The sequence below is a fragment of the Pseudomonas sp. YQ_5 genome (assembly GCF_043103305.1).
Lineage (GTDB): Bacteria > Pseudomonadota > Gammaproteobacteria > Pseudomonadales > Pseudomonadaceae > Aquipseudomonas > Aquipseudomonas putida_Y.
Genome location: NZ_JBICJS010000093.1, coordinates 57,672 through 111,897 on the forward strand (window position 1 = coordinate 57,672; position 54,226 = coordinate 111,897).

The following is a 54,226-nucleotide window of genomic DNA, read 5'->3' on the forward strand; positions in this document are numbered from 1 at the left end:
ACCAGACGCTCATCAAGGTTGAGGCTGTCCGGACGAATATCCACGAACACCGGCACTGCACCACGCAGCACGAAGGCGTTGGCGGTGGAGACGAACGTGAATGACGGCATGATGACCTCATCCCCCGGCCCGACATCGGCAAGGATCGCCGCCATCTCCAGCGCTGCAGTGCATGAATGGGCTAGCAGCGCTTTTGGGCAGCCCAGGTTGTCCTCCAGCCATTGCTGGCACATCTGGGTGAACTGCCCGTCGCCAGCGATGCCGCCGTTCATCACCGCTTGGGCGATGTAGAACAACTCCTTGCCAACGACAAAAGGTTTGTTGAAGGGTATTACCTGTTTGCTCACGTTCGTATTCTCCAGCCCGTGCCTCAGGTGAAATCGCTCAGCGGCAGGTAGCCACCGATCAGCGCATCGATAAACTCGACCTGTACTGCCTGCTCCATGCCATTACGGGTAAAGAAATCTCGGGCACGCTGGTAGTAATACTGTTCAAGCGCCTGGTCGGCATCGGTATGTCCCGCGTCGAAACCATGCTGGGAAAGCGCCGAGCATTTGACTGCTGCGTATTTGCGACAACACACCTCGACCGACTGATCGAGCATTGCCCGTCGCTGTGGCCGGGTGTGTGCGAAATACGCGCTTGCCTGTGGCGAAAGAAGCTGCCCCTGCACCAGCGCTGCCAAGTTGTCCGCCAACCACGGCGCGAAATGGTAGCCGTCGCGCCGCGTGCCGGTTGCGATGAACGTATTGTCGTTGAGCTGACCAATGACCGGATAACCATCGAGGCTCACCGGTCGATAGCCAAAGTTGTACCGCACGAAGCCACTGGCGCGGTGCATCTGATTGACCTGATTGATCGCACCATTGATCAGTGCTGCCACCGACTCTGCGCGCGGTACCTGCTCGTCAACCGTAGTAATCAGGTTTGTCGCACCGACCACGAAAAGATCGTCCCGGTAAGGCGCATGGTAGATGCCACAGGCGCCACCACGGTTGGGTGTGCGAAGCACGTATCGGCCCTGGATACTCTGGTTTTTCAATACCACGGTAGCGCCGACGCCATTGATCACCCGAATGCAGTCGTCCTCTGCCCACAGCCGGGTTGCCATGCTGCCATTGGCCAGCACCACGCGCTCTGCGGCCAGCACACGGCCATCGGCCAGGCGCGCGCCACAGGTGCGGCCGCCGACCTTGTCCAGCGACTCCACTACCCCCTCGACAAAACGCACGCCGCGCCTGGCCAACGTCTGCTGCAGGGCATGCACTACCCCGTCCGGGTTGACCACACCCTCTCGAGGTAGGAACAAGGCGTTGCGGCTGCGATAGCCCGAAGCCGGCGAGTATGCAGGCTCTAGCGTCGGCTCGATCCGCTCGTGGGGTTCCGCGAATTCTTCGAGATAGCCGGCAATGGCATCGAAGGCCTGGTCTTCGAACGCGTTGGAAGCGTTGTTGTTGACCAGCACGGTGCCTAGCCGATAGTGCTCGGCGGGGATTTCGAATTCTTCGACGAACGCCGCCCACAGCCGTGCGGAAGCCTGGCTGAGTTCGAACTTGAGGCGATCGCGCGGCTGGTCCAGTGCACCCGGCTCAAGTTCGGCGAACGAATTGAGCATGGCGGCGGCGGCCATCGACGCACTGTAGGGTCGCGATATCGGGCCCACCACAGTAATGCGCTCGGCCGGTACCGAACGGGAAAGACCTGCAGCGATCGCCAGGCCAACCATACCGTTACCAATGATTAGAAACATGGCTCGCCCCCCTTACAGCAACTTGACGATGCACAGGGACGGGTATGTCTGCGAGCGCTTGATCTCATGACGTACCTTGCCCAGCACTTCGGCCACATAGGCGTAGCCCTCGCCCGGCAGGAAGTCACGCTGCAACTGGAAGAACGCCAGCTGCGAACCCGGTACGCAGCGCGGCAGAATCTGCTCCAGGGCAAAGCGGGTCGGCCCTTCCAGGTTCATGTCGAAGAAGGCCAGCGCCACAAGCAGATTGCGGTTTTCCTCAATGAAACGCGGCAAGGTATCCTTGATGTCGCCCTCGACCACCTGGTGGCCGCTGGAAACCTGCGGCAGCGCATTGATGCTTTCATGCACAGCGAGCAAATGGCGCAGGTAATCGGCATAGCCGCTACCAGTATCGTAACAACCGTCCTGGAAATGCTCGTTGTCGACCTTGCTGTCGCTGGCGTGGGACTTGTAGCCGGCGAAGGTATCGAACGCCGCTACCCGACGCTGCTTGTTGAAAGGCTCGAAGATGGCACGCAGGTTTTCGCATAGCACCGCGTTCTGACCACGCCAGGTACCGAAATCCAGCACCGAACCAGGCAGCGGGACAATCTCGCGATACAGGTCGGAAATCGCCAACATCCGTGCAAGGGAAGCCGAACGGATGAACAGGCCGAGATTGCGCTCTTTCTCGGCATCATCGAGCGGCGCGTTGGCGAAGGACTGCCAAAGGCGCTCACGCGCTTCAAGTTGGCTGTCGCTGGATTGGGTGACGGAAGTAGAGCCTTTCTTGAGCATGGATGTCTCCAGGAAACAGGGAAGTCGAATGGCAGGTCACGGGGCCTTGCGCACGAGCAGGGTGAATTCGTACAAGCCATAGTCATGCAAGAGTGCCACCTGCCTGGAGTAGGTTCTTTTGCACAGGTCAAAGTAAAAGCACGGATCGCCGTAATACAGGTAGTCACGCATGAAGGGCGCATCGGAGTAACTGGTCAGGCAGTTGAACGCGAAGCCTTTGATAGAGCAGGCATCCATACTGCGAAGCACCTCGGCAATATAGTTTTCCCAGGCTTCACGCGGAGTCTGCTGTGAAACGTTAAAAATGCCGCTGGCCACCGCGTAGTCCGCCGTTCGGCTGGACCGCTCAGCGACCTCGAAGCTCGTGGACGGGTCCGCCCCGTGCCTGGCGCGGGCCGACGCGATCATTTCGGCTGACAGGTCATAGCCGTGGTAGTCCACCGCCGCGCCGCGTTCGCGCAACCACTCCAGCAATGCGCCGTAGCCGCAACCAACATCGACCAGGCTAAAACCTTGCTGCCACTCCTGCTGCGGGACCAGCTTGAGCAGCTGTTCAAAGCGCAGATGTTGGGAAGCGCTACCGTTCCAGTCAACCCCTTCCGGGGTGGCCCCATGTTCGCGAATACGCGAGGAGTAGTACTGTTCCACTTCGCGCAGAATGGTAGTGCTCATGGTCGCCGCTCCAGGAAGGCAGGCGCGTCAGCGCCAGTATTGAACAACAGGTCGATGACACTCAGCGCGTGCTGGAAACCGCCGTATAACTGCGGGTACTCGGGGTAGCCGGCATAGTCCATGTACGACAGACCGAGTCCGGCAGCAGCAAATGCGGCCTCGTCCAGATAACAGCTTGCTGCCGGCCCCGACAGGTAGTGCGTGCCACCAACGGCCTGGCATAACTGGATCAGCCGTTCGTTCTTGCCGGTTGCCTGCCCCAGCTCTTCGGCGCGAAACAGCGGCGTGTAGATGTTCAGCAGCGGACACAGACCGGCGATGAACAGATGGTTGATACGGGAAAGATGAGTGAGCGCTGCGGCCTGCTCGAAGAGCGCCCTGATCGGCCCCTCCATCTGTTCGAAGCAAGCCGCGCGGCGGTAGCTCATCTCAATGGTTTTCCAGTGCGCCTGCGCCCAACCCGGCTCGCTGACCTGCACTTCGTTGATCAACTGCTCGTAGCGTCCCTTGTTCCTCACCGGTATGCTCAGCCAGTGCTCACCCTGTGCAGTCTTTATCTTGTTGCGATTACGCCAGTCTCGGCGCGTGTACTGGACATCGTCGAACAGAATGAACGCGTCGACGCTGCCGATCAGGTCGAAATACCCTTTCCATGGAATGTAATTGGACTGCAACACAGCCACTTTCTTTTGCATCCACGACCTCGTTCACACCGCGTGAAGCCAGGCGTCAGCCTGTCAATTAATTGCCGCCAGGCGAAAAAAACCGGGCATCTGCCCGGCTTTTGCAATTCCCGCGCCAGCTACTTGAACGGGACGAGCCAAGCGGCTTCGGCGTGCCCCCCCTGGCCGTCAGTAGCAACTTCGCGGGTGAAGGCGCCAGGCCATTTCGCCAGCAATTGCTGAACAGCCTCAGGAGCCAGAGCAGCAGGGCCCTCGATCGCCAACTGCGCCTGCGGTGCAAGCACCACGAGGCTGCCAGCAGCTGCCACAGTGAGGCACAAGTCGACATCTGCCGCCAGCACCGCCTGCATCCCACCACACTGTTCGAACACGCTTGCGCGCACCATCAGGCAATCCCCCGATACCGCTCGGCAGCCACGCACGACGCCAGACCAGCAACCATGGCTGCCCGGTACCCCCGCCCAGGGCGTGTGCACCCGCGGCCCGGCAAGCAAATCGTATCCGGCATGGGCGAGACCGCCATCACTGTCGACCAGGCGCGCGCCGACAACCCCGACCTCGGGCCGTTGCGCCTGGTTGAGCAGCGCCTCAATCCAGGCCGGGGTGACCACCTGGCAGCGTTCACTCAGCAACACCAGGTATTCACCACGCGCCTGCATGGCTGCCTGGTTGAACGGATTCTCCGCTGCCTCGGCAGTCACCAGACGTACGCGGCCAGCGAACGGCTGAAGCGCTTCGGACAACAAATCGTGTTGATCCTGAGCGCAGGCAAGCACGACTTCGTAGCGGGGATAGCGAGTGCGCTGGAACAGACTGGTCAGGCTGCGTTCAAGCGCGGATCGATTGCCCTCATAGACCATCAATACGCTGACCAATGGCGTCGAGCCGTGTCGAAAATCGATGACCAACCCGGCAGCACCCTGTTCGCTCGCCTGCCCCCGATAGCCCAGCCGCTTCAGGTGGCGGTCGAGAATTTCCAGCGCCTCGGCAGGCATCGATTCCGATGCCTGACTGCCGATTACCAGATACTCATCCATGTGAGCCATACCGCCGACACCCCGCTCCTCCACCAGACGCAGCAGCAAGTCGTACTCGAGCGCATGGCCGAGGCGGCTGTCGAAGCCCCCCAGATCAAGCACGACCTGTCGGCGCAGCAGCCAGTGACGAGACATCAGGCCCGGCTGGCTGCGCAGCACATCCAGATCGCTGCCGGGACGCATGATGCCCAGCAGACGGCCGTCGGCATCACGCTGCACCTCATCGGCACAGATCACATCGCAGGCCGGCGACTCGCTCAGCTCCAGCTGCAAGCGTAACAAGCCACCGTTGGCGAGCACATCGCCCGCCTGCAACAGCATCAGCCATTCGCTCTGCACCTGGCGCACAGCCTGATTCAGGTGCGACACCCAGTTACTTGGCTCGACCTGAATGAAATGCAAGGTATCCCGCGCCGTGGTGATGGCTGGCGGTTTACCGGCCTTGAGCACCACCAGTTTGAAATTGCGCAGACCTGTGGCCAGCAGACTGTCGAAAGTCGCCTGCAAGGCAAGGTCATCATCCTCGAGGTCCACCACCATGAAGGCAATCTGTGGGCCTGGCCGCCTGGCCAGTTGCGCAAGCACGCGCTGACGCACCGCCGCCGTCGGTGTCGCCGCCGCCAGCGCCTGTAAAAGCTGGCCCGAGCCGGTGGTCGCGAGCCACCCAGGCACATCCTGGCCGGGAACGCCGTCGAGGTGCTCCAGCCAGGCACTCAACTCACGCACCTTTTCCGCATGCTCCTCGCCCTTGAGAGTCGCGAGCAGGCGTTGGCAGACGTCCCGGGTAAACAAGCCCAGCGCCAGCGCCTGCCAGTAGCGTTGCTGCAAAGTCTCGGTGGTGTCGTTGGGGTGCACTTCGAGCAGTTCCCGCTGACGAACCCAGGTGCCCTCCAGCGCATGACGGTGCTCACGCCCTGTCGGCCAGGCATGACAGAGGAATTCAAGCTCGGTCAGGCGCTGGAACAGGGTGTTCTGATAGTACGGCATCTCCACATACTGCCGGGGTTCGAACTGCCGGTCCGGGTCGGCAATCACGCTGGTCCAGCGAGAGGTGAACAGCAGCGGCGGCTCGCCTGCATCATAGCTGCCACGCACCAGGCGATTGAGCACAACGAAGGCGGATTCGTCGGCGAACACACCCGCGCGTTGCGCATCCCATGCGCGCAACAGGCGTACGGTACGCGCCAACTGTTCTTCCCGGGCAACTGCCGACACACTGCGCGGCGCCAGCTCACAGATCACGTCGGTCTGGTCCAGCTGGATGAATTGCCCTTCAGCCAGCAACGCCAACGACAGCGCCACACGCCAGCCGGCGAAATCCAGATCCTCGGGCAGACTGGCAAGTGCCGCACGCATCCCTTCGACCCTGACCACGGCGCGCCAGGCCGGCTGGTTGGACAGGGCATGCACGCGCATGCGCGCCAGCACGCTCTCGCCCTCCAGCAGTGGGAACGGATGGCCTATCTTGTAATAGGCTACCTGGCTGTTGCCCGGGGCATACCCCAAAGCGTAGCCTTGGGCTGCCAGCGCCGCAGGGTTGGCGCTCAGGCTGGCGGCAGCGCTGTCCAGCGCCGGAGCCTGCACGAAGTCTGCATCCAGGGTCAGACTGACCAGCGGCGTCGCCACCTGCTGCAGCGCCTGCTCCAGGCGCGCACTGCACAACGCCGAAGGGCTGTGCCCTTCAAGCGCATCCAATGCCAGGCAGGCAATGCCAGCCTGACGATAATAATGCAGTGCCCGTTCACGATGAGCGGCTTGGTCGTGGCCAAGCAACAGTACCGTGACGTCACTGCGCGATCCGTTTGCGATTTCGACCATAAAGCACCTTTGAAGGGAGAGTTGGGCGCCCGCTCGCAACGAACGCAAAAAATGAATCAGTCCGCCAACCAGGCGTTGGCCCACTGCTGCAGATGCTGTGGCATCAGCACGTAGTCACGCAGTACCACTTCGCGCAGGGCATCACCCTGGCGGTAGCTGGCCTGGGGGTCGGCCAGGTGCATGCGAATCGCATCCAGCCACTGTTCGGACGTGTTGTTGCGCACCCGCGTGCACGGCAGGTAGCCGTCATAGGCCTTGGTATCGGTGCAGATCACCGGGAAGCCGCACGCGCCATATTCAAGCAGGCGCAAGTTGCTCTTGCAGTCGTTGAACAGGTTCTGTTCGAGCGGTGCCAGTGCCAGGTCGAGGTTGAGGCTGGCCAACTTCTGCGGGTACAACGCCAAGGGCACGCCTTTGTGAAATTCCTTCACGTAAGGCCGCAACGCATCCGGGCACATGCCGAAGAACACCCAGTCGACCTCGTCGGCCAGGGCCTTGATGACGTCCAGCAACAGCTCCAGATCGCCACGGTGGCTGGTGCCCCCGGCCCAGCCCACGCGCGGCCGCGCGCTAGTCTGACGCTCGCTGGCCAGCCCGGCCCACAGGGGGGCGGCTAGCATGTTGGGGACTACCCGGATATCGTGGTGCATGCCCGACAAGGCATCGGCTAGCGGCTGGGTCGACACAACCACCCGGTCACACAGGGCAATACCTTGGGTGACCAGCTCACGCATGTTGGCCGGCATGTTCCGCGCATGGGCGTTCTTTTTCGGCACGTCGATGATGTAGTCGTCGATCTCGTAGATGCGCCGGGCGTTCGACAGGCGCTTGAAGCGCGTGATTTCATCGATCGAGTTGCTCGTGTAGCGGCACTGCAAGATCATCACGTCGGGCTTCTCACGCTCGATCACGATCATCTCGGGTGTACTGAAATCAAGCCGCCCCTGTATCCAGCCCGCGCGCTCCAGCTCGGTGAACGGCTGTGCCACCCGGTAGTGACCAACCGCCGAGGTGTTGATCGGCAGCGCCAACACCGACGGCAGCACACGGCTGATGAACGGGTCCCAGCCACGACGCTGTCCGGCATCAAGGTTGAAGCTCGCCATCTTCAGGCTCAGGTTGCGGTTGTAGGCAGGGTCACGGGCAACCTTGTCCAACCAGCGTTCATGGAAGATGTCCTTGTCCAGCACCTTGCGCTTGCTGTCGGTCCGCGCGTCGCGAGTGGAGGCGAAGCGAACGAGCACTGCATGGGGTGTCCACACCGCCAGATAGCCTTGTTCGCGGATGCGCAGGCAGAGGTCCGCGTCCTGCAGGCCGCCCTTGAGTCCCTGCTCGTCGAAACCGCCCAGCGTGGCGAACAGCTCGCGGCGCACCAGCAGGCAGTCCAGGCTCAGCGCACTCCAGTTCTGCACGGCATTGAGCCGGAGCATGTAGCCGCCACTGTCAGCCGGCATGCCGACGAACGGGCTGCTGACGCCGCCATGCAGCCCCAGAACCAGCCCGGCGCCAAACACCTCGCCAGTGCGGGTACACAACTTCGGCGCAACCACGCCGACCTCCGGGCGCTGGGCCTGGGCCATCAACTCCGCCAACCATGGCCGGTCGAAGGCGGTGCAGGCGCTGTCGAGCATTAGCAAGTAATCGCCACGGGCAGCCTCGCTGGCCTGGTTCAACTGCGCCACCTGGCTGCCGCTGGCGACCTCGATCACACGCAGCTGATCGCTGCCAAGCCGCTGCATGGCCAGGAGCCATTGACGCAGGTCGGTCGGTGTATCCGGCAAGGCGATCAGCAGCACCTCGAAATGGCCATACTGGGTGTGTTCGAACAGGGACTCGACACAACGCATTACCGTGCTCAGGTCGTCACCGAGCGTCACCAGGATCGAGACCAAGGCTTGCTCCGGGTGCTGGTACGCCACCTGGCACAACGATATGCCTTCGGCACCGACAACCTCGGCATCGACGCCCAGGCGTCGCAAATGGGCCTGCACCACGCGTGGCGCCTGCCGCACGCAGCGCGGGTCGTGCAGCCACTGGCCAAAGTCCCACTGGCAATGCACCAGGAGTTCGTCTATGTGCTCGATGACCTGCAGGCCCTGGCTTTCCGCCAGGCGCCAGAGCAGGTCGTGGGGTGCAAGGGTATCGAAGTCCGGGTCGAAGCCGCCGACCTCGCGCAGAGCGGCACAGTTGAATGCCAGTACGCGCCCTACATACGGCAGGCTGCGCATCAGGTCGAGGTTGAAATCTGGCTTGAAGATTGGTGTTGTCGGGCGCAGCCCGTCATGGCTACCTTCGTCGACGTAGATACAGGCCCGCTCGCGAAGTGCCATGCGTTCGCCCATGATCGCCAGAGCATGGGGCACGAGGCGGTCGCCAGCGCGCAACAGCAGGATCCAGTCGGCATCACCTGCACGTGCCAGGCGCGCCTGCACCTGGGCCAGGCCATTGCCCTGCACGAGCATGCGCTCAAACCCGACCGGGTGACCTGCCAATTCCAGCGTCGCAGGCGCCAGCAGCCAGGTGCCGGCCGCCGCATAGGACTGCGCCGCAAGGCTGTCGAGGGTCGCACGAAGGGCCAGTTCATCACCCGCCTCGGCCCAGATCACAGGGACGATACGCGGCTGCCGGGCCCACTGTTCGAAGCGCTTGGGCAACGCCTTGAGTTGTGCAGCCGACAGGTCACGACACTCCAGCCACTGGGCATACAACTCGTCAAACGACAGGCAGTCGGTACCAACCTGTTGCGCCTGGCGGGCCTGCTGAGCCCCGTACAGGCGGTTGAGTTCGTACTCGTCCCACTGCGCGCCCTGCTCGCCGTGGTACCGCTCCAGCGACAGATAGCGTACCCAGCCACTGGCTGGTGCAGCCTCGCTTGCCCGCGCGGCCAGCATTGCCTTTATCCAGTCGGTCTCGATGGGGAAGGCCAAGGTCATGCCTGCCTGGTGACTCAGGCGCGCAGGGTGCAGGCGCTCCATGCTGAGGAAGCGTGACAGGTGCCCCAGATTGCCTTGGCGCATAAGGCAAATGTACAGCGCCATGTCCAGGCGCGCGACAAACCCACTGCCCTCCTGCACCAACGCCGGCAGGTACTCGGCCACCAGGTCACGGCGCATCAGTGCATGGCTAAGGCCGCCGAACAGGTTGGGGGCGTTTGTCTCCAACGCTTCGAGCAAGTCGCTGCCCTTGACTACCGCATCCTCCGGGCACATCACAGCATTGAGCATGCGCGGCGGTAGCAAAGCATCGTCGGCCGCGCACAGCATGCGCTGGCAGATGGTCATGCTGACATCGGCATGCTGCTCCATGACCGCGGCCTGCAGGCCGACACATTCGGGGAACAGTCGGTCGTCGTCACAGAGAAACTTGATCAGCGGCCCTTCAGCATGCTCCAGGCACGCCAGCAGGTTACGGGCGAAGCCAAGGGTTTGTGGGTTGCGCACGTAGCGCACCGGCTTGCCGGTCTCGCTCACCACCTCGTCGACGATACGCTGGATCTCCGGGCCACGGCTGTCATCGCAGACCAGCACTTGCAGTGCCGAGTAATCCTGGTTGAGCGCGCTAAGCAAGGTGGCGCGGAAGAACTCGGGGTTGAAGGCGGGTATGGCGATGCTGACGAGGGTCTGTTGATTCACGGCGAAGACCTTGAAGAAGTAGCGTGACCAGCGCCGAATGGGCTGGCACACGCCGGGTGACGCAAGAGGGGATGGAATCAGATGTAGTTGACCAACGACAAGCTGGCGACCTTGGCATAGGCCTGCAGCGACGCTTGCAGCATGTTGGTCTGCATCTGCAGGCGCAGCATCACTTCGGCCGGGTCACTTTCGCGAATCGAACTCTGGGTCTTGGTGTTCTCCGTGCTCAGCGCCTCGTTGGTTTCGGCCTGCACATCCAGCGCCTGGCCTCGGCCACCGATCGCACTGACCGACGACGACACCTGGTTGGTGGCACTGGCGATGTTGCCAATGGCCGAATCCAGTGACGCGAGGAAGTTCTGCCGGGCCACCGGGTCGTTGTCCACTGGACTGGTCAGGGCGGTACGCAGCTTGCCGATGGTGTCGAGGATGTTCTGGGTCTGATGGGTATCGACCTTGACCGCGAACGAGTCCCCCGCGTTCGGTGCGCCAGACAGCTCGAAGCTGACCCCTGCCGCAGTGGCGGTGGTGCCGCCCGGCCCGCCCAGCGTACCCGAGGCCACTGGGCGGCTGTCAGCCGTGACCGGCGTGGCGTACAGCTCGAAGGTGCTGCTGCCGGTGAACTTGAGCACCGCGCCACCGCCCGGGAAAGCGGCCTTGTAGGCAGCCTGATCGGAGATGGTCGCGCTTGTCACCTGCTCGGCGGAGGTATTGCCAGGGCTGCGGGTGCCGGAAACCTCATCGGCCTTGGAACTCAGGCTGAAAGTATGCCCTGCGATAGCGGCATCTTCATTACCCTTGTCGCCGTCCTTGAAGGTGATGTCCAGGCGCAGATCGACACCGCGGAAGCTGATGCTGGTGTTATCGCCATTGGGGTCGAACTTGCCGTCCTGACCGGCCTCGAGCGTAACGTCATTGCCGTCGACGTCGGTGATCTTGTATTCGGTGCTGCTGAGGAATTCGATGGTGTACGGCTCGCCACTGCGGAAGCGATCGTTGTACAGGCTGTTGCCGGAAACCTGGCCGTTGGACAGGCTGACGCGGCCATCGTCGGTGGCCGGTGCGGTCAGGCTGGTCTGGCTGCGGCTGGTGTTCAGCGCCTGCTCGAAGGCATCGTAGCCGGTCTCGTTGGCGGCCAGGCTGAGCATGTCACCGACCTGCAGGTTGAGCTTGCCCTGGTCGCCTTGGTAGCTATAGGTACCATCGGCATTGCGCGCGTAAGGCGGGGTATCGCCCTTGGAACCAGAGAAGATGTACTTGCCGTTCTCGTCCTTGCTGTTCATCAACGAGAACAACTGGTCTTCCAGCGACGCCAGTTCATCGGCATTGGCCTTGCGATCGGCGTCGGTGAACGTACCGTTACCCGAGCTCACCGCAAGCTCGTTGACGCGCTGCAGAATGGTGCCAATGGAGTTCAGGGTGCTCTCGGCAGTGCCCAGGGCGTTGCGCACATTGACGATGTTGCCGCTGTATTGCTTGAGCATGTTCTGCTGCTGCTCAAGCTGCAGCAAACGCGCCGCGCCCACCGGATCGTCCTTGCCAGAGCGCACGCGGATACCATCGCTGGCTTCCTGCTGAGACTTCACCGCCTTGGCAAAGTTGCTCTGATAGTTGGCACTGTTGGTGTTGTAGAACTGCGAAGTAGAAATGCGTACGCTCACGATCTACGGCTCCTTAAAGACTGTTGATCAGGGTGGCGAAGGTTTCCTGGGCCGCCTTGATGATCTGCGACGACGCGGTGTAGTACTGCTGAAACTTGATCAGGTTGCCGGTCTCTTCATCGATCGACACGCCCGACAGGCCATTGCGGCTGTCCAGCGCGGAGGTGTGCAGCGCGTTGGTCGCATCACTGTCCATTTGTGCCTGTCCGGCCTTGCCGCCAACGTTGGAGACCAGCTTGGCATAGGCATCGGTTAAGCTGATGCCCTTGCCGTCGGCACCCACCTCGACCGTGGACTTGGTCTGCAGGTCGATCACCGACTGGGCGTTGCGGTTGTCCGCCGAACCTGCGCCGGCCAGCGCGACGGTATAGCTGTCGCCATTTTTCGGCGCACCAGAAACGCTCATCTCGAAGGTGAAGTTGCCACCCAGCGGATTGCCGCTGCCATCAACCATCGGCACCGACAGTTGCAGCTTGTTTTCCTGGCCCGGCACGATGGTGCCGCTGCCGATCTCGGTGCCCTTGGCGTCGTACATCTTGTAGGCCTGGGGCGAGCTGGTGTCGTCGCCAAACACCAGTTTGACCGGGGTCGAATACTTCAGGCCCGTCTGCAGTTGCGAACGCTGGGCGGCGTCATAGATGTCCATTTCCGAGGTCAGCGTCGGCTGGGTGATGACGCCGGTACCTTTGTTGCCCGATCCATTGGTAGCGGTCAGCGGCGAAGCCAAGGCCAGGCGCTTTGGGTCGGTCAGGACAGTATCGATTCCTGCGGCCGCATTGCGGGTCGGGGTGATCTTGAAGCTGTCACCAGCACTGAGGCCACCGCCATTGAGCGACAGGGTGAAACCGTCGATTACCGGAGGCGGCGTGTCGGTGAGGTCGAAGCTGCCCATGTCGGTGCCTTCAGGCAGCTTGCGCACGCTGTAGCCAGTGGCGCTGGTGAAGGTCACCTGGTAGTCGCTGGTGCTCAGCTTGCCGGTGTCCTTGATGGTCACGTCGAGGTTGCCGGAGCCGGCGCTGTTGCCGGTCTTGGCGACACTGCGCTGGCTGATGGCCGCGGCGCTGTTGATGTCACCGAACAGGGTGGCACCGAACTCACCGTTCTTGTCGATGCCTTGGGCCAGCTGGCTGTTGATCGCATCCGCCACCACCAGGGCCACGCGGCCCAGCTCGTTGAGCGCGGGGTCGAGGGTTTCCTTGCGGTAACGGATCAAGCCGCCCAGCTCGCCACCGCTGGCGCTGCTGGTGATGTCCATCTTGGTCGAGCCGCGATTGAGGATAAGACTCATGCGGGTCGGGTCGGTCGCGCTCGGCTCCACACCCAAGGTCTGGGTCGTCTTGCCCAGTACCAGGGCCTGGCCGTTCTTCAGATAGATGTCGTAGTTGCCTTCACGCTCGACCACATCGGTGCCAATCAACTTGCTCAGCTCACGCACTGCACCATCGCGCTGGTCGAGCAGGTCGTTGGGCTGGCCGGAGATGGAGCTGACGCGGGAAATCTGGTCGTTGAGCTCAGCGATGGTCTTGGTCAGGTTATTCACCTGATCAGCCATCGACGCCATGTTGGCGTTGATGTCGCTGTTCTGCTGGTTGAGCTGCGCCGACAGGGTGTTGAAGCGCTTGGCCAGGGACTGCGCGCTGGTCAGCAGCAGTTGGCGCGAGGCGTCCTCGGTCGGCTTGGCGGCAGCATCCTGCATGGCGCTGAAGAAGCTTTTCAGGGCAGCAGTGATACCGGTGTCGCTGCTCGACAGGGCGGTGTCCAGCGGCGTGATCTGGTTCAGGTACGAGCTGGCATCGCTGCTCAGCGAGGTGGTGCTGCGCAGCTGGTTCTCGAGGAACGCGTTGTAAACCCGGCGCACATCCGCCAGGGTGGTACCACTGCCAATGAACACCTGGCCGACCTGCTGGCCGCCCTTGGTCTTCTGCACGTTCTGCTGGCGCGAGTAGCTTTCGACATCGGCGTTGGCGATGTTGTTACCGAGGGTGTACATCCCCGATTGCGCGGCGCCAAGCCCCGACATACCAATGTTGATCAGACTCGCCATGGTTCCATGCCCTTAAAGTTTCGTTGCGGTATCGAGCATTGCGTAGTGCTCGTACGACTTCATCTGTCTTGCGATCTGCGAGATCTTGCTGGCGTAATTCGGGTCGGTGGCGTACCCGGCCTTTTGCAACTCTTGCACGAACTGTTCCGGTTTATCGGCGGCCTTCACCGCATCTTGATAGCGCGAATTGTTCTGTAGCAGGCTGACCAGATCGTGGAAGCTGTCCTGGTAGGAATCGTAGGAGCGGAACGCCGCCGTTTCCTTGACGAACTGGCCATCGCGGAACTCGCTGGTGATCGCCCGCGCCTCGCCGCCTTCCCAGTTACCGGTCGCCTTGATGCCGAACAGGTTGTGGCTGCTGCTGCCATCGGTGTTGCGCATGACCGACTTGCCCCAACCGGTTTCCAAGGCGGCCTGCGCCACCAGGTAGCGTGGGTCGATACCAATGCGTTTGGCCGCCTGCTCGGCCATCGGCAGCATGGTGGCGACGAACTCGTCGCTGTCGGCAAAAGCTTTTTTCGGCGCCAGCGGTGGCTGGGCCACGGCGCGCCCGACAATACGCAGGCCGGTGTCCGGCACAGCGAAGGCCTTGGCCACTTGCTGGCCGTCACGGGCAGGCACAGTGGCGGTATTTGCAGTGGCCGCCGACGGCACGATACCGGCCAGCAGACGATCGGTGAGTTTGCTCGGCAGCGCCAGACGACGCGAGTTAAGTGCAGCGACGTCGTTGCGGGTGGCGGTCGACTGGGTGGCATGCACGGGCTCGGCCACCTTGTTGCCCCACAGCGCCGGGGCGTTGCCCTCGATACGTGGAAACGGGCTGGTGCTGGCCTGGCTGGCCTTTTTCTTCGACAGCTGGCGCACCAGCACATCCTGCAGGCCAATACCACCGCCCTCGCGGGACATGCTCACGGCCAACTGCTGGTCGTACATGTCGCGGTACTGCTTCACCGTTTCAGTGTTCATCGGGTTGTCGTCGGCCAGCACATCACTGGCCTTGCGCGAAGCCTTGAGCATTTCGCTGATGAACAGCGATTCGAACTCCTGGGCTACCTTGCGCACGTTGGCGTCACTGTCGCGATCGCCATGCTTGAGCGAACTCAAGCGGTTGAGGTCGGTGTAGGCACCGCTGTCGGCACCACCGGAAACCAGGCTTTTGCTGTTCATCCGCACCGTCCTCAGATCACGATCAGGTCGGCCTGCAAGGCGCCGGCCTGTTTCAGGGCTTCGAGGATCGCCATCAGGTCGCCGGGCGCTGCGCCCACCTGGTTCACCGCGCGGACGATCTCATCCAGCGTGGTGCCCGGGCCGAACTTGAACATCGGTTTGGCTTCCTGCTCGGCATTGACCCGCGAACGTGGCACCACGGCGGTCTGGCCGTTGGAGAGCGGCCCGGGCTGGCTGACGATCGGGTCTTCGGTAATGGTCACGGTCAGGCTGCCGTGGGTTACCGCCGCCGGCGACACCTTGACGTTCTGGCCGATGACGATAGTGCCGGTACGCGAGTTGATGATGACCTTGGCCACCGCCTGGCCCGGGTCGATTTCGAGGTTTTCGAGGACCGACAGATAATCCACGCGCTGGCTTGGGTCCATCGGCGCGCTGACCCGCACCGAACCCCCGTCCAAAGCCTGGGCCACGCCAGGGCCGAGCAGGTCGTTGACCTTGTCCACGATACGCTTGGCGGTCGTGAAGTCGGGGCGATTGAGGTTCAGGGTCAGGGTATTGCCCTGGTTGAAGCCGCTCGGCACCGCACGCTCGACGCTGGCACCACCCGGAATACGGCCGGCGGACGGCACGTTGACAGTGATCTTCGAGCCATCACGACCCTCGGCGTCAAAGCCGCCCACGACCAGGTTGCCCTGGGCAATGGCGTAGACATTGCCGTCGATACCCTTGAGCGGGGTCATCAACAGGCTGCCGCCGCGCAGGCTCTTCGAGTTACCGATCGAAGACACGGTAATGTCCACCACCTGGCCCGGCTTGGCGAACGGCGGCAGGTCGGCATGCACCGACACTGCGGCAACGTTCTTCAACTGCACGTTGCCGGAACCGGCCGGCACCTTGATGCCGAACTGCGACAACATGTTGTTGAAGGTTTGCAGGGTGAACGGTGTCTGGGTGGTCTGGTCACCCGTGCCATTGAGGCCCACCACCAGGCCGTAACCAATCAACTGGTTGGAGCGTACGCCAGAGATGCTGGCAATGTCCTTCAGGCGCTCGGCCTGGGCAGCGAAGGCGCAGGACAAAAGCAGGGTTGCGGCAATCAGCTGCCTTACGTTGAACATGGTCATCCGTACTCAGAAAGGCCAAAGCGGGCTGATGAAGAAGCGGTCCAGCCACCCGGGCTGGCTGGCATCGGCGAACGAGCCCGTACCGGAATAGGTGATGCGCGCGTCGGCCACGCGAGTGGACGGCACGGTGTTGTCAGTGGCGATATCGTCAGCGCGGACCATGCCGGCAATGCGCACCAGCTCTTCACCGGTGTTCAAGGTCAGCCACTTCTCGCCGCGCACGGCGATGATGCCGTTGGGCAGCACTTCGGCTACGGTCACGGTAATCGAGCCGGTCAGGGTGTTGCCCTGGGTGGCCTTGCTGTCACCCTTGGTGGCGCGCTCGCCGCTGTAGCCGGCCTCCAGCGACAGGTCACCACTGCCAAACGGGTTGTTGGTGTTCGGCGTGGTGCCGAACAATGACGTCAGGCCGATGTTGGCATTGCTGTTCTTCTGGATCTGCGAACCTGCGTTCTTGCTGGCCGAGGTTCTCTCGTTGAGGGTGACGGTAATGATGTCACCCACCCGGAACGCCTTGCGGTCGCTGTACAGGTTCTGTTCGAAACCGGCCTGGTAGATCGAACCGTTGTTGGCCGCTGCCGGCAATGGGGTGCGCGGCAACACCGGCGCATAGTACGGGTCGTTGGGCCTGGGCGTCGGCGCGACGCAACCTGCCAGCAACACCGCCCCCCCCAGGGCGAAAACGGACAACAGACGATTCATGACACTTACCTCACGGGCGCAGCTGAGTGACAGGGTTTAGAGCTGTTGAGTAACGAACGACAGCATCTGGTCGGCCGTGGAAATGACTTTGGAGTTCATCTCGTAGGCACGCTGGGTGGTGATCATGTTCACCAGCTCTTCCACGGTGCTGACGTTGGAGTTCTCCAGCGTCTGCTGCAGGGTGGTGCCAAAACCGTTCAGGCCCGGGGTACCGACCTGGGGTGCGCCACTGGCAGCGGTTTCCAGGAACAGGTTGTTACCCATCGCCTGCAAGCCAGCCGGGTTGATGAAATCGGCGGTCTGAATATTGCCGATAACCTGCGCAGCCGGGTTGCCGGCGGTGGTGATCGACACGGTGCCGTCCTGGCCGACAGTGAAGGTCTGGGCGTCGTTCGGCACCACGATGGCAGGCTCCAGCGCCAGGCCATCGGCGTTGACGATCTGGCCGTCGGAGTTCAGGTGGAAGGTACCGTCGCGGGTGTAGGAAACGGTGCCGTCAGGTTGCAGGATCTGGAAGAAACCACGGCCGTTGACGGCCATGTCCAACGGGTTTTCCGTGGTCTGCAAGCTGCCGGTCTGGAAGTTTTTCTGCGTGCCGACAATGCGCACGCCGGTACCGACCTGCAGGCCCGACGGCAACTCGCTGTCCTGGGTCGACTGCGCGCCTGGCTGACGCTTGATCTGGTACAGCAGGTCCTGAAATTCGGCACGATCACGCTTGAAGCCGGTGGTTGAGACGTTGGCCAAGTTGTTGGAGATGACCGTCAGGTTGGTGTCCTGTGCGGACAGGCCGGTTTTAGCGACCCAGAGAGCCGGAAGCATTTAGTGTTCTCCTCGTGCGCCTGATTTACGGCACCCGTTCAAATGTGGTTAGCCGATTTGCAAAACACGCGCCATGGCTTCGTCGCCTTCCTTGGCCGCGTTCATCATCTTGACGTGCAGTTCGAACTGGCGGGACAGCGCCAGCACAGAGGTCATTTCTTCGACAGCGTTGACGTTGCTGCCCTGCAGGAAACCTGACACCACCCGCACGTTGACGTCAGCATCCGCGGGTTGGCCGGACGCGGTGTGAATCAGCCCGTCCTGGCCTTTGGTCAGGCCTTTGGTGTCGGGGTTGACCAGCTTGATGCGATCAACCTCCGCCATCACGCGCGGGTCCTCGCCCATGGAGCGGATGCTGATAGTGCCATCGGAGCCGACTTCGACCTTCTGCTCGGGCGGGATGGCAATGGGGCCGCCATTGCCAAGCACAGGCATACCGTTGCCGGCACGCAACACCCCGAGAGCATCGATGTTCAGGCTACCGGTACGCACATACGCTTCGCTGCCATCTGGCGCCTGCACGGCGATAAAACCTTTACCGCTTACGGTCACATCCAGGTCACGGCCGGTTTCCACCATCGGGCCTTCACTGAAGTCGGTACCCGGGCGCTCGGTCATGGCAAAGGCACGCGCCGGAAAGCTGTCACCGAACACAGGCATCGAGCGCGCCTGCTCCAGGTCTCGTTGGAAACCGTTGGTGGAAATGTTCGCCAGGTTGTTAGCGTGCGCCTTCTGCGCCAGCGCATTCTGGCTGGCACCGGTCATGGCCACGTAAAGCATCTTGTCCACAGTCATCCTCCGCTGCACTGGCGATCGTTTGCCGCTCGCCGTTGCTGTACTGGCTCTAAAGCAAGTTCCGAACCAACTTTCCGAAATCGTGAAAAAGCCCGTGAATACGGGCTTTCGTAGGTGCCGCCGGTATGTTGAACGCCGGTTATCCGGCGCCTGGTTGCCGATGACGGCAAACCTGCACCGGCCTCCTCAAGGCTCACGACAACCACCATTGCTGTAGGGGCCGGCGAATTTCTTCCAGCCATCGCCTGGCGACCATTGCGAGCAGACCAGTCGCCCATCCACCTGGCTTTCCCAACGCCACCAGGGCGCGGTACCGGCATGGGCCTGGTACAGGCAAAAAGTAGCGATCAATGTGACAAAAAGCCGTTTCATGACCCCTCCGGCAAAGACGACGAACCCCTTCGCGACAAAGGGGTTCATCCACACACGCTCAACCAGAAACCATCAGGCCATCTGAATGATGGTCTGCATGATGGTGCTTTCGGTGGAGATCGTCTTGGCGTTCGCCTGGTAGTTGCTCTGCGCCTTGATCAGCTCGACCAACTCCTGCGTCAGGTTCACGTTCGAGCCTTCCAGTGCATTGGACTCGACGCTGCCCAGGGTACCGGTCTTCGGCGCATCGATACCCGGAATACCGGAGGTGTAGGTTTCCGTCCAACGGGTACCACCGATCTGCTGCAGGCCCTGCTCGTTGGCGAAGCTGGCCAGGGCTACCTGACCAATGGCGCGGGATTGCTGGTTGCTGAAGCTGGCGAACAGCACGCCCGTCGAGTCGATGCTAAGGCTCGACAGAATACCGGTCGCGTAACCGTCCTGCGACTGCGACATGCGCGCGGTCTCGGTGTTGTAGGAGGAGGTGCTGTTCATCGCCAGGCGCATGCCATCGGCGTTGCCAACTGCGCCATTCGACGCCCAGTTGCCTGCAGAGTCTTCCACCGCCGGCACCCAGCCAGTCATGGTGAAGGTGTTGTTGTTCACCGTAAACGAAGCGCCCGCCGGGTGCCCGGTGTTATCGGCAGTCATGCTGCTGACCGAACCATCGCTGTTGAAACTGATGGTGCCGGTCAGCGGCACAGTGGAGGCCGGGTCGAACGGGTTGCGTCCGTCCACCAAGGTGTACATGGTCCACTCATTGGTGCCAGTCTTGCGATAGAACTGCTCCATGGTGTGCTCGTTGCCCTGACTGTCATAGACCTTGGTCGGGAACGACTTGGTGTACGTCGTCTGATCGGAAGGATCGAACGGCAGGTTCGGCACCATCGCACCGCTACCATCGTCGACTTCCAGCGGGATGTCGGCGGCCGAAGAATTCAGGTTGATGCCCTGATCGATCAGCGATGTTGCCTTTGGCTGCAGCGCAGACGTATCGATCTGCAGATCGGTCAGCACGCCCTTCTGGATCTTGCCAGTCGAGTCGGCGGCATAGCCCTGCAGGCGCAGGCCGTCCGAGGTAATAACGAAGTTGTCCTTGCTGGCCTGGAAAGCACCCGCACGGGTGTAAACACGCGAGCCGTTATCGGACAGCACGAAGAAGCCCTGCCCCTGAATCCCCATATCCAGCACGTTGCCGGTGGTGTTGACGTCACCCTGGGTGAACTGCTGGGAAACGGCTGCCAGGCGCACCCCGTTACCCACCTGGTTCTTGCCAACACCCAGGCGGTTGGAGCCTGCGTAGACATCGGCGAACTCGGCACGCGACGACTTGAAGCCGGTGGTGTTGACGTTGGCGATGTTGTTGCCGGTGACATCCAGCTGCTTGTTTGCTGCGTACAGACCGCTAAGGCCGATATTGAAAGACATGAATTCGCTCCTTTTGCCGCACTAGCGGGCCTTAGATACCGATGGTTTGCACGTCGGAGAGGGACACTTTGCCAACACCGGCAAGGTTGAGCACCATTTCGCCGGCGGCGCTGAAGCTGACGCTTGTCACCTTGGCCGGCAGCAGTGTGCTCATCTGCACCGACTTGCCGTCCACCGTGGTGCTGGCGGTGAAGGTGTAGGTGCCAGGGTCGACTTTCTCGCCACTGTTGTTGGTACCGTCCCAGATGAAATCGGCGTAACCGGCTTTCTGCTCGCCCAACTCGATGGTCTTGACGGTATTGCCGTCCTTGTCCTTGATGGTGATCTTCGCTTCGCCGATGGCTTGCGGCACAACGAACTGCGCATTGAAGCTTTCGGCGGTGTCGACCACGGCCTTGTCGTTCTGCACCACCACCGAACGCCCAACCAGCGACGACGCCTGCAAGGCCTGGGACGAGGCCATGGAGCCGGTAATGGCACTGACCGACTCGTTCAGCGAGGTAATACCTTCGAGGCTGCTGAACTGTGCCAACTGGGCAACGAACTCACCGTTGTCCTGCGGGTCCAGCGGGTTCTGGTGCTGCATCTGGGTGACCAGCAACTGCAGAAAGGCATCTTTGCCGAGCGAATCGTTGCCGGTCTTGGATGCGGTGTCCGTGGTCTTCTTGGTGCTGGTGCCCACACCCGACGCCGACAGCACGTCATTGAGGTTCACACCGTTAGTATCGATTGCCATGCTCTGAATTCCTTATCACTGCCCCAGGGTCAGCACTTTCTGCATCATGCTCTTGGCCGTGTTCATCAGCTCGGCATTGGTCTGAAACGCGCGGCTGGCGGAGATCATGTCAGCCATCTCCTCGACCACGTTGACGTTCGGGTAGTAGACGTAGCCGTCCTTGTTCGCCGCCGGGTGATTCGGCTCGTAGCGTGCTTCCAGAGTGCTCTGGTCTTCGACGATGCCTTTTACCTGCACACCCTGCCCTGCCTCGCCCTGGTCTTCGAACAGCGACTGGCTGCTGCCGGCCTGCGCATTCTGGAAGGTGGTGGCGAACACTGGGTGACGGGCGCGATACGTCTGGTCGATGCTCGAAGACACGGTCTCGGCGTTGGCGATGTTGGACGCCACGGTGTTCAGGCGCGTGTTCTGTGCACTCATGCCGCTACCGGCAATGTTGAAGACACTGGAAAGGGACATGGTCATTCTCCCCGCAGGGCGGAAACCAGCCCTTTGAATTTACTGTTGAGCAAGGTGAAGCTGGCCTGGAAGCCAATCGCGTTTTCCGTGTAGTTCGATTGCTCGATCTGCGCATCCACGGTGTTCTGGTCGATCGACGGCTGCAGCGGCGTGCGGTATTTGAGGGTTTCATCAGCCATGGCCAGGCCCTCAGCCTCGATGTGCCGGCTGTTGGTACGATCAAGGCTGAAGCGGCCGCCGCTCTGCTGCTTGTCGCTTTCGGCTGCGAGCACCGAGGCGAAGTCCATGTCACGCGCCTTGTAGTTGGGCGTGTCGGCGTTGGCGATGTTGTTGGCCAGCACTTCAGCGCGCTGGGCGCGGAAGCCCAGAGCCTTTTCGTGAATACCAAGCGCCTTGTCGAAGCTGATGCTCATGTCAGGGAAACCTTCAGAGGTTGACCGGAATTTCGTTGAGCAAGGTATAGCAAGGGCTGTGCCAACCAACGAAAAGCCCGGAAATACGGGCCTGCAGGGCGAGGTGGTGTCAGAGTGATGCCAGAAAAGCGGCAAAGGACTTCCGCCTTGGGCCGCGAAAGCGGCAATTGCCGGGCGGCAAAAGCGGCAAAACAAAAAATTGACGTCATTGTTCGGCGACAGAAGGGTTTCGCCTGGGAGATCGAGCGCCGCCCACGCGGCGCATCGCGAGCTGCGCTCGCTCCTACGTTTGTTTCGGGCCAATTATTCCTGTGGGATTTGCGCGCGAACGCCTGGGTGCATGGCTCGATATCGCGCAGTACAAACAAGGCGGTCGCGCGCGTCTGCAACAGGGATACCGGCCCGAAACAAACGTGGGAGCGAGCGCAGCTCGCGATGCGCCGCGCGGGCGGCGCTCGATCTCACAAACGCCCCCCTTCAAGGCATACCTTACTTGGCCTGGTAGATGATCCCCGGACTGCACTGCACCATCTGATAATGGTCAGGCAGCCCGTTCAGGGCTTCGGAAGCCCCGAGGAACAGATACCCACCCGGCTTCAAGGTACTGTGAATACGCAAGAGAATGTCCTTCTTCACCTGCGCCGAGAAATAGATCAGCACATTGCGGCAGAACACGATGTCGAACTTGCCCAGACTGGCATAACTGTCGAGCAGGTTGAACGAGCGGAACTCGACACGGCTGCGAATCGCTGGCTTGACCGCCCAGCGCCCAGACCCCTTGGGGTCGAAGTAGCGCTGCAGGCGCTCCTGGGACAAGCCGCGGGCAATCGCCAGGCTGTCGTATTCGCCGGTCTTGCAGTTGGTCAGCATGGTGCCGGAGAGATCGGTGGCGACGATCTGCGCCCCCATCTTCAACTGGCCAAGGTTGCTGCGCTCGAACTCGTCGATTGCCATCGAGATGGAATACGGCTCCTGCCCCGACGAACAGGCCGCCGACCACATACGCAGGCGCTGGCCGGGGTTGTTGCGGATGAATTCGGGGATCACCTTGTTCTTCAGCACTTCGAACGGATAGGTGTCGCGAAACCAAAGGGTCTCGTTGGTGGTCATGGCATCGACCACCTGCTCGCGCAAGCCGCCGCGCGGCTGGGCCTGAATGCGCTGCACCAGCTCACCCAGGCTCTTGATGCCCTGTTGTTCCATCAGCTTGTTGAGACGGCTGGAAACCAGATACTGCTTATTCTCGCCCAGCAGGATGCCACAGGCTTTCTCCAGGAAGACCCGGAACTGTTCGAAATCCAAATTACCCGTAGACACTACTGCCGCCTCTTTTCAATCACTGGTGCCAGGGGGCATGCCCCCGGCTGCTTCAATGCGCTGCCTTGATCCGGTCGACCACCCGTTGGGCCAGGTCGTCCGGCTTGAACTTGGCCAGGAAGTCATCGGCACCGACCTTCTTGACCATTGCCTGGTTGAACACCCCGGAAAGCGAAGTATGCAGGCAGATGTGCAACTTTTGCATGCGCGGATCGCTGCGAATCTCCGCGGTTAGCGTATAGCCATCCATTTCCGGCATTTCAATGTCCGAGATCATCATCAGGAACTCTTCTTCCGGCTTTTTGCCCTCATCCACCAGCTGACGCAGGTAGTTCAGAGCCTGACGGCCATCATTGAGCGCCACCACCTCGACCCCTACGGTCTGCAGGCAACGGCTGACTTGCTTGCGCGCCACCGACGAGTCGTCGACGGTCAGCACCCGCATCAACACCGCCTTGCCCTGCACCTCGGCATCGATCACACCGGCCGATACCGACTCGGACGACGGCGACACTTCGGCCAGCACCTTCTCCACGTCGATGATCTCGACCATGCGTTTGTCCACCCGGGTGACCGCGGTCAGGTAGTGATCACGGCCAGTACCCTTGGGTGGCGGATGGATCTCTTCCCAGTTCATGTTGACGATGCGCTCCACCGAATGCACCAGGAAACCTTGGGTCTTGGTGTTGTACTCGGTGATGATCACGAAGCTGTTGCGCGTGTCTTCCTGCAGCGGCCGCAACCCGGTGGCCATCGACAAGTCGAGGATCGGGATGGTCGCCCCGCGAATATTGGCAACGCCACGCACCACAGGGTGCGCCTTGGGCAGCAAGGTCAGCGCAGGGCATTGCAGTACTTCCCTGACCTTGAACACATTGATGCCGTAAAGCTGTTCGCCATTGAGGCGGAACAGCAGCAATTCCAGGCGATTCTGCCCCACCAGCTGCGTGCGCTGGTTGACCGAATCCATAACACCCGCCATGCCAGACTCCTTAACGTTTCAGCCTTTCGTTGCCACTCAGGTAGCGAGTCGGCACGGGCTTTGCTTTTTTGAGTGTCATGCACACGAAAACGACATTTTCCCGACGATTGACACGCCTGCTGACTGGCCCGCTGGCCACGCTGTGCCTGCTGATGCCCGGCGTTCGCACGGTAGCGGACGCGTTCACCTTGCCTGAACAGCTTATCGGTGTCACCCAAGGGTTTCTTGAATTCACCGTTGAAGATTACCTGTCCACCACCCAGACTGCCGGGCGCTATGAAATCCAGGTCAACCCGCTGGACCCACGCCTGCGCATGCCGTTGTGCAGCCAGCAGCTGGACGCCTCACTGGAAAGCCCGGCCAAGCCACTGGGCAGGGTGACGGTAAGGATACGCTGCAACGGCGCAGCACCGTGGACGGTATTTGTGCCGGCCACCGTACGACTTTTCCGCGACGTGGTGGTGGTAACCCGACCGCTCAAGCGCGACAACACGGTCGGCGAAGGTGACGTGGCCCTGCGCGAACGCGACGTCGGCACCCTGGGCCAGGGCTTTCTGACCGAGCTGGACCAGGCGGTGGGCATGAAGATGCTGCGCCCCACGGTGATCGACCAGGTGCTCACACCGCAACACCTGGAACAGGCCGAGGTGGTGCGCAAGGGTGATCATGTGGTGATCATTGCCCGTAGTGGTGGCCTGAGCGTGCGCATGCCGGGCGAAGCCCTGAGCAAGGGCGGCCTGAGCGAGCAGATCCGGGTACGCAACCTCAACTCCAAACGCGTGGTCAAGGCCAGGGTGACCGGCCCCGGCCAGGTCGAGGTCAGTATGTAGGCCAGCCACCAGATTACGCTGGCAGTGAGGAACCGCTTTTCCTAAACTGTGTCAGAACACGGGTTCGCGGGCTTGCCGACAGGCGGCAACGCATTTGTGCCTAAAGTTTATATCGGGTTGGCCGAAAACAAGGCAAGCGTCCAAATACCCAGAGGTTTCTGATCATGGTCATCGACTTCAGTCGCATGAATAACTCTCCGTCCGTCACGGGCGGCGTGCGCAGCAACACCGCGTCCGGCAGCGCCGAAAAACCGGCAGCTCGCCAGGAAGCGGCAAGCGCCACCAGCGCCAGCGGAGAAGCGGTACACCTCAGCCAGGAGGCCCAGCAGTTGCAGAAGGTCAGCGACAAGCTGCGCGACGAGCCAGTGGTCAACAGCGCCCGCGTGGCCCAGTTGAAACAGGCGATCGCCGACGGCAGCTACCAGGTCGATGCCGGCCGGGTCGCCAGCAAACTGCTTGATTTTGAAGCCCAGCGCTGACCGTACGGCGCGCTGACTTCACGGACGCCAGAAAAGCCAAGAGTTAGCCATGCACGACACCACCTTGCTGCAACTGATCGAAGATGACATTGCCCCGATGCAGGAACTGCTCGACCTTCTGAAAAAGGAGTCTGTAGCCCTGCATGGCCGCGATATGGCACCGCTGGAAGATATTCTGGCTCGCAAGCAGTCTTTGATCGTGTTGCTGGAGCAGCAAGGCCTGCGGCGCAACAACCTGCTTACCAGCCTTGGCCTGAGCGCAGATCGCGCCGGAGTGGAGGCTGTGGCGGCACAATCGCCCAACGGTGAATTGATCCTGCAACAACTCAACGTGATCAGCCAATTGATGCAAGCCTGCCAACAGCTTAACGAGACCAATGGCCGGATCATCCAGGTGCAGCAACACGTCACCAACAACCAGATCCGCATCCTTCAGGGCGGCGATTCGCCTTCGCTCTATGACAGCCGTGGCAGCACCTCGCCCCTGGCCAAGCCACGCGCGCTCAGCCAAGTGTGATTTTTCTATCAAGGCACAGAACATAGTGGCAAAATGCCGTTACTTGCGTGTGTCGCTTTTGCCTGGAGAACGATAAGCTGTGTTCAATGAATCCGATGCTCCGCAACCACCCAAGGTGTTGAGCACCCCCTTGGAGATTGCGGCCAACTTGCGGCAGCTGCAGGAAAGCCACGACCCCCTGATCATCACCTTCCATGAGCGCAGCCAGCGCTTCCAGAGCTATGTGGTGCGCGTGGACCGCGAAAGCAATACTCTGGCACTGGACGAGATGATCCCCCGTGACGGCGAGAAATTCATCGAGAACGGCGAGCACTTCCGCGTCGAAGGCTTCCACGATGGTGTGCGCATCGCCTGGGAGTGCGATCACGAGCTGAAAATCAGCGAGGTCGACGGCCACCGCTGCTACAGCGGCGCCCTGCCGCAAGAGATGACCTACCACCAGCGCCGCAACGCCTTCCGCGCCGCGCTGAAGCTATCGCAGCTGGTCGACATCATCCTCGACGGCGCCCACCTCAAAGGCAACGGTGCCCTGCGAGGCAAGCTGCTGGATATCTCGGCCACCGGCTGCAAACTGCGCTTCGAAGGCAATGTCGAAGACCGCTTGCAACTGGGCCAGGTGTATGAGCGTTTCAAGGCGGGCAACCCGCTGGGCCTGGTGGATACCATGGTCGAGCTGCGTCATCTGCACTATGAAGAGCGCATCAACACCACTTTTGCCGGCGTGCGCTTCCACAACCTGAGCGGGCAGGCTCAACGCAAGATCGAGAGTTTTGTGTACCAGCTGCAGCGTGAGGCGCGGCGGTTCGACAAGGACGATTATTGATCGTCAGTCGGTAAAACAGAAAACGCCACCTGCTGAGGTGGCGTTTTCATTTGTGTTTCCGCTGGGCTGGCCTCTTCGCGGGTAAACCCGCTCCTACACCGACTTGCTGGCTTCTTCCGGTTCAGGCGCCTGTTGCTGCGCGCCCTTCTCTTCATCCTCGGTGTCTTCAGCCGCCACAGGCGCCTGCATCACGTCCTGCACGGTCTGCTCATCCACCCGCGGGTCCAGCGCCGCCGACAACGGCGAACCGGCCGCCGGCATCGCCACGTGGCCCAGCGGTGCGTCCTGTACCTGATGCAGGCCGGTAACCGCTTTCGGCCGAATGCGCCAGACCAGCACCAGGGCAAAGAATACGAAGAAGGCATACAGCATCTGCGCGCCCAATACCTTCATCAAAACCCCTGCCGCCAGCGGGCCGACACATGCACCCACACCGTAGGTCACCAACAGCATCGCCGTCAGCGATACCCGGCGCTCGCTTTCCACGTGGTCATTGGAAAAGGCAACCGCCAGCGGGTACAGGCAGAACTGCAGCAACGAGATCAGGAAGCCGATACCGAACAGCAACTCCAGCGGCACACTGGGCAGTATCGCCAATGGCGCAGCAGCCAGTGCCAGCCCCACCGCCACGCTACGAATCAGCACAGCCCGGTCATAACGGTCAGACAACCAGCCCAGCGGCCACTGCACCAGCAGGCCGGCAAAAATGCAGCTACCCATGAACAGACCGATCTGCTCGGTACTCATCCCCTGGCTTGAAGCATATAAAGGCGCCAGACCGTAGAACGAGCCGACAATCAGCCCCGAGCCCAAAACCGTACTGAGCGACTGCGGCACGCGTTTGATGAAGAATTTCGGCTCCATCGGTGCCGGGCGCAAAGGCGCCGGGTGAATACGCCGGGTCATCGCCACGGGCACCAGGCACAGGGCAAAGCACATCGCCACCAGCATCAGCAGCTCAGGGCCGAGCTGCGGGTGCACAACCAGTATCAACTGGCCAAGCACCAGCCCCAGGTACGAAGCAATCATGTAACCGCTGAACACCGCGCCCCGGTGCTTCACATCGGCCTGCTCATTGAGCCAACTCTCGATGACCATGTATTGGCACATCATCCCCAGGCCGACGATCATGCGCAGCCCGACCCAGGCCGGCAGCCAGCTGGTCAGGCCATGACCGAGCACCGCGGCGCCGACGATACCGGCACAGGTGGCATAGGCGCGTATGTGCCCTACCCGCCCGATCAGCCGGTGGCCAACCTTGCCGCCAACCGCCAGGCCAAAGTAGTTGGCCGCCATCAACGCACCCACCCACAGGCTGTCGACATGGTCGGCCGCCAGGCGCAGGGCCAGGTAGGTGCTGAGCAGGCCCGAGCCGATCAACATCATCAGCGCGGCGAAATACAACGACTGAAACGGCTTCCATACATTTCGCATACGTCCCGTGGAGCTCCCTGGTCAGGTGGCAGTTTTGGGTGCTAGCAGCATAAAGGCAAAAACCGCCTGGCGCAGGCCCCCCGACAGCTATTTGGCTGTGCGGGGGCGTGCCCGGTGCAGGTTGTGTCGCGCTCAGGCCTGTGCCGCCAGCACCCGGCGCTCCCACGGCGTGATCTCGTCGAAGAAATCGCTCAGTTCAAGGGTCTTGCTGGCGATGTAGCCTTCGATGAACTCGCTGCCGAACAGTTCCCGCGCCAGCGTGCTGCGCTTGAGTCTTTCAAGGGCCGCGTGCAGCGTGCACGGCAAGCTCAGGTGCTCGGGTACCTCGAATTCGCCCTGGATGGCCGGAGATGGCTGCAAGCGCTGCTCGATGCCGTGCAGGCCGGCGGCCAGGCTGGCGGCAATGGCCAGGTAAGGGTTGGCATCGGCGCCAGGCAGGCGGTTTTCCACCCGTCGCGCTACCGGCGCACTGGCCGGAATGCGCAGGCCAGCGGCGCGATTGTCCTCGGACCAGCACGCATTGTTCGGCGAGGCATAGGGGTGGCACAGCCGCTGGTAGGAGTTGACGTTGGGCGCGAACAGGGCGGTGAAGTCGGCCATGCACGCCTGCAACCCGCCGATGAAGTGGTGGAAGGTGTCTGTCGGCAGGCCTTGGTCGTCACTGAACACGTTACGCCCGCTGCTGGCCTCGACCAGGCTCTGGTGAATATGCATGGAGCTGCCGGGCGTACGCGCCAGCGGCTTGGCCATGCAGACCACCGTCAGCCCGTGTTTGAGCGCCACCTCCTTGAGCAGGTGCTTGAACAGGAAGGTCTGGTCGGCCAACAGCAGCGGGTCGCCGTGCAGCAGATTGATCTCGAACTGGCTGACACCCATTTCGTGCATGAAAGTGTCTCGTGGCAGGCCGAGCGCGGCCATACAGTGATACACCTCCTTGAAGAACGGACGCAGGCCGTTGTTGGAGCTGACACTGAACGCCGAATGGCCCTGCTCGCGGCGGCCATCGCTGCCTACCGGCGGCAGGAACGGTTGGTGCGGGTCAGTGTTGGGGGCAAAGACGAAGAACTCCAGTTCGGTTGCCACTACCGGCGCCAGGCCCAGTGCCGCATAGCGGGCTATCACGGCTTTCAGCTGGCCCCGGGTGGACAGTGCCGAGGGCCGGCCATCCAGCTCATTGGCATCGCAGATGGCCAAGGCGCGGCCGTCATTGCTCCAGGGCAGGCGGTGCACCTGACCGGGTTCGGCCACCAGTGCCAGGTCGCCGTCGTCACTGCCGTAGAACTTCGCCGGTGGGTAGCCGCCCATGATGCACTGCAGCAGCACCCCCCGGGCCATTTGCAGACGACGGCCTTCGAGGAAGCCTTCGGCGGTCATCACCTTGCCGCGCGGGACGCCGTTGAGGTCGGGGGTGACGCATTCGATTTCATCGATGCCCTGGAGCTGAGCAGTGCTCATGACGCTTGTCCTTGTTGTTGTAGGCTGACAACAACATAGGCTGCGGGTGTTTAAAATATCAAGCAGCCTATTGGGTGGCTGTGCCGGCCTCTTCGCGGGTGAACCCGCTCCTACAGGTGGATGCGATCCTTGTGCCGGCATCGCCCCCCTACTCCCGCAAAGTCATGCCATTGGCCGGCAACGGCAACGCCGTCTTGTAGCGCACCTGCTTCAGGGCAAAGCTTGAACGAATATTGGCTACCCCTGGCAAGCGCGTCAGGTAATCGAGAAACCGCTCCAGCGCCTGGATGCTGGGCAATAGCACCCGCAACAGGTAATCCGGGTCACCCGTCATCAGGTAACACTCCATCACCTCGGGCCTTTCGGCAATTTCTTCCTCGAAGCGGTGCAACGACTGCTCCACCTGTTTTTCCAGGCTGACATGGATGAACACGTTCACATCCAGCCCCAGCACCTCCGGCGACAGCAAGGTCACCTGCTGGCGGATCACCCCCAGCTCTTCCATGGCCCGCACCCGGTTGAAGCAAGGCGTGGGCGACAGGTTCACCGAGCGTGCCAGCTCGGCATTGGTGATGCGGGCGTTCTCTTGCAGGCTGTTGAGAATGCCGATATCGGTACGATCGAGTTTGCGCATGAGACAAAATCACCGGTTTTTTGTGTTTATGCGGAATGTTTATCTGCCCCGCTCGGCAAAGGCAATCAACTTGAGAGAAAAATTCTCCTGCCGGGCCACTAAGATGTAGGTGACGCTGACTTACCAGTCACAAGCCGGTACTCAGCGGCGGCCGCTTCAGAGCTCACAAAAACAAATACCCGAGCGAGCGTAAAAAGCATGAACGAGTACGCCCCCCTGCGTTTGCATGTGCCCGAGCCCACCGGCCGGCCAGGCTGCCAGACCGATTTTTCCTACCTGCGCCTCACCGATGCAGGTCAGGCCCGTAAACCCGCTATCGATGTCGATGCTGCCGACACTGCCGACCTGTCCTGCAGCCTGGTCCGCGTGCTCGACGAGCAAGGCAACGCGCAAGGCCCCTGGGCCGAGGACATCGACCCGCAGATCCTTCGCCAAGGCATGCGCGCCATGCTCAAGACGCGGATCTTCGACAGCCGCATGGTGGTTGCCCAGCGCCAGAAGAAGATGTCCTTCTACATGCAAAGCCTGGGCGAAGAAGCCATCGGCAGCGGCCAGGCGCTGGCGCTGAACCGCACTGACATGTGCTTCCCGACCTACCGCCAGCAAAGCATCCTGATGGCCCGCGACGTATCGCTGGTCGAGATGATCTGCCAACTGCTGTCCAACGAGCGCGACCCACTCAAAGGCCGCCAGTTGCCGATCATGTACTCGGTGCGCGAAGCCGGCTTCTTCACCATCAGCGGCAACCTGGCGACCCAGTTCGTGCAGGCGGTCGGCTGGGCCATGGCATCGGCGATCAAAGGCGATACCAAGATCGCCTCGGCGTGGATCGGTGACGGCGCTACTGCCGAGTCGGACTTCCACACCGCCCTCACCTTTGCCCACGTATACCGCGCCCCTGTCATCCTCAACGTGGTCAACAACCAGTGGGCCATTTCCACCTTCCAGGCCATCGCCGGTGGCGAGTCGACCACCTTTGCCGGCCGTGGCGTGGGTTGCGGTATTGCTTCGCTGCGGGTTGACGGCAACGACTTCGTCGCCGTATACGCCGCCTCGCGCTGGGCTGCCGAACGCGCCCGACGCGGCCTGGGCCCAAGCCTGATCGAGTGGGTCACCTACCGTGCCGGCCCGCACTCGACGTCGGACGACCCCTCCAAGTACCGCCCTGCCGATGACTGGAGCCACTTCCCGCTGGGTGACCCGATCGCCCGCCTGAAGCAGCACCTGATCAAGATCGGCCACTGGTCCGAGGAAGAACACCAGGCCGTCACGGCCGAGCTCGAAGCTGCGGTGATTGCTGCGCAGAAAGAAGCCGAGCAATACGGCACCCTGGCCAACGGGCATATCCCGAGCGCCGCCTCGATGTTCGAGGATGTGTACAAGGAGATGCCCGAACACCTGCGCCGTCAACGCCAGGAACTGGGGGTTTGAGATGAACGACCACAACAACAGCATAAACCCGGAAACCGCCATGGCCACCACTACCATGACCATGATCCAGGCCCTGCGCTCGGCCATGGATGTCATGCTTGAGCGCGACGACAATGTAGTGGTGTACGGCCAGGACGTCGGCTACTTCGGCGGCGTGTTCCGCTGCACCGAAGGCCTGCAGAACAAGTACGGCAAATCGCGCGTGTTCGATGCGCCCATCTCCGAGAGCGGCATCGTCGGTACCGCCGTGGGCATGGGCGCCTATGGCCTGCGCCCGGTGGTGGAAATCCAGTTCGCCGACTACTTCTACCCAGCCTCCGACCAGATCGTATCCGAACTGGCCCGCCTGCGTTACCGTTCGGCCGGCGAATTCATCGCCCCGCTGACCCTGCGCATGCCTTGCGGCGGCGGTATCTATGGCGGCCAGACTCACAGCCAGAGCCCGGAAGCGATGTTCACCCAGGTATGCGGTCTGCGCACCGTCATGCCGTCCAACCCATATGACGCCAAAGGCCTGTTGATTGCCTCGATCGAATGCGACGACCCGGTAATCTTCCTGGAGCCCAAACGCCTGTACAACGGCCCGTTCGATGGCCACCACGACCGCCCTGTAACACCGTGGGCGAAGCACCCGCACAGCGCCGTGCCCGACGGCTATTACACAGTTCCGCTGGACAAGGCCGCCATTACCCGCCCTGGCAATGACGTGACTGTGCTGACCTACGGCACCACGGTGTACGTAGCCCAGGTGGCCGCCGAAGAAAGCGGCGTCGATGCCGAAGTGATTGACCTGCGCAGCCTATGGCCGCTGGACCTGGACACCATCGTCGAGTCGGTGAAAAAGACCGGCCGTTGCGTGGTGGTGCACGAGGCCACCCGCACCTGCGGCTTCGGTGCCGAACTGGTGGCGCTGGTGCAGGAGCACTGCTTCCACCACCTGGAGGCGCCGATCGAGCGCGTCACCGGCTGGGACACCCCCTACCCTCACGCACAGGAATGGGCTTACTTCCCCGGCCCTTCGCGGGTAGGTGCGGCACTGAAAAAGGTCATGGAGGTCTGAATGGGCACGCACGTCATCAAGATGCCGGACATTGGCGAAGGCATCGCGCAGGTCGAGTTGGTGGAATGGTTCGTCAAGGTCGGCGATATCATCGCCGAGGACCAGGTGGTGGCCGACGTCATGACCGACAAGGCCACCGTCGAAATCCCTTCGCCGGTCAGCGGTACAGTGCTGGCCTTGGGTGGACAGCCCGGTGAAGTGATGGCGGTCGGTAGCGAACTGATCCGCATCGAAGTGGAAGGCAGCGGCAACCATGTGGATGTGCCTCAGCCAAAGCCGGTAGAGGCCCAGGCGGCCCCGATTGCAGCCAAGCCGGAACCGCAGAAAGACGTAAAACCCGCCGCGCACCAGGCGCCCGCCAATCACGAAGCTGCGGCCATTGTGCCGCGCCAGCCGGGCGACAAGCCACTGGCCTCGCCGGCCGTGCGCAAACGCGCCCTGGATGCCGGTATCGAACTGCGTTATGTGCATGGCAGCGGCCCGGCCGGGCGTATTCTGCACGAAGACCTCGACGCCTTCATGAGCAAGCCGCAAAGCAATGCCGGCCAGGCACCGAACGGCTATGCCAAGCGCACTGACAGCGAACAGGTGCCTGTGATCGGCCTGCGTCGCAAGATCGCCCAGCGCATGCAGGACGCCAAGCGCCGCGTCGCACACTTCAGCTACGTGGAAGAAATTGACGTCACCGCCCTGGAAGCCCTGCGCCAGCAGCTCAACAGCAAGCACGGCGACAGCCGCGGCAAGCTGACCTTGCTGCCATTCCTGGTGCGCGCCTTGGTCGTGGCGCTGCGTGACTTCCCGCAGATCAACGCAACCTACGACGACGAAGCGCAGATCATCACCCGCCATGGCGCGGTGCATGTGGGCATTGCCACCCAAGGTGACAACGGCCTGATGGTACCGGTGCTGCGCCACGCCGAAGCGGGCAGCCTGTGGGCCAATGCCGGCGAGATTTCGCGCCTGGCCAACGCCGCACGTAACAACAAGGCCAGCCGCGAAGAGCTGTCCGGCTCGACCATCACCCTGACTAGCCTCGGCGCCTTGGGTGGCATTGTCAGCACGCCGGTGGTCAACACCCCGGAAGTGGCAATCGTCGGGGTCAACCGCATGGTCGAACGGCCAGTGGTGATCGACGGCCAGATCGTCGTGCGCAAGATGATGAACCTGTCCAGTTCGTTCGACCACCGCGTGGTCGATGGCATGGACGCCGCCCTGTTCATCCAGGCCGTACGCGGCCTGCTCGAACAGCCCGCCTGCCTGTTCGTGGAGTGAGCATGCAACAGATTATCCAAACGACCCTGCTGATCATCGGCGGCGGCCCCGGCGGTTATGTGGCTGCCATCCGCGCCGGGCAACTGGGCATTCCCACCGTACTGGTAGAAGGCCAGGCGCTGGGCGGCACCTGCCTGAACATCGGCTGCATTCCGTCCAAAGCACTGATCCATGTGGCCGAACAGTTCCACCAGACTTCGCGTTTTGCCGAGGCGTCCGAGCTGGGCATCAGCGTAGCCTCGCCGCGCCTGGACATCGGCCAGAGCGTGGCCTGGAAGGACGGCATCGTCGACCGCCTGACCACCGGTGTTGCCGCCTTGCTGAAAAAGCACGGGGTAAAAGTGGTACATGGCTGGGCCAAGGTGCTCGACGGCAAGCAGGTCGAGGTCGATGGCCAGCGCATCCAGTGTGAGCACCTGTTGCTGGCCACCGGCTCCAGCAGTGTCGAACTGCCGATGCTGCCGCTGGGTGGCCCGGTGATTTCCTCCACCGAAGCCCTGGCACCGAAAGCCCTGCCGCAACATCTGGTGGTGGTAGGGGGTGGCTACATTGGCCTGGAGTTGGGCATTGCCTATCGCAAGCTGGGTGCACAGGTCAGTGTGGTGGAAGCGCGTGAGCGCATCCTGCCGACCTACGACAGCGAATTGACCGCCCCGGTGGCCGAGTCGCTGAAGAAGCTGGGCATCGCCCTGCACCTGGGCCACAGCGTTGAAGGTTACGAAAATGGTTGCCTGCTGGCCAACGACGGCAAGGGCGGGCAACTGCGCCTGGAGACCGACCAGGTACTGGTGGCCGTGGGCCGCCGGCCACGCACCCAAGGCTTCAACCTGGAATGCCTGGACCTGAAGATGAACGGCGCCGCCATTGCCATCGACGAGCACTGCCAGACCAGCATGCGCAACGTCTGGGCCATCGGCGACGTCGCTGGCGAGCCGATGCTGGCGCACCGGGCCATGGCCCAGGGCGAGATGGTCGCCGAAATCATCGCCGGCAAGACCCGCCGCTTCGAGCCTACTGCAATTGCCGCCGTGTGCTTCACCGACCCGGAGCTGGTGGTGGTCGGCAAGACCCCGGAACAAGCCAGCCAGCAGGGCCTGGACTGCATCGTCGCGCAGTTCCCGTTTGCCGCCAACGGCAGGGCCATGAGCCTGGAGTCGAAAAGCGGTTTCGTGCGCGTGGTGGCGCGACGCGACAATCACTTGATTCTGGGCTGGCAGGCAGTTGGCGTGGCGGTTTCCGAACTGTCCACGGCGTTTGCCCAATCGCTGGAGATGGGCGCGTGCCTGGAAGATGTGGCCGGCACCATTCATGCCCACCCCACGCTGGGTGAAGCGGTACAGGAAGCCGCGCTGCGCGCCCTGGGCCACGCCTTGCATATCTGACACTGAAGCGGCCGAGGCCGATTTGGCCCGCTGCGCCGAGAGGCGCTGCGGGTCTTTTTTCATTCAGGCCATGTAACCCTCCAGAAAACAGCGCCATCTCTGAGCGGGCGCTACTCGGAAATTGCGTTCTTGCCTGCCCGCTTGGCCCTGTATAACGCCTTGTCGGCACGCGCCAGCAGCGCGTCCTGGTCCTCCCCATCCAGCCGTTGCACCACACCATAGCTCATGGTCAGTCGACAATCCCCCACCGGCTCCACCAGCTCCAGCACCTGGCGCAAGCGCGCTGCCACCTCCAGCGCCTCTCCCAATGCGGTCTGCGGCAGCACGATGACGAACTCGTCGCCGCCCCAGCGCGCCAGCAGGTCCAGTTCGCGCAAGCAGGTGCGCAGGTTTTCGGCCACCCGCACCAGCGCCGAATCGCCACGGGCGTGACCGTAGCGGTCGTTGATCGGTTTGAAATCATCCATATCCATGGCAATCAGCGACAACGGCTGGCGAAAGCGCTGGGCGCGCTGGCACTCCAGGTGCAACGCGCTCTCCAGCCGGTAACGATTGGCGACCCGGGTCAACGCATCGCGTTCGGCCAGTTCTCGGTTTTCGTCCAGTTGCCGCTGCAACTGCTGGTTAACCCGAGACAACTCGCGGGTGCGTTCGGCCACCTGAAACTCCAGTGACTGGTTCTTCTGCTCCAGTTGAGCCACCAAGCGCTTGCCAGCGTCGATATTGCGATGCGCACCCAGCATGCGCGCCACGGAACCGTCCTCGTTATGCGCGATGATGTAGCCGCTGTCTTCGATCCAGATGTAGCTGCCATCCTGACAACGGCAACGGTATTCAATGCGGTAGCGCTCGTTGCGCTGATTGATATAGGCCTCGAAATGCGCCATTACCCGTGGGTAGTCTTCAGGATGGATCACGCTCTCCCAGGTAAATACCGAGTTGGCCATGGAGTGCCTGGCATAACCCAGCATGCTGTACCAGCCCGGGTTGCGATAAACGTAGCCAGTATTGGCATTCCAGTCCCAGATGCCATCGCTGATCAAATCGAACAAGGTGTGCAACTGCTGTTCACTGAAGCCGGCAGGTACCGGCCTGGTTTCTTGACTCATGGACACTCTCCCTGATGCCCAGCAACTGCGCTCCGATCAAGGGGCTGCCGACAGTGGTGGTAATTGCCGCAGGCGGCAAGATCATGCCTGACACGGGCAAGCATATGCCCGCTCGCGCGTAACGGAAATAGCGCCAAAGCCCTGATTTCGGCCGATAGAATGCTGGCATGGCTTTTGCGCTTGGAAGCTGTCAACGAGATTTCCAAGGAGGAAACATGATAATTGCCCATAACGGCGTGAGCTGGCAGCCCACGCTCCATCAGCCTCGGCACGCCAACGATGAGCAGGCAATGGCCCAGATTGCGCCTGTCCGCACGCCAATATCCACCGCCAACACGGCGAGCCAACAGCAGAACGGAGGCAGTACCGCTCAGCAAAACGCTGAGGATGCTCGTGCAGAAGCTTTTGCCAAACTCAAGGTGATGCTGCAAAACCTGGGTTCTGCGACCAACGAGCCGATCATCGGAGAACCACTGCCGCCCAAGACTGCCCGGGAGGAATTTCACGACTTCATGTCCAAGTCGCCTGGCGAGATGATCAAGGAAAAACTGCTGCGTGAGATAGGCCTGACCGAAGAAGAGTACGACGCCCTGCCACCAGAAATGAAAGCAAAAGTCGACGAGTTGATCGCCCAGCGCATGAAAGAAAACATCGAGCGCAAGGTGGAGGAGAAAGCGCAAGAGCAGGTCGCCAAGGTGGATGGCGACCAGGATGAAGAGCAACAAGCGGCAAGCCCGATATAGTGAGCTGGCCAAGCGAAGGTGCTTTAACAGCAGCGCGGCGGCGACAAAGGAGACAATTATCGGAATGACAAGAATGGCGTCCCAGGCAGGAATTGAACCTGCAACCTTCCCCTTAGGAGGGGGATGCTCTATCCAATTGAGCTACTGAGACGCTACGACCGGCAGCGAGCGCTGCACAGCGGGATGGCCAGCATGTTAACCAGCATGCTGGCGTTTGTCATGCCTCAACTGGGCTTTTTCGCGTAATCCTTTTCTGCGGCTGCTATCCCCGCGGTAGCACACCCTGATTGCGAAGCAGCGAAAAGAATGCAGCGACCGCCGCCTCCAGCGTGGAAGAATTATCCAGCACATGCACCGACGGGTCGGCTGCAGCCTGCAAGCGTGCGCTGCGCGCCAGGCGCTGCTCCACTTCTTCTGTGGTTTCCCGGCCCCGGGCCAGCAAGCGCTGGCGCAGCACCTCAGGCTTGACCTGGACCAACACGACCAGCAAGTCCGGATAGCGCTGACGGGCCTCTGCCAGATAAGCCCGCGAGCCATTCACCAGCACCGGCCTCCCCGCCGCCAACCACTGGTCCACCTGCCGGGGTATGCCATAGTCCAGGCCATTGGCCCGCCAGTGCATGGCAAACGCACCCTGCGCACGCAAGGTATCAAACTGCTCGGGCGTGACCCCTTGGGCGGCTTCGCCTTTGGCTTCGGCCGACCGGGTGATGACCCGGCGGGCTATTTCTACCCCGGCGACGGCCAGTTGCTCACGCGAAGCGTCGATCAGGGAATCCTTCCCGGAACCCGACGGCCCAACCAGAAATATCAACCGGCCTGTCCCTGATCGGCGGTCGCTTGCGTCATGTTGCATAGCCACTATGCTCTATGGAGGGAACCGGCGCATTCTAGGGCTTTTCCGGGCATTTTTCTGGGTTTTACCAATTGTTGACGGCAAATGACTGACGGCCAGGCTAGCCAGAGCATGTGAAACTTTTCAAACCAGTGCTCATTTCTGATAATTGGTACTGGCATAAAGCCTTTATCCGGCTCACTATTTGTCACATAATTGACGCCAAGCAAACGGCGACCTTGAGGCAAGATGAGCATCCATTTTTCACTGGCGGTTGAACATTTTGTCGTCGCCACGGTCGTACTTCCATCCCGTGCGGCCAATTTGAGAACCGCTTCCCCTGAACCAAACTCCGGTCAATTTATATGCGCCCAATGAAACAGGCTATTTATTCGAGCCGCACCGCTGACAAGTTCGTCGTCCGCCTGCCAGACGGAATGCGTGAGCGCATTGCCGAGGTAGCGCGCAACCACCACCGCAGCATGAACTCCGAGATCATCGCACGCCTGGAACAGAGCCTTATCCAGGAAGGCGCGCTGGGTGACGAGCTCAGCATGCGTCTGGACAGCCCAGAGCTGTCCCTGCATGAGCGCGAGTTGCTGCAGCGCTTCCGCCAACTGTCCCACCGCCAGCAGAACGCCCTGGTCGCCCTCATCGCTCACGATGTGGAAATGGCCGCAGACGCCTCCTGAGGCCTGCGCGAGCACAAAAAAGCCAGCGTAAGCTGGCTTTTTTGTGGGCGACTGACTGGCAGCAATCGCATTCCCCTGTGGGATTGCTCCCACAGGGAGGATCGGCTTACAGCAGGAACAGCGTAGCCAACCCAAGGAAGATGAAGAAGCCACCGCTGTCAGTCACAGCAGTGATCATCACGCTCGCCCCCATCGCAGGGTCGCGACCCAAGCGGGCCAATGTCATCGGGATCAGCACGCCCATCAGCGCCGCCAGTAACAGGTTCAAGGTCATCGCTGCGGTCATCACCACCCCCAGCGACCAGCTGCCATACAGCCAGAAAGCCACCGCACCAATCACTCCGCCCCACACCAGGCCGTTGATCAGCGACACAGCCAACTCCTTGCGCATCAAGCGGCTGGTATTGCCTGGCGATACTTGGTCCAGGGCCATGGCGCGGACGATCATCGTGATGGTCTGGTTACCAGAGTTGCCACCAATACCCGCAACGATCGGCATCAACGCAGCCAACGCCACCAGCTTTTCAATCGAACCTTCGAACAACCCGATCACTCGCGAAGCAACGAACGCGGTAATCAGGTTGATTGCCAGCCACGCCCAACGGTTGCGGAACGAACGCCAGACCGAGGCAAAAATATCTTCCTCTTCACGCAGACCCGCCATGTTGAGGACTTCGCTCTCGCTTTCCTCACGGATCAGGTCAACCATTTCGTCGATGGTCAGACGGCCGATCAGGCGTTCGCTCTTGTCCACCACCGGGGCGGATACCAGGTCATAACGCTCGAAAGCCTGCGCTGCATCGTAGGCATCTTCCTCGGGCTGGAAGGAGACAGGGTCGGTCGCCATGACCTCCGCCACCTTCTTCTCCGGGTCGTTGACCAGCAGGCGCTTGATCGGCAATACCCCCTTGAGGATGCCGTCATAATCGACCACGAACAATTTGTCGGTGTGGTTCGGCAATTCTTTCAGGCGGCGCAGGTAGCGCAGCACGACTTCCAGGCTGACGTCTTCGCGGATGGTGACCATCTCGAAGTCCATCAGCGCACCGACCTGCTCCTCGTCGTAGCTCAGCGCCGAACGCACCCGCTCGCGTTGCTGGGCATCGAGGGTTTCCATCAGCTCGTGAACAACGTCACGCGGCAGCTCTGGGGCGAGGTCGGCCAGTTCGTCGGCGTCCATCTCCTTGGCGGCAGCCAGCAGCTCGTGATCGTCCATGTCGGCGATCAGCGATTGGCGAACCGAATCGGAAACTTCCAGCAGGATGTCGCCATCGCGCTCCGAGCGCACCAGCTGCCAGACCGTCAGGCGATCTTCCAGGGGCAAGGCTTCGAGGATGTAGGCGATGTCGGCGGGGTGCAGGTCATCGAGCTTGCGCTGCAGCTCGACGAGGTTCTGGCGGTGGACCAGGTTTTCCACCAGGTCGTTGTGCGCGCCTTCCTGGCGATGGGTCAGGTCTTCGACCATGCGCTGACGCTGCAGCAATTCGACCACCTGGGCCAGGCGATCCTGCAGGCTTTCTTGCGCTTTTTTAACTTCTACTTCAGTCATAGGCGAACTCCACTCCCAGCAGCGGAGCACGCCGAGGGAATCAATCGGTCAGATCTTTCTGTATGAATCTTGTTAGCGAGTAACTACTGGGTAAGTCCATGGTGGTTTTCCACAAGCCCCGGCGGGGCTGACGGGCGCAATCATACACTGCTAAAGCTGTCAGATCGCTTAAATTTTTGGCCAGAACAATCGTTTGCGTGATAAAGCTGGGACAACGCTCGAAGCTATCAGTGCGACGGTTGTTGTGGATGAGAAAGCACATTTGATTTTTGAGGCCGCGCAGCGGCTCCAAGCTACACCGCAATCATTACAGAAGAGCGTAGATCGACATGGTCAAGAATTCATTGGCGCACAAACAAAAAGCCCGCTCTATTGAGCGGGCTTTTTGATGGGGTGTGGCGGACTCAGCAGGATTCGAACCTGCGACCGCTCGGTTCGTAGCCGAGTACTCTATCCAGCTGAGCTATGAGTCCGTGGTGGTAGTTTTAGACCAGATTACCACTGGTTGACTGAAGTAGCTTTGCAAGCAGAACCACTTCAAAAAGTGGCGGACTCAGCAGGATTCGAACCTGCGACCGCTCGGTTCGTAGCCGAGTACTCTATCCAGCTGAGCTATGAGTCCGCAATTGGTAGTTTTAGACCAGATTACCACTGGTTGTTTGAAGCAGCTTTTAAGCAAAGCCACTTCAAAAGTGGCGGACTCAGGAGGATTCGAACCTCCGACCGCTCGGTTCGTAGCCGAGTACTCTATCCAGCTGAGCTATGAGTCCGTGTCTTGCCGCGCATTATAGGTCGCTGAAACATTTTTGCAAGAACTTTTTCGTTTAAAATCAACTACTTAGCGTTCTTACTGTTTACAGCGCCCTAAGCGAATAATGGCGGTGAAGGGGGGATTCGAACCCCCGATACCCTTATGAGGTATACTCCCTTAGCAGGGGAGCGCCTTCGGCCACTCGGCCACCTCACCGCAACACGAGGCGAATATTAAAGAACCTCTTTCACCTTTGCAACCCTTTTTTTGAAAAAAACTTCAAAAAAATTAAAGGCTTGGCTCTTCATCCTTCTCCTTCTTGATCCGCAGGTAGATTTCCTCGCGGTGAACTGCCACTTCTTTCGGGGCGCTCACGCCAATACGCACCTGGTTGCCTTTGACGCCAAGCACCGTCACGGTGATCTCGCCGTCTCCAATGATCAGGCTCTCGGCGCACCGACGAGTCAGAATCAACATAGCTTTCTCCTTACGCAAAACATTCAGGGGTAACAGTCTTGGATTTCGGGGCAAGGTCGCGGACGACGACCATGGCCCTGGTTACTCGCCGCACAGGGCAGGACAGGGCCTGCGCGGCGAGCAGAAACGCGAAGGGCGCGGCAAGCCGCGCCCTTCCAGGCAGCGCCTTACTCGCCCTGTCGGGCAGGAGCATCATCCAGATCGAACGCGGTATGCAGCGCGCGTACGGCCAGCTCCAGGTACTTCTCTTCAAGCACCACCGAAACCTTGATCTCGGAAGTGGAGATCATCTGGATGTTGATGCTCTCCTTGGCCAGGGCTTCGAACATGCGGCTGGCAACACCGGCGTGTGAACGCATGCCGACGCCAACGATCGAGACCTTGGCGATCTTGGTGTCGCCGATCACTTCACGGGCACCGATTTCGCGTGCAGTGTTTTCCAGCACGCTATGCGCCTTCTCGTACTCGTTGCGGTGCACGGTGAAGGTGAAATCGGTGGTGTTATCGTGCGCAACGTTCTGCACGATCATGTCGACTTCGATGTTCGCAGCGCTGATCGGGCCGAGGATCTTGAAGGCCACGCCCGGGGTATCCGGCACGCCGCGAATGGTCAGCTTTGCTTCATCACGGTTGAAGGCGATACCGGAAATGATCGGCTGTTCCATGGATTCCTCTTCATCAATGGTAATGAGGGTACCCGGACCCTCCTTGAAGCTGTGCAGCACGCGCAGCGGAACGTTGTACTTGCCGGCGAACTCAACCGAACGGATCTGCAGCACCTTGGAGCCCAGGCTGGCCATTTCCAGCATTTCTTCGAAGGTGATCTTCTCCAGGCGACGAGCCTGTGGCACGACACGCGGGTCGGTGGTGTAGACACCATCGACATCAGTGTAGATCTGGCACTCATCAGCCTTCAGCGCCGCCGCCAGGGCCACGCCAGTGGTATCAGAGCCACCACGCCCCAGGGTAGTGATGCTGCCGTGCTCGTCGACGCCCTGGAAGCCTGCAACCACGACCACGCGGCCTTCCTTGAGGTCGGCACGAATCTTCTGGTCGTCGATTTGCAGAATGCGCGCCTTGTTGTGCGAGCTGTCGGTGAGAATACGCACCTGGTTGCCGGTGTAGGACACCGCTGGCACACCACGCTTGATCAGGGCCATGGTCAGCAGGGCAATGGTGACCTGCTCACCGGTCGACACGATCACGTCCAGTTCACGAGGAACCGGGTGATCGGTAATCTGCTTGGCCAGGTCGATCAGGCGATTGGTTTCACCGCTCATGGCCGACAGCACAACCACCAGGTCGTCGCCCGCTTCACGGTGTTTCTTGACCTTTTCGGCTACCTGCTCGATCCGCTCGATGGAACCGACAGAGGTGCCGCCAAATTTCTGTACGATCAACGCCATTTCAATGGTGCCTCAGCCCATACAGGGCCCCAAATAACAATCCAACATGAAGGAGTGGACGGGAGTGGCCTGTGTGGCTACTAGACCATCCACCCCTTCATCTCAAAGTCCCTGCTCTGCGAATGGCACGGCCAGCGCCAGGGCCTGGTCCAGAGCTGCGACGTCGACGCCCCCCCCCTGGGCCATGTCCGGACGGCCACCGCCCTTGCCACCCACCGCCGCAGCGGCTTGTTTCATCAGATCGCCAGCCTTGAGTTGGCTGGAGAGGTCCTTGGTCACGCCGGCCACCAGCACAACCTTGCCCTCATGCTCGCTGCCCAGCAGGATCACCGCGTGGCCGAGCTTGTTCTTCAACTGATCGACCAGCGCCAGCAGGGCCTTGCCATCCTGCCCATCCAGGCGGGCGGCGAGGACCTTGGCACCCTTGACCTCAACAGCCGCGTTGGAGAGATCGTCCCCGGCGGCGCTGGCGGCCTTGGCCTGCAGCTGTTCCAGCTGCTTCTCCAGCTGGCGGTTGCGCTCAAGCACAGCCGACAGCTTGTCGATCAGGTTGTCGCGGTTACCTTTCACCAGTTGCGCGGCTTCCTTGACCTGCTCCTCGGCAGCGTTCAGATAGGCCAGCGCAGCGGCACCGGTTACGGCTTCGATACGGCGCACGCCAGAGGCCACGCCGCTTTCGCTGATGATCTTGAACAGGCTGATGTCACCGGTGCGCTTGGCGTGAATACCGCCGCACAATTCCACCGAAAAATCGCCGCCCATGCTCAACACACGCACGGTGTCGCCGTACTTCTCACCGAACAGCGCCATTGCGCCTTTGGCCTTGGCCGTTTCGATGTCGGTCAGTTCGGTTTCAACGGCAGTGTTCTTGCGCACTTCACGGTTGACGATGTCTTCCAGCGCCTTGATCTGCTCTGGTTTCACCGCCTCGAAGTGGCTGAAATCGAAACGCAGGCGCTGGCTGTCGACCAGCGAGCCCTTCTGCTGTACATGCTCACCCAGCACCTGGCGCAGCGCTTCGTGCAGCAGGTGAGTGGCGGAGTGGTTCAACGAGGTGGCGTGTTGCACCTCTGCATCGACCTTGGCCTCGACTGGCGAACCGATCACCAGCGCGCCGCTGGCAACCACGCCGTGGTGCAGGAAGGCACCGCCGGTCTTGGTGGTGTCGCGCACGTCAAAGCGTGCAGCGCCAGCCTGCAGGAAGCCGGTATCGCCAATCTGGCCGCCGGATTCGGCGTAGAACGGCGTGCGGTCGAGCACGACCACGCCCTGCTCGCCTTCACCCAGCTGGTCGACGGACAGGCCGTCCTTGTACAAGGCGATGATCTTGCCTTGGCCTTCAGTGGCATCGTAACCGAGGAACTCGGTGGCGCTGTCGACTTTTACCAGGCTGTTGTAATCCATGCCGAAGGCGCTGGCGGAACGGGCACGCTCACGCTGGGCGTCCATTTCACGCTCGAAGCCGGCTTCGTCGATAGTCAGCTCACGCTCACGAGCGATGTCGGCAGTCAGGTCCATCGGGAAGCCATAGGTGTCGTACAGCTTGAACACCACGTCGCCCGGTACCACGTCGCCTTTCAGCTGGGCCAGGTCTTGCTCGAGGATGCGCAGGCCCTGCTCCAGGGTTTTGGCGAACTGCTCCTCTTCGGCCTTGAGCACGCGCTCGATGTGCGCTTGCTGGCTCTTCAGCTCCGGGAAGGCTTCGCCCATTTCAGCGGCCAGTGCGGCAACGATCTGGTAGAAGAAGCTGCCCTTGGCGCCCAGCTTGTTGCCATGACGGCAAGCACGGCGAATGATGCGGCGCAGCACGTAGCCACGGCCTTCGTTGGACGGCAGCACGCCGTCGGCAATCAGGAAACCGCACGAACGGATGTGGTCTGCGACCACTTTCAGCGAGGCCTGGCCATCATTGCTGCAACCGATGGCCTTGGCTGCGGCAGCCAGCAGGTTCTGGAACAGGTCGATCTCGTAGTTCGAATGCACGTGCTGCAGCACGGCGCTGATGCGCTCCAGGCCCATGCCGGTGTCCACCGACGGCGCTGGCAGCGGGTGCAACACGCCGTCGGCGGTGCGGTTGAACTGCATGAAAACGTTGTTCCAGATCTCGATGTAACGGTCACCGTCTTCTTCTGGCGAGCCGGGTGGGCCGCCCCAGATATCCGCGCCGTGATCGTAGAAAATCTCGGTGCACGGGCCGCACGGGCCGGTATCGCCCATGGTCCAGAAGTTGTCGGAGGCGTACGGGGCGCCCTTGTTGTCGCCGATGCGCACCATGCGCTCGGCCGGCACGCCGACTTCCTTGGTCCAGATGTCGTAGGCTTCGTCGTCAGTGGCGTAGACGGTGACCCAGAGCTTTTCCTTGGGCAGGTTCAGCCACTGCTCGGACGTCAGGAAGGTCCAGGCGAAGGTAATGGCGTCGCGCTTGAAATAATCGCCGAAGCTGAAGTTGCCCAGCATTTCGAAGAAGGTGTGGTGACGCGCGGTGTAACCGACGTTTTCCAGGTCGTTGTGCTTGCCACCGGCACGCACGCACTTCTGGCTGCTGACAGCACGCGTGTAGGCGCGCTTCTCCGCACCGAGGAAGCAGTCCTTGAACTGGTTCATGCCTGCGTTGGTGAACAGCAGGGTCGGATCGTTGTTCGGGATCAGCGAACTGGAGGCGACTCGGGTATGTCCCTGCTCTTCGAAGAAGCGAAGGAAGGCTTCACGGATTTCTGCGCTTTTCATAGGTTCTTCCACGGAAACGGCGGCCCTGTTGGGCAAACGCGTCGACGAAACGACGGCAAAGGGCCGCATTATATCGGTCCTGCAGTCTCGATGCAGTGTGTTTATACGATAGAAGCCATCGTTTGGACGGTTTTTCGGGCTATGCAAACGAAAACGACATGACCGGATGCTAAATCCTGTGTTTCGCCACTGGCAAGCCAATTACCGCTCAAGGGAAGGGAAAATGGAACAGGCGGTGAATTAAAAGGTTTTCATCATGGATAGGATCCGAAACCCTGTCGCCTGCAGGCGACAGCGCTCTCAGCCCAGCCGCTGCCCCGAATCCGGCACGATCAGAATGCCGGCGCGCAAGCCATTCTTGACTTTGGGGTTAGGGAAGATGATGCGTGCGCCCTCCTCCTCGACCACCCAGCGCATCTCGGCCAGGTCTTCAGCCAGCAGGTAACCCTTGCTCAGCTCGGAGAAGTTTTCGATGTCCGCCGGCAAGTGCAGGTGGAAGCTGTCACTGTGCTTGATGATTTCGCGGGAAACCCTGAACAATTGCAGGCCATCCAGCGAACTTTCTTCCTCTGGCTCGGTAGCTTCGATAATGCGAATCAGCCGCTCTTCGAGCTTGTCGAGATTGACCTGCTCGTTCTGGCCGAACGGACGGGCCTTGCCCAACTCCAGGGTAAAGGCTTCAGCTTCGAGCTGTTCATAGGTGAAAGCACTGAAGGTGATGGACGACTTGCTTTGCAGTAATACCGCTTCCATACCTGCCGCCGCCAGGCGCACCAGTTCGCGACGGGAGTGCTTGCGCCCTTCTTTATAAGGGTACAAGGCGAATTGCTCGATCTTCGAACCGCGGATGGCAGTATGCAGGTCGTAATGCAGGCGGCTGCGCTCCGGCTTGCTGAAGAACACCCGGGCGAACTGCTCCAGCTCGGCAGCACGCAATGCTTCGAAACCGCTGGAAAGCTCATGGCGGCCATTGAACAAACGGTTGATGTCCTGCTCGATAAAGCGCTCGCCCTTGCGGATCGCCGCCGGGTTGCCGAACAGGAACAGCACCCGTGCCCTGGGTTTGATCTTGCCGTTGGCCACGCCATGCAGCAGCCGCTCGAGCAATTCGATCGGCGCTGTTTCGTTGCCATGAATGCCGGCGGACAACAGTAAGTCCAGCCCGCAATCTTCGCTTTCGGCCGGACGCACTTCGAGCGCGCCCTCCCCCAGCCACCGCAAACGCGCGCCCTTGGGTGTCACTTGGGTCTTCTCGGCCGGTTCGTGATCGGTGAGGGTCAGCTCAAGCAATTTGCCAAGGGCGAGCATAGGGACTTCCTTAGTGGTGGTGACCGCAGTCAGGGCCATGAACGTGATCGTCGTCTTCGCCAAGCTCTGCCGGTTCCATTTCCAGCTGCAGGCTGACCAGGTTGGTGGCCATCGGGCGCAGCAGCAAGTTGGCATACTCGGTGTCGTCTTCCTCGACATCCACACCGATCAGCAGCTGGCCACGGCCATCCTGCTGAATCCACACTTCCTTGCCTTGCCAGACCACAGCAAAGCGGGTGCAGGAAGTTTCCAGCTGGGTGCCGTCTTCATCTTCGAGGATCAGGCGCAAGGCGTCGGTCATTACAGAGTCTCTCTTCAAGGTTGGCGTTGGAACGGATACACCGAGCCCAACTTCAGGATCTGGGTCAATTCGTCCAGTGCCGTACGGCATTCCACCAGCAGTTGCGGGTCAGCCAGGTCTGCTTCGCCAAGGCGATCGCGGTAGTGCCTGTCGACCCACTGCAGCAGCGTGTCATACAGCGAGGCCGTCATGATAACGCCTTGGTTGACCGCCGCCAGTTCCGATTCCTTCAAGGCTACGCGCAAACGCAGGCAGGCTGGGCCGCCGCCGTTTTGCATGCTCTGCTTGAGGTCGAACACCTTGACCTCCTTCACCGGGCCTCCCTGGCTGGTCAACTGGCCGAGATAAGCCCAAACCCGCTCGTTGTTGCGGCACTCTTCCGGCACGACCAACAGCATGGAACCATCGTCGCGGCTCAGCAGCTGGCTGTTGAACAGGTAGGAACGCACCGCGTCCTCCACCGCCACCGCGGCCCTGGGCACGCAGATGGCCTGGAAGTTGCCACCCTTGCTGGCCAGTTTAGCTCGCAGCTGCCCAAGCACCGCGTCGGTGTCGAGAAACGCGTCCTCGTGGTAGAACAGCACTTCGCCGTTACCCACCGAAATCACATCATTGTGGAACACACCCTGGTCGATCACCGCCGGGTTCTGTTGAGCGTAGACCACACCGTCATCGCTCAGGCCGTGCAGCCGGGCCACAGCCTGCGAGGCCTCCAGGGTTTGTCGGGCCGGATACTTCTGTGGCGCCGGGTAACGGCTGTCGAAGGCGCTGCGACCGTAGACAAAGAACTCCACACCGGCCTCACCATAGGCGCGGCAGAAGCGCGTGTGGTTGGCCGCGCCCTCGTCACCGAACTGTGCCACGGCAGGCAGCGCGGCGTGATGGGCAAAGTGCTTCTCGTTGTTGAACATGGCGCCCAGCACGCGGCTGGTGGTCGGGTGCTCGATGCTGCGGTGATATTTGCAGTTGAGGTTGGCGGCGGTGAAGTGCACACGACCGTCAGCCGTGTCGGCACTCGGGCTGACGGTCGCGGCGTTGGCCACCCACATGCTCGAGGCCGAGCAACTGGCCACCAGCAACGGCATGGCCTCGCGGGCGGCGCGCTGGATGACTTCGGCATCGCTGCCACTGAACCCCAGGCGGCGCAGCGCGGCCACGTCCGGGCGCTCCTGTGGCGCCAGAACACCCTGCTTGAAGCCCATGTCGGCCAGCGCTTTCATCTTCGCCAGGCCCTGGCGCGCCGCCTCACGCGGGTTGGACCCCTGCTGGCTGTTGCTCTGCGAAGCCACGTTACCGTAAGACAGGCCGCCATAGTTGTGGGTAGGCCCCACCAGGCCATCAAAATTCACTTCATAGGATTTCATCGGCTAGGCTCCGTGACCTGTTGTTATAGGGTGACGCCCGGCGTCAGGGTCGCCGGCAAGGCAAGGCTGGCGGTCTCCAGCGAAGCCACGGGGTAAGCGCAGTAGTCGGCTGCGTAATAGGCACTGGCGCGATGGTTGCCACTGGCACCCACGCCGCCGAACGGTGCGCTGCTGGCAGCCCCCGTCAGCTGTTTGTTCCAGTTGACGATGCCGGCGCGGCTGCGCAGCCAGAAGTACTGGTAGCGGGCGCGCGAATCGGACAACAAACCGGCAGCCAGGCCATACTGGGTGTTGTTGGCTTCATCGATGGCAGCATCGAAGTCGGCGTAGCGGATCACCTGCAGCAGCGGGCCGAAAAACTCTTCGTCCGGGCGGTCAGCCACGGCGGTGACATCGACAATGCCCGGGGTCAGCAGTGCGGCATCGGCCTGTGGCTGGGTCATTTCCAGCAGTTTCACGCCACCTTTGGCGGCCAGTTCGGCCTGGGCCGCAAGCAGCGCCCGACCCGCCTGCAGCGAAATCACCGAGCCCATGAAAGGCGCCGGCTGCTCATCGAACGCCCCCACCGTGATGGTTTTGCACACCTCGACCAAGCGCGCGATCAGCGCATCGCCCCAGGCGCCTTGCGGTACCAGCAGGCGCCGCGCGCAGGTGCAGCGCTGGCCAGCGGAAATGAACGCCGACTGGATAATGGTATACACCGCCGCGTCGAGGTCCTTGACCTCGTCCACCACGAGCGGGTTGTTACCCCCCATTTCCAGGGCCAGGATCTTGTCTGGACGCCCTGCGAACTGCTGATGCAGCAGGTTGCCGGTGCGGCTGGAGCCGGTGAAGAACAGGCCATCGATACCTGGGTTGGCGGCCAGCGCCACACCGGTTTCGCGCGCCCCCTGCACCAGGTTCAGCACACCCGCCGGCAGGCCGGCAGCAATCCAGCAGTTGACGGTAAGCTCAGCAACCTTGGGGGTCAGCTCGCTGGGCTTGAACACCACGCAGTTGCCTGCCAGCAGCGCCGGCACGATATGGCCATTGGGCAGGTGCCCGGGGAAGTTGTAGGGGCCGAACACCGCCACCACACCGTGAGGCTTGTGCCGCAGAACAGCCGTGGCATCGGCCAGCGGCCCACTCTTTTCGCCGGTGCGCTCGCGGTAGCTCTGTACCGAAATCGCCACCTTGTTGACCATGCTGGTGACTTCAGTCGCAGATTCCCACAGCGGCTTCCCGGTTTCCTCGCCAATGCATTGGGCCATGGCTTCGGCATGCACTTTCAACTGCGCGGCAAACTTCTCCAGCACATCGATACGTGCCTCCAGGCTCAACTGCGCCCAGGCCGGGAAGGCCTGCCGCGCCGCCTGCACAGCAGCGCTGACCTGGCTGGCGTCAGCGCCCTGCCCTTGCCAGATCACGGCCTGGGTCACCGGGTTGAGCGACTGCAGGGTTTCACCCTGGCCAGCCTGCCAATTGCCTGCGATGTAATGCGTGGTCATTTACTGGGCCTCCCGGCTGGCCGACAGCGGCACCGCGCGCACATTGTCGCCGACGCCCATGCGCAGGCGCTTGGCGGTCAACGGGTCGACCACCAGGGTACCGGCGGCCAACCGTGCAGGTGCAGCAGTGATACGGCAGTCGTCGCGCTTGCGGTTGTGGATGATGAAAGGGGTCGCGTCGTCGCCTGGCGTACCTACCGCCAGCACCAGGGTCTGGCTCTCGCGCACCGCGCGGATCTTGGCAGTGTCACACTCGATGGCCGGGCCGGCGTCAAAGATGTCGACGTAGCCCTGATAGTTGAAGCCCTCCTGCTTAAGCATGGCCAGCGCCGGCTCGGTGTCTTTGTGCACACGGCCGATCACGTTGCGCGCAGCCTCGGACAGGAAGCAGGTGTACAGCGGGAACTTGGGCATCAGCTCAGCGATGAACGACTTGTTGCCCACGCCGGTGAGGTAGTCGGCCTGGCTGAACTCCATCTTGAAGAAATGCCGGCCCAGGCTTTCCCAGAACGGCGAACGGCCCTGCTCGTCAGACATGCCGCGCATTTCGGCAATGATCTTCTTGCCAAACAGCTCCGGGAACTCGGCAATGAACAGCATGCGCGCGCGCGACAGCAGACGGCCATTGAGACCCGAGCGGTGGTCGCTGCGCAGGAACAGCGAGCACAGCTCGGAGTTTCCGGTCAGGTCGTTGGCCAGGAACAGCGTCGGGATTTCGCGGTAGATCTTCAGCTCCTGCGAGGCGCTGACCGTCAGGCCGACCCGATAGTTGTACCAAGGCTCACGCAGGCCGACGGCGCCGGCGATGGCACTGATGCCCACCACCAGACCTTCGTCGTTTTCCAGCACGAACAGGTAATCGGTGTCACCACGCTCGGCCTCGCCACGGAAGCTTTTTTCCGCCCAACCAACACGGTGCCCGAGGCGCTCTTCGTTGGCCGGCAGCGTGGTCAGCCCGGTGGTGCCGGTGCTGCGTGCCAATTCGATCAACGCAGGCAAATCGCTGCTGCGTACAGGACGAACGATCATGCTATCTCCTTGTGCGGCGGCATCGGCCGGCGCAAAACACTGCTAACGCATCAATCCCGAAACGTCTGTTGCCAGACCTCAAACCGCGACCAGGCGCACGCTGGCGCCCTCGCCCACGCCCAGCGCGTCGGCTGCAGCCACGCTCAGGCTGACCGGTTTGCCAGGCACCCAGTCCAGGTCCAGCAACACCGCGCGGTAGTCCTGCAACAGGCCGTTGCACACCAGGTACGGGCGCCCCCCCTTGACCGGGGCCTCTTCGATCTTCACCGGGACCACCCGGCTCTGAGCGATCGAGCGGATGCCAGAGGTGCGCGCATGCAGGGTCGGGCCGCCGTCGAAGATGTCGATGTAGTGCTCGGTCTCGAAGCCTTCGCGCATGAGTATGTCGAAGGTGATCTGTGCCCGCGGATGTACCTGGCCCATGGCTTCCTGCGCCAGGTCTGGCAGCAACGGCACGTAGATCGGGTAATGCGGCATCAGCTCGGCGAGGAAGGTCCGGCTCTTCAGGCCGCACAGGCGCTCGGCGTCGGCATAGTTGAGGTCGAAGAAGTTGCGGCCGATAGCATCCCAGAACGGCGATTCACCCTGCTCGTCGCTGAAGCCGACGATCTCGGTTACCACCGAATCGGCAAAGCGCTCCGGGTGCGCAGCCATGAACAGCAGTCGACCACGCGAATTGAGCTCGGCCCAGCCACTGTTCACCAGCTCCGGTGCTACATAGAAGCTGGTCAGCAGGCTGTTGCCAGTCAGATCGTGACACAGCGACAGCACATGGATCTTGTTGTGTATCTTCAGCTCGCGCGAGGCGTGCACGAATGTTTCGTTACGAAAACTGTAGAACGGCTCGGAGTAGCCGGCCGAAGCGACGATGGCCGAGCAACCGGCCAACTTGCCTGTTTCGCTGTCTTCGAGCACGAAAAAATAACTCTCTTCGCCGTTGAAGCTGACCTCGGCGGCGAAGGATGTCTCGGAGGCGGCAATCTTGTCGCCGAGACGAGCGGTGTCGTCCGGCAGCGAGGTGACACCAATGGGGCTGTCTGCAGCCATGCGCTGCACGTCGTTCAGATCAGCCATTTGCGCGGGGCGCATCACCAGCATGGTGTCACTCCTTTGGAATACGGGCCGTTCACAGCGGCACGAAAAAACGGCAGGCACCCAGGCACCTGCACTGGAATCGGGTATCGCCGGCCCGGATCGGCCTCGTGCCGAGGCTGGGCTGAGGCCGGCGAAAGGACCGTTGGCGGATCAGCCTTTGGTCAGTGTGGCCACAGCGCGCTCGAAGCGGTCCAGGCCTGCGTCGATGTCGGCGTCTTCAACCACCAGGCTTGGGGCGAAGCGGACAACGTCCGGGCCGGCCTGCAGCACCATCACGCCTTCTTTCTCGGCAGCGTTGAGCACGTCCTTGGCCTTGCCTTTCCAGGCCTCGGTCAAGACGCAGCCCAGCAGCAGGCCGACGCCACGCACCTGGCTGAACAGGTTGTACTTCTGGCCGATCTGCTCCAGGCGGGTTTTGAAGCGCTCGTGCTTAGCCTTGATACCGGCCAGGGTCTCCGGGGTGTTGACCACATCCAGCACCGCGCAGGCAACGGCGCAGCCCAGCGGGTTGCCGCCATAGGTGGTGCCGTGGGTGCCAACGGCCAGGTGCTTGGCCAGCTCGGTGGTGGTCAGCATGGCACCAATCGGGAAGCCGCCGCCCAGGCTCTTGGCACTGGTCAGAATGTCCGGGGTCACGCCGTAGTGCTGGTAGGCATACAGCGAGCCGGTACGGCCCACGCCAGTCTGCACTTCGTCAAAGATCAGCAGAGCGTTGTGCTCGTCACACAGTTTGCGCGCGCCTTCCAGGTAGGCCTTGTCGGCCGGCACCACGCCGCTCTCGCCTTGGATCGGCTCGATCACCACGGCGCAGGTCTTGTCGGAAATCTGTGCCTTCAACGCTTCCAGGTCGTTGTACGGCACATGGCTGATACCGGTGATTTTCGGGCCAAAGCCATCGGAGTACTTCGGCTGGCCACCCACGCTGACGGTAAACAGGGTGCGGCCGTGGAAGCTGTTCACGGTGGCGATGATTTCGTGCTTTTGCGGACCGAAGCGGTCATGCGCCACACGACGGGCCAGCTTGAAAGCGGCCTCGTTGGCCTCGGCGCCGGAGTTGCAGAAGAACGCGCGGTCGGCAAAGGTGGCGTCCACCAGCTTGTGGGCCAGGCGCAGGGCCGGCTCGTTGGTGAACACGTTGGAAACGTGCCAGAGGGTGTTGGCCTGTTCAGTCAGGGCCTTGACCAGTGCCGGGTGGCAGTGGCCCAGGGCATTGACCGCGATGCCGCCGGCAAAGTCGATCAACTCGCGACCCGACTGGTCCCAGACGCGGGAACCCTCGCCTCGCACAGGAATGAAGGCCGCCGGAGAATAGTTGGGGACCATCACCTGGTCGAAATCGGCACGTTGCACCGGGGCTTGCTCAACGGACATCTGAGTCTCCTGAAGAGGAACGCTGGCCTGGAAGTGGCGAGCGATGGGGGGATTGTAAGGACTGATCCGCGCCTGTCCTTGCGGCCAAGCGACAACTTGTTACAGCGCAAAACCCAGTTTTGACAAGGCTTTCGGCAATGCGACAAACACTGTCGCAATCGCGCAGTGTACGGGAGAGAGGGGGCTGGGTGAACGGGTGTTCACACAGGATTGAGGGAGGCGGGATGTTTGGCGATGTTGATGTGTTGACGGGGAGATCGAGCGCCGC

Annotated in this window: 49 protein-coding genes and 5 tRNA genes (1 of these 54 running past the window's edge); 11 read left to right on the top strand and 43 right to left on the bottom strand. The window is 61.5% G+C overall.

Going from position 1 to position 54,226, the window contains the following annotated elements; genetic code table 11:
* The 21 genes from rffA to ACF8EA_RS20545 form a co-directional block, all read right to left on the bottom strand.
* Positions 1-347, bottom strand: the 5' portion of a protein-coding gene (gene rffA, locus ACF8EA_RS20445; RefSeq protein ID WP_021785167.1) for a dTDP-4-amino-4,6-dideoxygalactose transaminase. The gene continues 808 nt to the left of window position 1, outside the view; 347 of the gene's 1,155 nt are visible here — the first part of the coding sequence; its start codon is at positions 345-347; the stop codon falls past the left edge of the window.
* Positions 348-370: 23 nt separating this feature from the next.
* Positions 371-1,750 carry an FAD-binding oxidoreductase gene (locus ACF8EA_RS20450; RefSeq protein ID WP_021785166.1) on the bottom strand — a complete coding sequence of 460 codons (1,380 nt, stop codon included), beginning with the start codon at positions 1,748-1,750 and terminating at the stop codon, positions 371-373.
* Between the two features lie 12 nt (positions 1,751-1,762).
* Positions 1,763-2,530, bottom strand: coding sequence for a hypothetical protein (locus tag ACF8EA_RS20455; protein WP_021785165.1), 768 nt, complete (start codon positions 2,528-2,530; stop codon positions 1,763-1,765).
* A 36-nt stretch (positions 2,531-2,566) separates the two neighbouring features.
* A complete protein-coding gene (locus tag ACF8EA_RS20460) occupies positions 2,567-3,202 on the bottom strand; it encodes a class I SAM-dependent methyltransferase (RefSeq protein WP_021785164.1) in 636 nt (211 codons plus the stop codon).
* Positions 3,199-3,897 carry a WbqC family protein gene (locus ACF8EA_RS20465; protein ID WP_021785163.1) on the bottom strand — a complete coding sequence of 233 codons (699 nt, stop codon included), beginning with the start codon at positions 3,895-3,897 and terminating at the stop codon, positions 3,199-3,201. The genes ACF8EA_RS20460 and ACF8EA_RS20465 overlap by 4 nt, the downstream gene beginning before the upstream one ends.
* A gap of 107 nt (positions 3,898-4,004) precedes the next feature.
* Positions 4,005-6,740: a glycosyltransferase gene (locus ACF8EA_RS20470; RefSeq protein WP_274147961.1), complete on the bottom strand. Its 2,736-nt coding sequence runs from the start codon at positions 6,738-6,740 to the stop codon at positions 4,005-4,007.
* A gap of 56 nt (positions 6,741-6,796) precedes the next feature.
* A complete protein-coding gene (locus ACF8EA_RS20475; protein WP_392523092.1) occupies positions 6,797-10,372 on the bottom strand; it encodes a glycosyltransferase in 3,576 nt (1,191 codons plus the stop codon).
* Positions 10,373-10,449: 77 nt separating this feature from the next.
* The gene (locus tag ACF8EA_RS20480) at positions 10,450-12,033 is read right to left on the bottom strand and encodes a flagellar hook-associated protein 3 (protein WP_021785160.1); all 1,584 of its coding nucleotides are present in this window, start codon (positions 12,031-12,033) and stop codon (positions 10,450-10,452) included.
* Between the two features lie 13 nt (positions 12,034-12,046).
* Positions 12,047-14,077: a flagellar hook-associated protein FlgK gene (gene flgK / locus ACF8EA_RS20485; RefSeq protein WP_021785159.1), complete on the bottom strand. Its 2,031-nt coding sequence runs from the start codon at positions 14,075-14,077 to the stop codon at positions 12,047-12,049.
* 12 nt (positions 14,078-14,089) lie between these two features.
* Positions 14,090-15,244 (bottom strand): flagellar assembly peptidoglycan hydrolase FlgJ, encoded by a 1,155-nt coding sequence (gene flgJ / locus ACF8EA_RS20490; RefSeq protein ID WP_028696941.1) that lies wholly within the window; start codon positions 15,242-15,244, stop codon positions 14,090-14,092.
* Between the two features lie 11 nt (positions 15,245-15,255).
* The gene (locus ACF8EA_RS20495) at positions 15,256-16,365 is read right to left on the bottom strand and encodes a flagellar basal body P-ring protein FlgI (protein ID WP_103470290.1); all 1,110 of its coding nucleotides are present in this window, start codon (positions 16,363-16,365) and stop codon (positions 15,256-15,258) included.
* A 12-nt stretch (positions 16,366-16,377) separates the two neighbouring features.
* Positions 16,378-17,073 carry a flagellar basal body L-ring protein FlgH gene (gene flgH, locus ACF8EA_RS20500; protein ID WP_021785156.1) on the bottom strand — a complete coding sequence of 232 codons (696 nt, stop codon included), beginning with the start codon at positions 17,071-17,073 and terminating at the stop codon, positions 16,378-16,380.
* A gap of 36 nt (positions 17,074-17,109) precedes the next feature.
* The gene (gene flgG / locus ACF8EA_RS20505; RefSeq protein WP_012051601.1) at positions 17,110-17,895 is read right to left on the bottom strand and encodes a flagellar basal-body rod protein FlgG; all 786 of its coding nucleotides are present in this window, start codon (positions 17,893-17,895) and stop codon (positions 17,110-17,112) included.
* 48 nt (positions 17,896-17,943) lie between these two features.
* The gene (locus ACF8EA_RS20510; RefSeq protein WP_028696943.1) at positions 17,944-18,684 is read right to left on the bottom strand and encodes a flagellar basal body rod protein FlgF; all 741 of its coding nucleotides are present in this window, start codon (positions 18,682-18,684) and stop codon (positions 17,944-17,946) included.
* A 192-nt stretch (positions 18,685-18,876) separates the two neighbouring features.
* Entirely contained in the window at positions 18,877-19,062 is a 186-nt protein-coding gene (locus ACF8EA_RS20515) for a hypothetical protein (protein WP_080671168.1), read from the bottom strand.
* Positions 19,063-19,134: 72 nt separating this feature from the next.
* Positions 19,135-20,490 carry a flagellar hook protein FlgE gene (flgE, locus tag ACF8EA_RS20520; protein ID WP_021785153.1) on the bottom strand — a complete coding sequence of 452 codons (1,356 nt, stop codon included), beginning with the start codon at positions 20,488-20,490 and terminating at the stop codon, positions 19,135-19,137.
* Between the two features lie 31 nt (positions 20,491-20,521).
* On the bottom strand, positions 20,522-21,226 hold the full coding sequence (gene flgD, locus ACF8EA_RS20525) for a flagellar hook assembly protein FlgD (protein ID WP_021785152.1): 705 nt from the start codon (positions 21,224-21,226) through the stop codon (positions 20,522-20,524).
* Between the two features lie 15 nt (positions 21,227-21,241).
* Entirely contained in the window at positions 21,242-21,685 is a 444-nt protein-coding gene (gene flgC, locus ACF8EA_RS20530) for a flagellar basal body rod protein FlgC (RefSeq protein ID WP_012051596.1), read from the bottom strand.
* A 2-nt stretch (positions 21,686-21,687) separates the two neighbouring features.
* Positions 21,688-22,098 carry a flagellar basal body rod protein FlgB gene (flgB, locus tag ACF8EA_RS20535; RefSeq protein WP_021785151.1) on the bottom strand — a complete coding sequence of 137 codons (411 nt, stop codon included), beginning with the start codon at positions 22,096-22,098 and terminating at the stop codon, positions 21,688-21,690.
* A gap of 489 nt (positions 22,099-22,587) precedes the next feature.
* Entirely contained in the window at positions 22,588-23,415 is an 828-nt protein-coding gene (gene cheR, locus ACF8EA_RS20540; protein ID WP_392523094.1) for a protein-glutamate O-methyltransferase CheR, read from the bottom strand.
* Between the two features lie 52 nt (positions 23,416-23,467).
* Positions 23,468-24,397 (bottom strand): chemotaxis protein CheV, encoded by a 930-nt coding sequence (locus ACF8EA_RS20545; protein ID WP_392523095.1) that lies wholly within the window; start codon positions 24,395-24,397, stop codon positions 23,468-23,470.
* 77 nt (positions 24,398-24,474) lie between these two features.
* On the opposite strand from ACF8EA_RS20545, the gene flgA reads away from it, so the two are divergent.
* The 4 genes from flgA (at position 24,475) to ACF8EA_RS20565 (ending at position 27,046) form a co-directional block, all read left to right on the top strand.
* Entirely contained in the window at positions 24,475-25,227 is a 753-nt protein-coding gene (gene flgA, locus ACF8EA_RS20550) for a flagellar basal body P-ring formation chaperone FlgA (protein WP_028696945.1), read from the top strand.
* Between the two features lie 164 nt (positions 25,228-25,391).
* The gene (gene flgM / locus ACF8EA_RS20555; protein WP_021785148.1) at positions 25,392-25,706 is read left to right on the top strand and encodes a flagellar biosynthesis anti-sigma factor FlgM; all 315 of its coding nucleotides are present in this window, start codon (positions 25,392-25,394) and stop codon (positions 25,704-25,706) included.
* Between the two features lie 49 nt (positions 25,707-25,755).
* Complete coding sequence (locus ACF8EA_RS20560) at positions 25,756-26,223, top strand: flagella synthesis protein FlgN (protein WP_021785147.1); 468 nt, start codon at positions 25,756-25,758, stop codon at positions 26,221-26,223.
* A gap of 79 nt (positions 26,224-26,302) precedes the next feature.
* Complete coding sequence (locus ACF8EA_RS20565) at positions 26,303-27,046, top strand: flagellar brake protein (RefSeq protein ID WP_021785146.1); 744 nt, start codon at positions 26,303-26,305, stop codon at positions 27,044-27,046.
* A gap of 93 nt (positions 27,047-27,139) precedes the next feature.
* On the opposite strand, the gene ACF8EA_RS20570 is transcribed toward ACF8EA_RS20565, so the two are convergent.
* The 3 genes from ACF8EA_RS20570 to bkdR all read right to left on the bottom strand — a co-directional run bounded on the left by ACF8EA_RS20570 (position 27,140) and on the right by bkdR (position 30,569).
* A complete protein-coding gene (locus ACF8EA_RS20570) occupies positions 27,140-28,480 on the bottom strand; it encodes an MFS transporter (RefSeq protein ID WP_028696946.1) in 1,341 nt (446 codons plus the stop codon).
* Positions 28,481-28,612: 132 nt separating this feature from the next.
* Positions 28,613-29,854 (bottom strand): glutamine synthetase family protein, encoded by a 1,242-nt coding sequence (locus ACF8EA_RS20575; RefSeq protein WP_392523102.1) that lies wholly within the window; start codon positions 29,852-29,854, stop codon positions 28,613-28,615.
* A gap of 229 nt (positions 29,855-30,083) precedes the next feature.
* Entirely contained in the window at positions 30,084-30,569 is a 486-nt protein-coding gene (gene bkdR, locus ACF8EA_RS20580; RefSeq protein WP_003254485.1) for a Bkd operon transcriptional regulator BkdR, read from the bottom strand.
* 198 nt (positions 30,570-30,767) lie between these two features.
* On the opposite strand from bkdR, the gene ACF8EA_RS20585 reads away from it, so the two are divergent.
* From ACF8EA_RS20585 to lpdA, 4 genes are read left to right on the top strand one after another with little or no spacing between them, the layout of a single operon-like run.
* Positions 30,768-32,000: a 3-methyl-2-oxobutanoate dehydrogenase (2-methylpropanoyl-transferring) subunit alpha gene (locus ACF8EA_RS20585; RefSeq protein ID WP_021785143.1), complete on the top strand. Its 1,233-nt coding sequence runs from the start codon at positions 30,768-30,770 to the stop codon at positions 31,998-32,000.
* Between the two features lies 1 nt (position 32,001).
* Positions 32,002-33,060 carry an alpha-ketoacid dehydrogenase subunit beta gene (locus tag ACF8EA_RS20590; protein WP_103469910.1) on the top strand — a complete coding sequence of 353 codons (1,059 nt, stop codon included), beginning with the start codon at positions 32,002-32,004 and terminating at the stop codon, positions 33,058-33,060.
* Positions 33,061-34,332: a dihydrolipoamide acetyltransferase family protein gene (locus ACF8EA_RS20595; RefSeq protein ID WP_021785142.1), complete on the top strand. Its 1,272-nt coding sequence runs from the start codon at positions 33,061-33,063 to the stop codon at positions 34,330-34,332.
* Between the two features lie 2 nt (positions 34,333-34,334).
* Positions 34,335-35,714 carry a dihydrolipoyl dehydrogenase gene (gene lpdA / locus ACF8EA_RS20600; protein WP_392523097.1) on the top strand — a complete coding sequence of 460 codons (1,380 nt, stop codon included), beginning with the start codon at positions 34,335-34,337 and terminating at the stop codon, positions 35,712-35,714.
* Positions 35,715-35,824: 110 nt separating this feature from the next.
* Here lpdA and ACF8EA_RS20605 read toward each other — a convergent pair whose 3' ends face one another.
* On the bottom strand, positions 35,825-36,823 hold the full coding sequence (locus ACF8EA_RS20605; RefSeq protein ID WP_103469912.1) for a diguanylate cyclase: 999 nt from the start codon (positions 36,821-36,823) through the stop codon (positions 35,825-35,827).
* A 215-nt stretch (positions 36,824-37,038) separates the two neighbouring features.
* Here ACF8EA_RS20605 and ACF8EA_RS20610 point away from each other — a divergent pair, with 215 nt between their 5' ends.
* Entirely contained in the window at positions 37,039-37,566 is a 528-nt protein-coding gene (locus tag ACF8EA_RS20610) for a hypothetical protein (protein WP_392523103.1), read from the top strand.
* Positions 37,567-37,640: 74 nt separating this feature from the next.
* Here ACF8EA_RS20610 and ACF8EA_RS20615 read toward each other — a convergent pair.
* The 3 genes from ACF8EA_RS20615 to ACF8EA_RS20625 all read right to left on the bottom strand — a co-directional run bounded on the left by ACF8EA_RS20615 (position 37,641) and on the right by ACF8EA_RS20625 (position 38,697).
* A tRNA-Arg gene (locus tag ACF8EA_RS20615) sits at positions 37,641-37,717 on the bottom strand.
* 111 nt (positions 37,718-37,828) lie between these two features.
* Positions 37,829-38,422: a phosphonate metabolism protein/1,5-bisphosphokinase (PRPP-forming) PhnN gene (phnN, locus tag ACF8EA_RS20620; protein WP_021785138.1), complete on the bottom strand. Its 594-nt coding sequence runs from the start codon at positions 38,420-38,422 to the stop codon at positions 37,829-37,831.
* A 5-nt stretch (positions 38,423-38,427) separates the two neighbouring features.
* On the bottom strand, positions 38,428-38,697 hold the full coding sequence (locus ACF8EA_RS20625; RefSeq protein WP_135192500.1) for a hypothetical protein: 270 nt from the start codon (positions 38,695-38,697) through the stop codon (positions 38,428-38,430).
* Positions 38,698-38,766: 69 nt separating this feature from the next.
* On the opposite strand from ACF8EA_RS20625, the gene ACF8EA_RS20630 reads away from it, so the two are divergent.
* Complete coding sequence (locus ACF8EA_RS20630; protein WP_003254499.1) at positions 38,767-39,093, top strand: Arc family DNA-binding protein; 327 nt, start codon at positions 38,767-38,769, stop codon at positions 39,091-39,093.
* A gap of 106 nt (positions 39,094-39,199) precedes the next feature.
* Here the strand turns inward: ACF8EA_RS20630 and mgtE are convergent, their stop codons facing one another.
* Positions 39,200-40,642: a magnesium transporter gene (mgtE, locus tag ACF8EA_RS20635; protein WP_003254500.1), complete on the bottom strand. Its 1,443-nt coding sequence runs from the start codon at positions 40,640-40,642 to the stop codon at positions 39,200-39,202.
* Positions 40,643-40,835: 193 nt separating this feature from the next.
* On the opposite strand from mgtE, the gene ACF8EA_RS20640 reads away from it, so the two are divergent.
* On the top strand, positions 40,836-41,018 hold the full coding sequence (locus ACF8EA_RS20640; protein WP_146050516.1) for a hypothetical protein: 183 nt from the start codon (positions 40,836-40,838) through the stop codon (positions 41,016-41,018).
* A 20-nt stretch (positions 41,019-41,038) separates the two neighbouring features.
* Here the strand turns inward: ACF8EA_RS20640 and ACF8EA_RS20645 are convergent.
* The 14 genes from ACF8EA_RS20645 to ACF8EA_RS20710 all read right to left on the bottom strand — a co-directional run bounded on the left by ACF8EA_RS20645 (position 41,039) and on the right by ACF8EA_RS20710 (position 53,958).
* Positions 41,039-41,115 (bottom strand) — tRNA-Arg (locus ACF8EA_RS20645).
* 72 nt (positions 41,116-41,187) lie between these two features.
* Positions 41,188-41,264, bottom strand: a tRNA-Arg gene (locus tag ACF8EA_RS20650).
* A gap of 71 nt (positions 41,265-41,335) precedes the next feature.
* Positions 41,336-41,412, bottom strand: a tRNA-Arg gene (locus ACF8EA_RS20655).
* A gap of 106 nt (positions 41,413-41,518) precedes the next feature.
* A tRNA-Ser gene (locus tag ACF8EA_RS20660) sits at positions 41,519-41,609 on the bottom strand.
* Between the two features lie 72 nt (positions 41,610-41,681).
* Positions 41,682-41,870, bottom strand: coding sequence for a carbon storage regulator CsrA (gene csrA, locus ACF8EA_RS20665; protein ID WP_003254503.1), 189 nt, complete (start codon positions 41,868-41,870; stop codon positions 41,682-41,684).
* Between the two features lie 167 nt (positions 41,871-42,037).
* Positions 42,038-43,276, bottom strand: a complete 1,239-nt coding sequence (locus ACF8EA_RS20670) for an aspartate kinase (RefSeq protein WP_103469914.1) — start codon at positions 43,274-43,276, stop codon at positions 42,038-42,040.
* Between the two features lie 102 nt (positions 43,277-43,378).
* On the bottom strand, positions 43,379-46,003 hold the full coding sequence (gene alaS, locus ACF8EA_RS20675) for an alanine--tRNA ligase (protein ID WP_028696950.1): 2,625 nt from the start codon (positions 46,001-46,003) through the stop codon (positions 43,379-43,381).
* 300 nt (positions 46,004-46,303) lie between these two features.
* Complete coding sequence (gene astE / locus ACF8EA_RS20680; RefSeq protein WP_021785135.1) at positions 46,304-47,311, bottom strand: succinylglutamate desuccinylase; 1,008 nt, start codon at positions 47,309-47,311, stop codon at positions 46,304-46,306.
* Between the two features lie 10 nt (positions 47,312-47,321).
* Positions 47,322-47,612 (bottom strand): topoisomerase II, encoded by a 291-nt coding sequence (locus tag ACF8EA_RS20685; RefSeq protein ID WP_003254508.1) that lies wholly within the window; start codon positions 47,610-47,612, stop codon positions 47,322-47,324.
* Between the two features lie 14 nt (positions 47,613-47,626).
* Positions 47,627-48,976 carry an N-succinylarginine dihydrolase gene (gene astB, locus ACF8EA_RS20690; RefSeq protein ID WP_103444745.1) on the bottom strand — a complete coding sequence of 450 codons (1,350 nt, stop codon included), beginning with the start codon at positions 48,974-48,976 and terminating at the stop codon, positions 47,627-47,629.
* Between the two features lie 23 nt (positions 48,977-48,999).
* Positions 49,000-50,463: a succinylglutamate-semialdehyde dehydrogenase gene (gene astD, locus ACF8EA_RS20695; RefSeq protein ID WP_392523100.1), complete on the bottom strand. Its 1,464-nt coding sequence runs from the start codon at positions 50,461-50,463 to the stop codon at positions 49,000-49,002.
* The gene (astA, locus tag ACF8EA_RS20700) at positions 50,464-51,492 is read right to left on the bottom strand and encodes an arginine N-succinyltransferase (RefSeq protein ID WP_014590103.1); all 1,029 of its coding nucleotides are present in this window, start codon (positions 51,490-51,492) and stop codon (positions 50,464-50,466) included.
* Positions 51,493-51,570: 78 nt separating this feature from the next.
* On the bottom strand, positions 51,571-52,590 hold the full coding sequence (gene aruF, locus ACF8EA_RS20705; protein WP_010955177.1) for an arginine/ornithine succinyltransferase subunit alpha: 1,020 nt from the start codon (positions 52,588-52,590) through the stop codon (positions 51,571-51,573).
* Between the two features lie 147 nt (positions 52,591-52,737).
* Positions 52,738-53,958 carry an aspartate aminotransferase family protein gene (locus ACF8EA_RS20710; RefSeq protein ID WP_021785132.1) on the bottom strand — a complete coding sequence of 407 codons (1,221 nt, stop codon included), beginning with the start codon at positions 53,956-53,958 and terminating at the stop codon, positions 52,738-52,740.
* Positions 53,959-54,226 lie beyond the last annotated feature (268 nt).

Excerpts from the sequence above, each read along its gene's own strand:
- ACF8EA_RS20450 (WP_021785166.1), bottom strand. The coding sequence starts at position 1,750 with ATGTTTCTAATCATTGGTAACGGTATGGTTGGCCTGGCGATCGCTGCA.
- ACF8EA_RS20455 (WP_021785165.1), bottom strand. The coding sequence starts at position 2,530 with ATGCTCAAGAAAGGCTCTACTTCCGTCACCCAATCCAGCGACAGCCAA.
- ACF8EA_RS20460 (WP_021785164.1), bottom strand. The coding sequence starts at position 3,202 with ATGAGCACTACCATTCTGCGCGAAGTGGAACAGTACTACTCCTCGCGT.
- ACF8EA_RS20465 (WP_021785163.1), bottom strand. The coding sequence starts at position 3,897 with ATGCAAAAGAAAGTGGCTGTGTTGCAGTCCAATTACATTCCATGGAAA.
- ACF8EA_RS20470 (WP_274147961.1), bottom strand. The coding sequence starts at position 6,740 with ATGGTCGAAATCGCAAACGGATCGCGCAGTGACGTCACGGTACTGTTG.
- flgK (WP_021785159.1), bottom strand. The coding sequence starts at position 14,077 with ATGGCGAGTCTGATCAACATTGGTATGTCGGGGCTTGGCGCCGCGCAA.
- flgJ (WP_028696941.1), bottom strand. The coding sequence starts at position 15,244 with ATGAACAGCAAAAGCCTGGTTTCCGGTGGTGCCGACAGCGGTGCCTAC.
- ACF8EA_RS20495 (WP_103470290.1), bottom strand. The coding sequence starts at position 16,365 with ATGTTCAACGTAAGGCAGCTGATTGCCGCAACCCTGCTTTTGTCCTGC.
- flgH (WP_021785156.1), bottom strand. The coding sequence starts at position 17,073 with ATGAATCGTCTGTTGTCCGTTTTCGCCCTGGGGGGGGCGGTGTTGCTG.
- flgG (WP_012051601.1), bottom strand. The coding sequence starts at position 17,895 with ATGCTTCCGGCTCTCTGGGTCGCTAAAACCGGCCTGTCCGCACAGGAC.
- ACF8EA_RS20515 (WP_080671168.1), bottom strand. The coding sequence starts at position 19,062 with ATGAAACGGCTTTTTGTCACATTGATCGCTACTTTTTGCCTGTACCAG.
- flgE (WP_021785153.1), bottom strand. The coding sequence starts at position 20,490 with ATGTCTTTCAATATCGGCCTTAGCGGTCTGTACGCAGCAAACAAGCAG.
- flgD (WP_021785152.1), bottom strand. The coding sequence starts at position 21,226 with ATGGCAATCGATACTAACGGTGTGAACCTCAATGACGTGCTGTCGGCG.
- flgC (WP_012051596.1), bottom strand. The coding sequence starts at position 21,685 with ATGTCCCTTTCCAGTGTCTTCAACATTGCCGGTAGCGGCATGAGTGCA.
- flgB (WP_021785151.1), bottom strand. The coding sequence starts at position 22,098 with ATGAGCATCAGCTTCGACAAGGCGCTTGGTATTCACGAAAAGGCTCTG.
- ACF8EA_RS20545 (WP_392523095.1), bottom strand. The coding sequence starts at position 24,397 with ATGGCGGGTGTTATGGATTCGGTCAACCAGCGCACGCAGCTGGTGGGG.
- flgA (WP_028696945.1), top strand. The coding sequence starts at position 24,475 with ATGCACACGAAAACGACATTTTCCCGACGATTGACACGCCTGCTGACT.
- flgM (WP_021785148.1), top strand. The coding sequence starts at position 25,392 with ATGGTCATCGACTTCAGTCGCATGAATAACTCTCCGTCCGTCACGGGC.
- ACF8EA_RS20560 (WP_021785147.1), top strand. The coding sequence starts at position 25,756 with ATGCACGACACCACCTTGCTGCAACTGATCGAAGATGACATTGCCCCG.
- ACF8EA_RS20570 (WP_028696946.1), bottom strand. The coding sequence starts at position 28,480 with ATGCGAAATGTATGGAAGCCGTTTCAGTCGTTGTATTTCGCCGCGCTG.
- ACF8EA_RS20575 (WP_392523102.1), bottom strand. The coding sequence starts at position 29,854 with ATGACCGCCGAAGGCTTCCTCGAAGGCCGTCGTCTGCAAATGGCCCGG.
- bkdR (WP_003254485.1), bottom strand. The coding sequence starts at position 30,569 with ATGCGCAAACTCGATCGTACCGATATCGGCATTCTCAACAGCCTGCAA.
- ACF8EA_RS20585 (WP_021785143.1), top strand. The coding sequence starts at position 30,768 with ATGAACGAGTACGCCCCCCTGCGTTTGCATGTGCCCGAGCCCACCGGC.
- ACF8EA_RS20590 (WP_103469910.1), top strand. The coding sequence starts at position 32,002 with ATGAACGACCACAACAACAGCATAAACCCGGAAACCGCCATGGCCACC.
- ACF8EA_RS20595 (WP_021785142.1), top strand. The coding sequence starts at position 33,061 with ATGGGCACGCACGTCATCAAGATGCCGGACATTGGCGAAGGCATCGCG.
- lpdA (WP_392523097.1), top strand. The coding sequence starts at position 34,335 with ATGCAACAGATTATCCAAACGACCCTGCTGATCATCGGCGGCGGCCCC.
- ACF8EA_RS20605 (WP_103469912.1), bottom strand. The coding sequence starts at position 36,823 with ATGAGTCAAGAAACCAGGCCGGTACCTGCCGGCTTCAGTGAACAGCAG.
- ACF8EA_RS20610 (WP_392523103.1), top strand. The coding sequence starts at position 37,039 with ATGATAATTGCCCATAACGGCGTGAGCTGGCAGCCCACGCTCCATCAG.
- phnN (WP_021785138.1), bottom strand. The coding sequence starts at position 38,422 with ATGCAACATGACGCAAGCGACCGCCGATCAGGGACAGGCCGGTTGATA.
- ACF8EA_RS20630 (WP_003254499.1), top strand. The coding sequence starts at position 38,767 with ATGCGCCCAATGAAACAGGCTATTTATTCGAGCCGCACCGCTGACAAG.
- mgtE (WP_003254500.1), bottom strand. The coding sequence starts at position 40,642 with ATGACTGAAGTAGAAGTTAAAAAAGCGCAAGAAAGCCTGCAGGATCGC.
- csrA (WP_003254503.1), bottom strand. The coding sequence starts at position 41,870 with ATGTTGATTCTGACTCGTCGGTGCGCCGAGAGCCTGATCATTGGAGAC.
- ACF8EA_RS20670 (WP_103469914.1), bottom strand. The coding sequence starts at position 43,276 with ATGGCGTTGATCGTACAGAAATTTGGCGGCACCTCTGTCGGTTCCATC.
- alaS (WP_028696950.1), bottom strand. The coding sequence starts at position 46,003 with ATGAAAAGCGCAGAAATCCGTGAAGCCTTCCTTCGCTTCTTCGAAGAG.
- astE (WP_021785135.1), bottom strand. The coding sequence starts at position 47,311 with ATGCTCGCCCTTGGCAAATTGCTTGAGCTGACCCTCACCGATCACGAA.
- ACF8EA_RS20685 (WP_003254508.1), bottom strand. The coding sequence starts at position 47,612 with ATGACCGACGCCTTGCGCCTGATCCTCGAAGATGAAGACGGCACCCAG.
- astB (WP_103444745.1), bottom strand. The coding sequence starts at position 48,976 with ATGAAATCCTATGAAGTGAATTTTGATGGCCTGGTGGGGCCTACCCAC.
- astD (WP_392523100.1), bottom strand. The coding sequence starts at position 50,463 with ATGACCACGCATTACATCGCAGGCAATTGGCAGGCTGGCCAGGGTGAA.
- astA (WP_014590103.1), bottom strand. The coding sequence starts at position 51,492 with ATGATCGTTCGTCCTGTACGCAGCAGCGATTTGCCTGCGTTGATCGAA.
- aruF (WP_010955177.1), bottom strand. The coding sequence starts at position 52,590 with ATGCTGGTGATGCGCCCCGCGCAAATGGCTGATCTGAACGACGTGCAG.
- ACF8EA_RS20710 (WP_021785132.1), bottom strand. The coding sequence starts at position 53,958 with ATGTCCGTTGAGCAAGCCCCGGTGCAACGTGCCGATTTCGACCAGGTG.